Source organism: Luteolibacter algae (assembly GCF_042683045.1).
Taxonomy (GTDB): domain Bacteria; phylum Verrucomicrobiota; class Verrucomicrobiia; order Verrucomicrobiales; family Akkermansiaceae; genus Luteolibacter; species Luteolibacter algae.
Window position 1 is genome coordinate 1 of sequence record NZ_JBHUIT010000001.1, and the last position, 57,113, is coordinate 57,113.

Consider the following 57,113-nt stretch of genomic DNA (forward strand, 5'->3'; position numbering starts at 1 on the left):
AGAGCGGCATCGTGCGTCAGGTGCTCTCCAAAGCGAGGCGTGCAGTGAGGAGCGAGAGCGGCAAGGCGCTGCTGAGAAAACGCGGCGAGCACATCGAGCGAAGCTTCTGTCACGTGCTCGACCATGGCAAACACCGCCGCGCGACCTTGCGAGGCAGAGTGAATCTGAGCAAACGCCAGCTCGCCGCCGCGCTCACGCACAACCTGTCCCTGATGATGCGACATCTCACCGGATACGGCACCGTCAAGCAGTGGCTGGCAGGCAACAGAACCCCGGGCCGGGGTTTGTCTGACCTACTCAGGACGCTTCTGTCGACCCTGAGGAGTGTCTGGGAAAGATTATCAGAGCGTCTCGTCGAATTTCTGAGCGATGACGACCCGAAAAGCTGCCGGAACGAGGTTTTTATCCCGCCATCTCCGAATTGCCGTTCTTCAACAGGCTGCTAGGAGTAGAATCCAGTTTTCATCCGAAGCGCCTATTATTCTCCCCCGTTGGGGGCATGGGAAGACGTAACAGCGAGGCCAGAGAAGAACCCCAACCAGAGCCGAGGAAGGAAAGTTCATCGGATCAGAGCAAGACTCCGACCGAGAGAACAATTTCCAAAACTGGAATCCGGCACATCACCTTAAACCAAGCAATTCATGCCGCTTCCGCGAGATTCCGGGAGCAACTCCCGCTCGCTACCAGCCAGATCCACTGGCGCGATTTCGTCGAAGCCGCTGCACGCCTTCGACCCATTCTCGGGATCAGCCAGCAGAGCTGGGGCAATGCTTGTATCGCTCTCGGACGGACAGGAGCCGCGCTTTGCGTGCTCCTCACCGACCATGCCGCCTTGCGGACGAGCGACCCGGTGACAAAACCCGCCGGATACTTCATGGCTTTGATCCAGCGGGCAGAAACCGGGGATTTGCACCTTCACCGCTCCATTTTCTCCATTCTGAAGCGGGAAAGTGGTGCATAGAACGGCTTGCTATAAACCACTTTTTAGCCCAATGTGGTTCATAGAAAAGGATTGTATTCCCCATGATTTGGAACTGGCAGCAGGCCGATTGGCCCCATTTTACCTACGACCGCAAGGCTTTGGACAGCCTTGAGGCACAGTTTTTGCGCCTTGCCGGGGAAAGCCTTGGGGCCTTCAAGCACGTCTCCGAAGACGACAAAAATCGGCTCAAGGTCGAGCTAATCAGTGAGGAGGCTCTCCAGACCTCCAAGATTGAGGGGGAAATTCTCGACCGCGACAGCTTGCAATCTTCCATCGGCAAGCAGTTTGGCATCCAGACCGACCACCGCCGGATTCCCCCGGCGGAACAGGGCGTCGCCGCGATGATGGTCGATCTCTACAAGAGCTTCGACGCGCCACTGACTCACGACACACTTTTCGAGTGGCATCGCATGTTGATGAATGGTCGTCAGGATCTTCGCGCCGTCGGTGCGTATCGCACTCATGCCGACCCGATGCAGGTGGTCTCCGGGGCGATTCATGATCCTACCGTTCATTTCGAGGCTCCACCCTCATCCCGCATAGCAGCGGAAATGAAGGCATTCATCGAGTTCTTCGAGCAAAGCCGCGAAGGACAATCGCAGTTCCTGCCCGCACTCGCTCGCGCCGGAATCGCTCACTTGTATTTCGTTTCCATTCACCCCTTCGAGGATGGCAATGGACGGATTGGCCGTGCCATTGCCGAGAAGTCACTCGCCCAAAGTCTCGGACACCCGACGCTCATCGCCTTGGCCTACACCATCGAGCACGCTCGAAAGGCGTATTACGACAAGCTCGAACGCTACAACAAGGACACCGATGTCACAGGCTGGTTGACCTACTTCGCCGAGACCATTCTGGAAGCTCAGGACAACACCCGGAAGCGCATCGAGTTTATTATCGAAAAAACCAAGCTCTACGACCGCTTGCGCGGAAAGCTGAACGAACGTCAGCAGAAAGTGATCGAGCGTATGTTCCGTGAGGGCATCGACGGCTTCAAAGGAGGCCTCAGCGCGGAAAACTATATCGCCATCACGAGCGCACCGAGAACCACTGTCACCCGCGATCTTAACGACCTAGTAGCCAAGGGCGCACTAACCAAAACAGGCCAGCTGAGATACACCCGCTACCATCTCAACATCGCCGTCGACAGACGGTAATTACCCCAAAAGCGTCGGAACTACAAAGCTAAGGAACGAACCACGAATGGACACGAATACACACGAATTGCTTTTGAAGGAAGAGGTTTTCCAAGTAGTGGGTTGTGCCATGGAAGTGCTAAATACACTTGGGCATGGTTTATTGGAAAAACCTTATGAGAATGCAATGGCTGTGGAATTCCGGCAGAAGGGCATTCCTTTTCAACAGCAGCCACGATTCCCGGTCATCTACAAGTCCGTCAATGTCGGTGAATACATTCCCGACCTGATCGCCTTCGACTCCCTCATCGTCGACACAAAGGTCATTGCAGCCATCGGCAACAACGAGAAAGCGCAAATCATCAACTATCTTAAAATCACCGGCCTGCGCGTCGGTCTTATCCTCAACTTCAAACACGCCAAACTCGAATGGCAACGCATCGTCCTCTAAAAAACATTCGTGAAAATTCGTGTCCATTCGTGGTTACAAATTGGAAGATTGCTCGATAACAAGCTTTGATATTTTTGCTTAGATTCCTAGTCTGCCAACGAATGAATGTCTCACTGACCGACAAGCTCGAAGAGTTCGTCAACCGACTGGTTGACGAAGGACGCTACCGCTCCGCCAGCGAGGTGGTGCGCGAGGGGCTTCGCCTCCTCGAAATTCGTGAAGCCCAGCTCCAATCCCAGCCGGAACCCAAGAAGAACCCAAAGCCGCCCAAAAACTAGGGCCACCTAGCAGCATGAAGATTTCCAAGATCACTGTAGAGAACTATCGCTCGATCCGTAACGTCGAGATCGACGCATCCAACTTCAATGTCTTCGTCGGCCAGAACAACCACGGAAAAACCAATTTCATTGAGGCCATTCAATGGTTTTACAGTGGATCGGGTGATCTTTCGGTCTTGAAGAATTCAGCAGCCGGGGCGGGTGAAGAAATCTCAGTCGAACTGGAGTTTTCCGGCGTGCAGGAGGGGATCGCCCAAATCTCCAATGCTGACAATCAACAGAAGCTCAAGAACGTCCTAGGTGAAAGCGACACGATGCGCGTGAAGCGAACCAGCTCGAAAGCTAAAGAGCGGCACCTTTACAATCCCACCGAGGACAAGTGGAAAAAGCAGCCGTGCGGTGCCGATTCCGCATTCAACAATTGCATACCCCGTTTCGAGTTTGTTGAAGCAACCAAGAACCTCAAGGACGTTGGGAATTACAAATCGACGACGCCAATCGGCAAGATGCTTGGAGGCGTTTTGGCAGAAATTCTCGAAGCGGAGGCCGAGTATGTGAAATTCCGCGAACAGTTTGAAAAGCTGTTCGCATCTGAAACTTCCAGTATCAAACAGAAGCTCAAGGAAATCAGCGGTCAGGTCTGTGACCACCTCAAGAAGCAGTTCCCCGACTGCACCGAAGTGGACTTCATGGTTCAAGAACCAGCATTTGACGACCTCCTTAAAAACTTCCGCACGGAAGTTGATGATGGTGTATCCACCACTGCCGAGGAGAAGGGAGACGGGATGCAGCGGGCTTTAATGCTCGCCATTATTAAGACCTATGCGGATCAGCGACGTGACGATGCGCTAGGCCGATCATTCATCTTTTTCATCGACGAAGCAGAGCTTCATCTTCACCCGACCGCACAGCGGCAGCTCAAACAAGCACTGCTAGAGCTGGCAGACGGGCACGATCAGGTGTTTATCAATACCCATTCGTCCGTCCTGCTCACTGACCCCCATGATCAGCAATCGCTTTTCCGTGTTGCAAAGGAAGCACAAGGCGAGACGCAGATCGCCAAGATCGACTCCCCTGCAACAAAACACGAAGTGATCTTCGAGCTTCTCGGGGGATCTCCAGCCGACATCCTGCTTCCCGCAAATTTCCTGATCGTTGAAGGCCCGAGCGAAGTCGAGTTCTACAAACACGTCATTGATCGGCATTACCCTGATCGGGTGCAAATTCACGTCCTGCCTGCCAACGGAGATGATGAACGCCAACGGCAGCAAGTGACCGCAGTGGAAGACTTGTTAGCGACTATCGACCGTCGGCCAGTTTACCGGGAACGACTGACTATGCTCTTTGATAAACCGGACACGGGAAAAGAGCAGCGTTTCGAGGATTTCAAAAACAGCCGTCGGCACAGTGGCGCAAACGACCAGCTCTTCGTTCTGCCTGTGCAAAGGCTGGAAGACTATTATCCTGCATCATTGCGAAGCCAAACGAACCTCAGCCAAAAGGTCAAACTCGCTCGCTACATGGGCCGGAACATCTCCAAGGAGGATTTTGAAACCCACATGCCCATCATGTTCCAAGCGTTGGAACACTGCTGGACTAACGCCTACAAGGATTAGGCGTATTACCATTTCATAAGATTGATAACACCCCATGTCCCGATTAACTGATCTCATTAGAAAAGCAAAAGCAGACGACCCTCAGCTAGGAGCTGATTTGGAGAGAGAATTTCGCGCATTGTCGTCGCGCCTGTCATTTGGGCTGAACTTTGAACGGCACAAGCCGGAGGCGGTTGAATTGCCCAACCGTCCCGTCCGCAAGGGGGACAAGGTGCGTGTGCTACCACCCCGAGGCACGACTACCAAGGGCGACCAAAGGCTCTGGCAGGTGAAGGCCACGCGAAAGGGAAAGAACGAAGCCGATCTTGTCTTGCCCGGCATCGAAGAAGCTGAAACTCAGACCGTTGCCTTGGATGATCTAATCGTCGTCGCGGAATTCGGCGATACGATTTATCCGGGACTTACATCCACAGGTAAAGTCTCACGCGGGAAAGACAAACCTTGGCACACCGTTATCAACGGCGAGAACTACCACGTTCTCAAAGCTCTTACTTGGACGCACCGAGGTAAAGTGGACGCCATTTATATTGATCCACCATACAATACCGGAGCGAAGGACTGGAAATACAACAACGATTACGTCGAGGGGGAAGACTTGTATCGCCATAGCAAATGGCTCGCGATGATGGAACGACGTTTGCTCGTTGCCAAAGAATTACTTAATCCTGCGGACTCGGTATTAATCGTTACAATCGACGAGAAGGAGTATCTGCGTTTAGGGATGTTACTGGAACAGCTTTATCCAGAAGCAGACATCCAAATGATCTCATCCGTTATTTTCCCAAGTGGTTCTTCAAGAGCTGGGAGATTCAGCAGATCTGACGAATATATCTACTTTTGTTTTATCGGATCTGCGAGCGTCAAACACTGGAATAGCGATATGTTGCGCGATGCAAGCAAGAGCAAATTGCAAAGTGTTCGTTGGAATGGACTCATTAGAAATGGTGAAGGCAGCCTAAGAGGAAGAATTCCTAGTCTTTTCTATCCTATCTTTATTGATACCGAAACAGGCGAATTTCATTCGGTTGGAGAACCTCTTCATCCTAAAGCGTCGAAGAGTAGCATAATTGCACCAGAAGGGACTATTCCTGTGCTTCCGATCGATGGAAGTGGACGCGAATTAATGTGGCGCCTTCATCCGCCTACTCTACGAGATTATCTGAAAAAGGGTTATGCCAGACTGGGTCGACGAGACGAAAAAACAGGACTAAGAAGTCCTCAATATCTGCAAAAAGGAACGATTGAGAAACTAAACGCGGGTGCGATTGATATACTTGGAAAGGACAGTGAAGGCGCCTTAATTTTAAAATACAAAGAGGGTTCAAAGACTTTTGCACCACTAACTTGTTGGAATAGGGTTTCACACTCCGCTGCAGAGCACGGCTCTTCCATCCTGAAAACTCTAATTCCAGGTCGAAAATTCCCTTACCCTAAAAGCTTATATGCTGTCGAAGATGCATTACGGTTCTTTATCCGTGATCATAAGAAGGCTCTAGTTCTAGATTTCTTCTCCGGTTCTGGCACTACCGCTCATGCGGTGATGCGGCTCAACAAGCAAGATGGCGGCGAACGCCAGTGCATCAGCGTGACTAACAACGAAGTAGCAGCAGGCGAGCAGAAAGCCTTGAGGGAGCAAAATTTGCGACCCGGCGACCCTGATTGGGAAAGGTATGGTATTTGCGATTACATTACCAAGCCACGTGTAGAGGCTGCGATTACCGGGAAAACACCCGAGGGCAAGCCGATCAAAGGAGATTACAAGTTCACAGATGAATTCCCCATGACCGATGGATTTGAGGAGAACGCAGAGTTTTTTACGCTAACTTACGAGACCCCGCTCGCAGTCAGCTACCAGACAGCTTTCGCCCGCATCGCGCCCTTGCTCTGGCTACGTGCTGGCAGCATGGGAACCCGCATTGACAAGCTGCCGTCCGAGGGTTGGGACGTCGCTGAAACCTACGGCCTTTTGATCGAGCTGGACCGGGCGACGGATTTCTTAAAGGCCGTGCGCAAAGCTGAGAAACTGCGTGTCGCCTACATCGTAACCGACGATGAACGACGCTTCCAATCGCTGGCTCGCCGCTTGCCCGAAGGAGTAGAGGCAATCCGACTCTACGAGTCATACCTGACCAATTTCGCATTCGCTAACGGAGACGAAACACCATGATTTTTACACTCAAAGATTATCAGAATGAAGCCGTCTTCGACGTGCTAGCTAACTTACGCGACGCAAAGGAAGACTGGAAAGGGCCTCGCAACCGAAAAACCGCCTTCTCGCTCACAGCCGCCACGGGCGCGGGCAAAACGGTGATGGCCGCTGCGGTTTTTGAGGCATTATTTCATGGTGACGATGGTTTCAATTTCGACCGCGATCCCGGAGCCGTGGTGATTTGGTTCAGTGACGATCCATCACTAAACGAGCAAACCCGTTTTCGCCTGATGGAATCCTCTGACCGCTTGCGGCATACGGATTTAGTGGTCGTCGAAAACACGTTCAACCGTGCAAAATTTGAACCCGGAAAAATCTATTTCCTGAACACTCAGAAACTCGGGAAGAAGAGCCTTCTGGTGCGCGGGTTCGATGGGGACGAGGAACACGGCACGTTTCCCACCATGCGACCCGATCTACGGAGCCACACGATTTGGGATACGATCCGCAATACCATTGAAGACCCGGCACTGTCGCTGTATCTCGTATTGGACGAGGCGCACCGTGGCATGGGCAAATCCACTGGAAGCGGAGAAAGGTCCACCATCGTCAAACGCCTCATCAATGGAGAAAATGGCGTTCCGGGAATTCCCGTCGTGTGGGGAATTTCCGCTACGGTGGAGCGTTTCAACAAGGCAATGGAGGTGGCCACAGGTCGCACGACCCTGCCCCCGGTAACCGTTGATGCAACGAGGGTGCAGGAGTCAGGATTGCTCAAAGATACCATCGTTCTCGATATTCCCGATGAGGCGACGGGAGATTTTGATACGGTTCTGATGCGCCGGGCCACCGACAAGCTCAAGGAGGCATCCGAGGAATGGGCAGCCTATGCCAAGCAGCAGGAAAGTGATGAATTCGTGACCCCCTTGATGGTGCTGCAAGTGCCCAACACGCCCAACTCTCGGGATATTGGCCGGGCCTTGGAGGTTATTTTCCAATACTGGCCTGACGTGACTGAAAACAACGTGGCACACGTTTTCGGGGAACACACCACGCAAACTTTCGGGAGCTATTCGGTTCCCTACATCCCTCCACAGCGAGTGCAGGACGACACTTGGGTGCGTGTCTTGATTGCCAAGGACGCGATCAGCACCGGATGGGACTGCCCCCGAGCCGAGGTGATGATCTCTTTCCGTCCGGCAAGCGATCAGACCTACATCGCGCAATTGCTTGGGCGCATGGTGCGAACCCCGTTGGCCCGGCGCATCCCCGGCAACGACCGTCTCAACTCCGTGGATTGCTTGTTGCCGAAGTTCGACAAGGAGACCGTGGAGGCGGTTGTCAGAGCGTTGCGTGAGGGTGGAGCTGAAAACCCGCCGACCGGACGCATTCTCATCAATCCGAAGGAAATGAAACCCAATCCGGCTGTGCCGGAAGAGGTTTGGGAGAAGTTCGTTTCCCTTCCATCGCAGACGCGACCACAACGCGGTGCAAAGCCCGCGATCCGTCTCACGTCGCTTGCCCACGAATTGGCATCCGACGGACTACTCGCGGGCGCAGGTGGCAAGGCCCATGGTGCGATGCACAAGGTATTGGATCAGTTCATTGATGACCGAGCCGAGGCGTTCGAGGAGAAGCGGAAGTCTGTCATGACAGTCGAGGGCCGCACGATCATTGCGGACATGCGGAAGGGCGAGACGAGCGACGGAACATTCACGGCTGAAGCTGATGATGCGGTGATTGGCGATGCGTATCGCCGCACGGCACGGATTATTAGCCCGGACATCGCTCGGACTTACACGATGGAACGGGCAAAGCGTCATCCAGAGGCGGAAGACGACATGGAGCAGGCTTTGATGGAAGCGCGTGAAGACGTGGCGGCTCTCCACTTGATGGAGAACCTTCAGGTTCTTTTCGATGCGGAGGCCAAGAAACTGGCCGATCAGTGGTTTCGCGATTTTGGCGACGCCATCAAGAAGCTGCCGCACGACCGACAGGATGCCTATCGCCAGATCGTGGCACTGAGCACCGATCCACAGGACGTGGACCTAGCGCGTCCCATGTCACGCTTCGAGCCTACGAAGGCGCGTGAGGCAAACGGTGCCGAAGTGGATATTCCCACCTACACCCAGCATTTGCTTTGCGACGATCAGGATTTGTATCCCGCTGAGCTGGGGACTTGGGAGAAGGCGGTTTTGAAGGCCGAGCAGCAAAGGGACGGCTTCAGATTCTGGTATCGGAATCCTGACCGTCCCAGTCAGGACTCTTTGGGCGTCGCCTACACGAGTGATGACGACACAAAGATTGTCCGCCCGGATTTCATTTTCATTGCCGAGGAAGACGGGAAGATCGTTGCCGACATCGTAGATCCGCATGGTTTTCATTTGGCCGATGCACTGCCGAAATTGCAGGGCCTCGCCCAATACGCCGAAAATCATGCTGGAGTTTATCGGCGCATCGAGGCCGTTGCAGAAACGGGCGGTAAATTGCGCGTGCTCGACTTGACCAAGGCAGACGTTCGCCAAGCGATCATGGAGGCCAAGGGAGCGGAACCGCTCTACAATGGCCTGAAGGCGGGTGACTTTGCGTAGCCTATGCTGCACTGCGGAACATGAACCGCAGGCTGAAATCTCATGTTGAGAACCAACATGGCGACGAGCCACCAAAAGAGGAATTCGGATTCCTTTTTGCGTTCCGCTTCACGGTTGAATTTGTGCTGTAGCTTGGTCATGGCATCCTCCTGAAATCATGGGGTTGTTTGTTGCGTTTGACGCATTCGACCGATTCCAAGGCCGGGGAAGTTTGGAACCCATTTCGGGGCTTAACATCGAGGTGCAGGGTTGATCCCTTTCCTCTTGATCGGGTTGGAAAAAATCGGATTGCGTGACGCATGGAGACCCACTGGAGGGCGGAGGTATTGTCTGTCAGCGTTGCTCACAGATGACCGTCTTGCGGGGTGTCACTGGATGAAACGATACGGAGCGTGTCGGTATCCGGTGGCGAGGACTGGTTTATCAGCTCAGAGGGAGGCGATTCTCTGAGAACCAGAGGGAGCGGGCGTTAACCATTTGTGAATCCCATTCAGGTAGAATGGACAAAGTGGCAAGCCTCCCGGATGGGCGGATAGCGAGATGCGTTTATGTAAACAAAAACTGTCTCGGCAAGGGGGTGATAACCTCCCCCGCTGCATCCCCACGGTCAACCGCAAGGCGGCACATCGAGTGCCTTGTGCGGTGCACCAATTTGCAATTGGCGAGGCTGATTTTTTGAAAGGAACTCGCAATGGCTCGACCCACAAAAAATGCAGACCGACGGCTCAGCCGTCATGTTGTATTCCACCTCACGGAGGAGGAATACAAGAGCCTGCACGACAAGGCCGCACTGGCTGGCTTGTCGACGAACGAGCTTGCCCGTCGTCGGACAACCCGTGGAAAGCGGAAGCTCGTGGTGGAGACCACGAAGCGCGTAGATCCCGCTTTCCTGAAACGCATCGACCGGATCGGCCAGAACCTCAACCAGCTCGTCAAGAACGCCCACACCTTTGGGCGGCTCTCTCCGCAGGTCGATGCGCTTGCTACCACCATTGACGAAATCATCCATGAAGCCCTTCACGAAAACCCAGAATGATCCCGAAAATCACCAAAGGCGGCAGCAGCTTCAAGAGTGCGCTCCAGTATTACCTCCACGACAAGCAGGAGGATACGAAGGAGCGTGTCTCTTGGGCGCGGACCGAGAACATGCGCACCGAGGACCCTTACAAGGCGTGGCGCGTGATGGCATACACGGCCAAAGAGCAGGATCGCCTGAAGGAGGCCTCGGGGCAGTCTCGTGCCGGACGAAAACTGGAGAAGCCCGTTTTCGCCTATTCGCTTGCGTGGCATCCCGAGCAGTCGCCTGATGCAGAGCACATGCTGGAAACTGCCCGTGAGTCGCTCGAAATGATGGGACTCAGTGAGAACGAGTGTGTGATCGTGGCACACCAGGACGAACCCCAAAAACATGTCCACGTTATTGTGAACCGCGTGCATCCCATCACCGGGCTGGCCGGGGACATCCGCAACTCAAAGCGCAAATTCTCCGACTTCGCCCGCGAGTATGAAAAGCGGCATGGCAAAATCTACTGCGAACGCAGAGAGGAAAATGCCCAGAAGCGCGAGAAGGGAGAAAAGACCCATTACGGCGATCCGGTGATCGTGGAGGCATGGCACTCCAGCCGGAATGGGGCGGAATTCATGGCCGCCTTGGAGAAGGAAGGCTATGCGCTCGCGAAAGGCCGCAAGCGTCCCGTGGTGGTGGATGCACACGGCAAAGCGCACAATCCCACCCGTCATCTCGACGGCGTGAAGGCGAAGCAATTCCGCGAAAAGCTGAGTGACCTTGATTTGGAGAAACTTCCCACCGTTGAGGAAGTGACCAAGGCGACTCAGGAGATCGACTTCGAGAAAAAGCAACGGCTCGAAGCCTTCGAGATCCTCGCGGCCCGTCAGCTCGAAGCGACGCTAGCGAAGCACCGCAACGAGCAAAGCGAGTTGAAGCTGAAACACCGCTATACCTCAGAGGCCGACAAGAAGGAGCTGGTGAAGCCCTACCAGCTCAGGGAGCAGAAACGAGCCATTCTCGAACAGGCCGACGTGGTGAAGGACACCAACTGGTGGAAACGCCTGATTGGCACGACCCGCAAGGAGCAATTGAAGCTCAATGGAATGATCCTCAATTTCCGCAGTTCACGCGACCGCTACAAGGAGCAGCTTAGGTCGAGAGTGAAGCAGCGTGTCGAAGAGCGCAGACGTTTGCAAAAGCGTCAGGAAGACGAGCGCACCCGTCTTCTCGAAAGAATTGCACACGAGCGGAAATCCGAGCGGTATTCCATCCGCCTGCAAGAGCCGGAGCGCGTGCGGACACAGCAACGCCCCCGCGACGGCTATGGGATGGAGCGATAGGAGCACGAACCCGAAATGAAAAAAGCCTCACGGTTTGATAACCGTGAGGCTGAAATAGGTGCTCAAGTAGGCGTGTTATTTCTTGGCCGATTCCTCAGATTCCGCCGTTTCATCGGCAGTGAATTTCGCTGAGTTCTTGATTTCTTCCAAGATTTGCTTGGAGAGTGCGAGGCCAATTCCTTCGCTGGGTTTGGCTTTCGATGATGCTCCGATAGAGAAAATCTCCTCAGAAGAAACGGGCTCCTTGCCGTAATTGGCGATCAGCTCATCGACGTCTTTTTCCTCGAAGCGAGGCTTGTTTGATTCTGGTTTCATAATTTCTAAATGTGCTAGGGTTTTAACTTTCTGAATTGAGGTAATTGGCAACACGTTTCCTTGCCTCTGATGCCCATTCATGGGCGGTCGAACTGGAGACATTCAAACGCTCTCCAACTTCTTCAAAAGTGAAGCCGTAACGGGCATGAAGCCAAAGGGCTTCTTTCTTTTCTTCTTCGATGTCGGAAATTGGGTGCTCTGACCAGAATTTGGCGCGTGCTTCCTGTTCGTTATCAAAATGGCTTAGTTGGAATGCGAGAGAAACCTGTTTGTTTTCCAGTCCCTCAGGAATTTCGGTTTCTTTCTTCCGGTCTCGTGAACGGATCGAGTCATAAAAAAGGCTTCTGGCTTTGGTTTTAAGCCAGCCAATCCGAACGATTTTCTCAGGCTTGCCCCTGCGCAAGGCATACCACCATAGCTGCTGAAAAATGTCGTCAGCATCGTATTTGTTGCCAGTGTGCCCAATGAGGTAGCGCATCAACTCTTCGCGATGCTCTTGAATGGCTTCGAGAACAGCTTTTTCTCGCCGTTCTTGGCGAGCTTCGGCTGTCTCGTGTTGAGTTTCTTGTATTTCCATAGGCTATAAAATGTTGAGTGAGATCCGGTAGTTTTTCCGTGTTCACATGAGGGAATACGCCGCAAAGAAAATCCTATCCGGCGAATTCTGACTTTTTTAGTTTTTCTTCAAGCGGGGGAAAGCCTTCCCCTCGGACTTACTGCGTGCAGTCCTACCCCATCACCTGAAAGGCTCCGCCTCTCAAACTCTCCGAAGTGGCGGCAGGAGCCGCAGGGTTTCATAAACGGACTGGCTTGGTTGCTCCGCACCGCGTGGACACCAAAAGCCCGCCGTTCGCTCATGCTTCGCGTGCCGGACGGTCTTATCGTGTCTCACTGCCACCAGTGGAAATTTCCGTTCTGATGTCCGTTGGCGATGCCAATCGACGAACGATTTCTGCCAGACGACGAACCGATCTGGCTAAGGGCTGGCTGCCCTCGCGACCGTAAAGGGCATCCAAACATTGTCCTCGTCACGGTGTTCCTGCGGGACCGTTCGGACCCTCCCTTGACGTTGCTACCCCGCTTCTCGGCGAAGGCCAAGGTTTCATGCGCGGGGCGATGAAGCCCGGTGGCTTATCTAAGAAACAAAACAGAAAGGGAACCTGACATGACTGATAACACTCCAAAAATTTACGTGGCTTGCCTTGCCAGCTATAACGCCGGAATCCTGCACGGTGACTGGATCGACCTCGACGGAAGCGAGACCATCGAAGACCGGATTTCAGAAATCCTCGACGCCTCACCGGAGGAGGACGCGGAAGAATGGGCGGTGCATGACCATGAGTTTTGCGGCCATCTCTCCGAGTATGCCGGAACCGATACCCTGAATGCGATAAAAGAGGCATTCGAGAAGGTCGAAGCCGAGGGAATCGATTGGGAGGTATTCTGCGAATACTGCGCCCACCTTGGGCACGACATTGAAGCCGGACAGGTGGAAATGTTTAGCGAAGCTTACGCAGGGACAGCGGACACACTGGAACACTGGTGCATGGACTTTCTGGAGGAAACCGGGCAACTGGATTCCATCCCTGAAAATCTGCGTTTCTACTTCGATTATGCAGCATTCGCCCGTGACATGGAAATCAGCGACGTGTTCACGATCCAACACAACGGCGACACGCTCGTTTTCTGGAACCGCTGACCAGACCCGCGAGGGAGGGGCTTCGAGCCTCTCCCTTTTTTCGCGGAAAAATTGCGCCGATTTCTCACCAGATCGAAATCGGCGGGGGACAGGGAAGTAAAAGTCCGGTTCAAGAACCGGACAGAGCGAGACAGACTTGGAAGCCAAAAACCGGACAGTAACCGGACAGTGGTGGAAATCTTGGTAGGGCCGGTGGGACTTGAACCCACGACCAAACGATTATGAGTCGTCTGCTCTAACCACTGAGCTACAGCCCCTTTTGTCTCCGGTGCGGGGAGATTGGACTTTTAAAGTGGTCACTTGCAAGTGAAAGCTTGAATAAATCCTGGAGAAGGAGGTTTTGGATACTTGGGCGGGTTGGATTTCCGCAGCCGCGTCAGCCTAACCATTTTTGCAAGGTTGCAAAATCGTGACGCATCGCTTCGACCGATCTGTCGACAACGTCCTCCCCGCTGATATACTCGATATGGATTGAAGCGGGGATATTGGTTGGGAGCATTCGCGAGACGAGTTTCCCTGCCTTGGGGTTTACCATCCCTTCTCCGAGGGGACACGCTGACCATTTTTTTCCTGTGACCTTATAGTCTTTGAAAAAAACTGCGCCGATGTGGGGGAGGGCTCTCCGGAAATTGATTTCCCACGCATTGGATCCTTCCACAGCTGCATGGGCGAAATCGAAGGCCATTCCGAGATGGGCTGGATCGATATCGCTGAGAATATCAACCATGTCCCAGATCGGAGCGCCGACGAAATTATTGCCACGGTGGTTTTGATAGAGGCCCTGGATTCCGCAGGCCTTATTCAATGCCGCAAGATCGCTTAGTTGTGACTTGAAATTAGCGATCTGCGGTGCAAGAGGCTTGCTCAAATCATACTTCAGATGCTCCAGGCGATAGCGTTTGATTCCTAATCTTGCCGCGAGGCGCAGCTGTTCCTCCGCCAAGCCCCGCGCGTCCACTGCATTGATGCTCGAGGCCATGATGATGACTTCGAGATTCTTTTTCGCAAGAGCGGCGTTGAACGCCGGGAGTTCCTTGGTCATTTCTTCAGGCTCGATATGTCCTTTCTTCCGGAGGGGGGCTTCCAGTCCTGAAACTCCCAGAGGAGCGATCTTTTCTGCGAGGTCGGCGTAATCGAGATGCTCGAAATATTTGGTGAAAACAGCGATTTGGCGTGCCGTTTTCTCCTCTTGCGCGGACTCGTCCGCCAAGAGGCCGGAGACAGATAGGCCTAGCCCGGTGAGAGTCGTCGTGCCCAGAAAAGATCTACGGTTCATCCGCGCATGCTAAACATGCATTTTTTGCATGTCAAAAAAGTTCTCGGGCCGGAGAGAGATCGCGATGCAAAATCAAAAAAAGTGCCGCCAGGGAACTGCGGCAAACTTGGACAAACTACCGTTGCTCCGATTAAGGCCTGGCGGGGTTCGCTTGCCAAACCTCCACGGTCCCTGACAGCGGTGAAAAAGAAACCCACGGAGGGCAAACCCGCAACTATAAACTCAGTTTTCCCAACTTCTTGCGCGTAACGCTTCTGCTGCCGCGCGCGCTTCAGCCTCCTTTTTGCTCTTTCCTTTGCCAGAGGCAAGGAGCATGTCCTGCCAGACGACCTCTGCCTGGAATACACGCCGATGGTCCGGTCCGGTCTCGCTGACGATTTTGTAAACCGGTGCGATTGGATGGATGGCTTGGAGACATTCCTGCAGCTCGCCCTTGGGATTTCGCTCGTCCGGGCTCTCAATCATACCCTCGATTTCACCTTCAAAAAGACGAAGGATAAGTTCCTTCGCCGCTATAAGGCCGGTATCAAGATAGACGGCCCCGATCAGGGATTCGAAGGCATCTGCAAGGGTGGAAAGGCGCCGCCGCCCTCCCGTGGCCTCTTCACCTTTGCCGAGCAAGACGTAATCGCCGAGGTGTATGACCATCGCAAAGCGGGCCAGGGCCCTACGGGAAACCACGCGGGAGCGGAGCTTGGTGAGATGGCCTTCGGTCGCATCCGGGAAAAGTTTATAAAGTGCCTCGGTGACTACCAGCTGAAGCACGGCATCGCCAAGAAATTCCAGGCGTTGATTGTCGAAGTGGGGGCGCTGAGACTCATAAGCCAAGCTCGGGTGGGTGAGCGCCTCCGCCAAAAGGAGCGAATTACGAAATTTGTATTGGATCCGGCTCTCCAGCGGTTGCATCGAAATAAAAAAGGGTTCACCTCTTTCCTCGCATCCGGAAACCGTGCCGGACGCGAAGAAAAAGGTGGGGTGATCGACGGGACTCGAACCCGCGACAACCGGAATCACAATCCGGGGCTCTACCAACTGAGCTACGACCACCGTTCTAGGCGGGCGAAACGCTTATAACAGCCTGAGATGATTGCAAAGAGAAAAATGACTATAATTGCGTTAAATCGTCAAAAGCGGTCTCCAAATGCTCGAATTGGAAGCGGAAGCCAGCCTGGAGCAACTTTTCAGGAATTGCTCTCTGGCTGGAAAGAAGTGCGCTGGTGAAGTCTCCCATGACGATCTTTAGGGCAAAGCCGGGCACAGGTAGAAATGCCCAGCGGTGAAGTGATTTGGCAAATTTCCGGGTGAATTCCGCATTGGTTTCCGGGTTCGGTCCACAGCCGTTCACCGCGCCGGAGATAGAGTTTTCGGCGATGCAGAACATCATTGCTCTTCGGAGATCATCCACGTGAATCCATGGCATCCATTGCTTGCCATTTCCAAGTTTCCCGCCGAAGCCGGATTTGAAGACAACCCGGAGTTTTTCAAATGCCTGGCCGTGTTTCCCCAGGACAAAACCGATCCGGAAGCGGACCACGCGCAGGCCCAGAGGCGTTGCGTCCTCCGCAGCCGTTTCCCACTCGGAGCACAGATCCGCCAGGTATCCGCTGCCTTGGCTGGCATTTTCTGTAAGGAGATCGTCCCCACGATCCCCGTAAAATCCTACTGCCGAGGTGTTGATCAGGATCTTCGGGCGATATTCTTCCGGTAAGGCGGCGATCTTTTCCACAATATCCTGGGTCACTCCCACGCGGCTGCGGTGAAACATTTTTTTGTTCTCGTCTGTCCAGCGCTGATCAATAGGCACGCCGGCGAGATTGATGACGAGATCGCAATTGGAAAGGTTAACGGCCTCCGGCGTCATCCAATGCTTCACGCCTTCGACAGAGCCTCTGCCTTTTCTACTAACGCCGGTAACCTCCCAGCCATCCTTGGCCAGCATATTGGCCAGGCCACTGCCGACAAAACCACTTGCTCCGTATAGCACCGCGCGTTTGTTCATAACAACTACTCCATACCATGATTTGGGTTCATCGCAAACAGTGGCTCAAAAGAGTTCCAACTGCTCGACACCCGGTATGTCGTGAAATCTCACACCCACTCCCAATAAACGCACAGGTTTATCCTCCGATCGAGCATTGGCCTCCGCGAGTAGCTCCCGGAAAATACGAAAGTCCATGGTTTGTCCGGCTCGCTCCGCAGTGGTGCGCCGGAAGTCGGAGAACTTTAGCTTCACCACCAGCGCACGGATCTGCCTTTCCCCATGGCGGGAGGTCAGTTTTTCCTCCAGTTCATCAAGCAGGAGTTTCATCTCCCGCCAAAGAGTTTCCACGGTATGAAGGTTTTCCGAGAAAGTATTTTCGATGCTGAGAGATTTGCGCGGACTATCGGGACTGACCGCGCGCTCATCGCGTCCCCAGCTGCGTTCATATAGCTCTGCGCCAAATCCCCCCAGTCGCCGCGCCCACTCGAACTTATCGATTTTCCGGTATTGGCCGCAGGTCTCAATGCCCATTGAGGCCAGTTTTTCGGCCATTTTTCCTCCCACGCCCGAGATTTTCTTCATGGGGAGATCGCGCATGAATTCCGCCGCATTGGCGGGAGAAACCGTGAACTGGCCGTCCGGTTTGCGCCAGTCACTGGCAATTTTTGCAATCAGTTTGTTGGGCGCGATCCCGGCGGAGGCGGTGAGGCCGGTTTCTTCGCGAATCATCTGCCGGATTCGCGAGGCAATGATTGTTCCCGGTTCCGGATTATGGGTGACGTCGAGAAAAGCCTCATCAAGGGAGAGGGGCTCGATAAGTGTGGTAAAACGGCTGAAGATGCTGCGGATTTGCAGACTGTCGCGTTTGTAAATATCGAACCTAGCGGGCACGATCAGTAAATCCGGGCATTTTTCCAGCGCCATGAAGACCGGCATTGCCGAGCGACAGCCAAACTTTCTCGCCTCGTAGTTCGCGGTTGCCAGCACACTTCTGCGGCTGCTGCCGCCTACTCCCACAGGTTTGCCACGAAGCTCGGGATTATCCCGCTCTTCAATCGCCGCGTAGAAGCAATCCATATCGATATGGATGATCTTTCTAGATGAAAAATGCTGCACGGATGAACAATTAACGCTTCGTTCACAGCCGTGCAAGCGGATCATTTCGGGACGTTCGGGAAAGCTCTCAAAACGATTCAGACTCCGAGCATGAGAGAGATATGCTCCGCAGTGAGCTCTCCCATCGAAGTGCAGTCGGTGAAATCCTTCGTGCCGTGCATTCTGTCCAGATCCAAGGCCAACTGTCGCACATGTTCCGCAGGGGCTATCTGCTCGCGCCGCATGATGCCTAAAAGCGCACGGAGGCGCGTGGACTCCACCTTGGCCCGCCGGGCCATCTGGGCGTGCTCCTCGTTCACGTATTGATCGATGGATTTCCGGTTTAGCACTTGAAATGCTAGACGTGTGATAGGTCTGTTTGAATTGAAACGGAAGGCGAGGTAGATATTGCCGTTGCCTTCGTAGGACTGCTGGTCGAAGTCGATGGGACGCACCCGATACTGGACTTCCTCAAAGTCCGGAGTGATTTCCACGACATAGTTGACACTCCGCATGTCGCCGAGCAGACGGATGAAGGATCGCTCCGTGAATTTTGTAAATTCCTTGGCGATCCGGACTTTATTCAGGTCAGGATTTTTTAAATAATCGCGCATGAATGCATCTCCCGGAACGCCGGCGATATGTTCTTCGATAAGTGTGTTACCGCTGATCATGTAGTTGATTCGGTTCGGCGAGAGGATGTGCTCCAGCTCAAGGCCGTAGATCCGCGATGCATCCGCCTGCTTGACGTAAAAATAGTCCGAATTGTCATTGAAGAGGTTGGTAACGCGGATCCGGAATGGCTTGGAATTACCGAAATCTCCGAAATCAATGCGATCGACCCGCAGGTGGTCATGTTCCTCCGCATCCCGGCCAATCTTCAATTCGCTGTAGATGCTGATCAGGCCATTCCGGAGTTCTTCGAAAACGTCCGGAGGATACATCACCGTCATCCAGAGAGTCTCCCGGCTGCAAGGAGCCTCATACGGGATGGCGCCCGTGAAACGGATCAGTTCCGAGTAGAGATTCGGTATATCACGTAGTCTATCGAAGTGGTAGAGGTATTGCCTGAGACTGGTGGACATCTCATACATGATCTTGCGGGCCGGAATCATCCGGACAGGCTAGGGCGATGCGGCACAGGGTGCCAAGAGCCAACTTTCGTTCCGCAAACGCTTTGGCGGACAAGGTATAAAAAAAGCCGATCCCGAGAAAGCAGGATCGGCCGTTTGAAAAAGTAGGAGCGAATTACGCTTCGTCTTCGGTCACATCGCCAGCATCTACAGTGATGGTGAGAGTTGCGGTGACTTGTGGGTTGAGCTTGATCTCGATCTCGGATTTGCCGGATTTCTTGATTGGCTTGTCGAGAAGGATGTTGTGGCGGTCGATAACGATCCCTGAGGACTCAAGTTCTTTGTGGATATCGATGCTTGTGACGGAGCCGAATGCTTTGCCGCCCTGACCTGTGGAAAGGGTGAAGGATGGCTTGAGCTTGGAGATCTTGGTGGCGAGCTCTTGGGCTACTACAAGTTCCTCTGCCTCACGGCGTGAGCGCTCGGTTTTAAGGGCTTCGACGTGGCGAAGGTTTGCTTTGGTCGCTTCATATGCCTTGCCTTGTGGGACGAGGTAGTTGCGGGCGTAGCCAGCGCGGACTTTAACAACATCGGCTTCGGCGCCGAGGCCTTCGATTTTTTCTTTGAGGATGACTTGTGCGTTGGCCATGATAGAGAGTGTTTGTTTGAGAAACGGGCGGCGGATTTAGGCTCGTAGCTGCTTCGCGTCAAGGAGAATCCTGCAATTGTAGCCGGATTTAACATTTTTTTTGAAAAAATACGTGGAGGCGCGGTTTCCGGGAGGAAAGACCAGTTGGAAAAATAAGCAGGGGAAATTCCCGCGTCCGGCGTTTCCACTTGGCAAAGCGGCAGGTCTTTGGGAAGCATCCTTCCATGTCAACCAATGCTTTTTTGAAGGATATGTTCGACCTCAGCGGAAAAACTGCGGTCGTGATCGGTGGAACAGGTGAACTTTGCGGCACGATGGCAGTCGGGCTGGCTCGTGCGGGAGCGGAAGTCGTCCTGGGCGGCCGTATCCCGGAGAAGGCGGAAAGACGTCTGGAGGAGATCAAGTCCCATGGAGGCAAGGGTTATTTCGTGCCGGTGGATGTGACATCCCGGCAGTCGCTCCACGATATGCTTGAGACGGTTTTGGAGAGATCCGGTGGGGTGGATATTCTCATCAATGGCGCGGGGACGAACTCTCCCACTCCGTTTTTGGAAATCACGGAAGAGGAATACGCGCGCATCATGGATACCAATCTGACGGCGATCTTCCGTGCCTGCCAGGTGTTCGGCCAATATTTTGTCGATGAAATGCGGCCAGCATCCATTATCAATCTGGGTTCGATTTCCGGTCTCAATCCGCTCTCCCGTGTCTTTACCTACTCCGCCTCGAAGGCGGCGGTCCATAACCTCACCCGCAATCTCGCCCGCGAGTGGGCTGACAAGGATATCCGTGTCAACACCCTCGTCCCGGGCTTCTTCCCAGCGGAACAAAATCGCAAGGTGCTCGATGAGTCCCGGGTTCTTGATATTCTCCGTCACACGCCTTCCTCCCGTTTCGGCAACGCCGAGGAACTGATCGGTGCGACAATCCTTCTGTCTTCGCCCAAGGCGAGTTCTTTCATCACGGGTATGGAAATGATTGTCGACGGCGGTTTCCAATCCATGAGTATCTGATGTTTTTCAGGCACCGGGGGAGACTTTTCGTCTACGAGGTTCTCCCGGTGTCTTTTTTGCCTTTTCTGGTGAAGGCTTTGGTGACGAATACGTCACAGCTGTGGTGCTGATCAGAAGTTGCAAATGCGATTTTCTGTTATCGGAAGTGGAAGTGACTTCCCGATAACTTATGAAAATTGACATCGTGACGGACACCTTTGCCCCGGATGTAAATGGGGTGGCTATGACACTAGGCCGCTTGTGTGATGGCTTACGAAAGCTCAATCACCGTGTGCACATCATCCGCACCGGTGTGGGGAAACGTGGTGAAACGGTGGCTGCATCCGTGCCTTTGCCAGGTTACAAAGAGGTCCGTGTGGGACTGCCGGGGCCCTTCAAGCTCCGCAAGCGCTGGCTGAAAAAGCGTCCGGATGCCATCTATGTAGCCACGGAAAGCCCTCTGGGTAGATCCGCTGTAAAAGCTGCCAAGGCGCTGGGGATTCCTGTGGCCACCGGTTTTCATACGAACTTTCACGAGTATATGCAGCGCTATAGTCTGGGCGGCCTGCAGCCTATGGCCATGGCCTACCTGAAGCGCTTCCATGACAAGGCGGATTGCACGCTCGCGCCGTGTCCTGACTTGGTGGAAAAGCTTCGCGGGGAGGGCTTCGAGGAAGTTTATCTGCTCGGGCGTGGTGTGGATACCGAGTTATTTTCTCCCAAAAAACGCTCTGAGGAACTTCGTAATAGCTGGGGAGCCTCGCCGGGAGCACCGGTGGCGATTGTGGTAGGTAGGATGGCCCAGGAGAAGAACCTGGAGCTTGCAGTCAGGGCATTCGAGGCAATGCGGGAAACGGTGCCGGATGTGCGGTGTGTCATGGTGGGCGACGGACCGTTGCGTGAGAGACTGGAGGCAAAACATCCTTGGATTCACTTCAGTGGGATGCAAACCGGAGAGAATCTGGCAAAACATTATGCATCTGCGGATGTGCTGCTTTTCCCGAGTGAGACCGAGACCTTCGGCAATGTGGTGCTCGAAGGGATGGCAAGTGGCCTGGCGACGGTCAGTTACGATTACGCTGCTGCGGCTCGTTTCGTGAAGCATGGGGAAAATGGCTTCAAAGTGGAAAAGGGCGATTCCAGATCATTCATCGAATGCGCGAAATCTGCCCTGGCCATCCGCAAAGGACATGGAATGAGGACTTCCGCGCGTGATCTGGCGCTTGGCGAAGGCTGGGAAGCGGTGGTCAAGGAGTTTGAGAAGCGTTTGGAATGCATTTCCGGCAACGCCAAGTCCGCTCCCCGGAAACTCTTGAGTATTCCGAAGCACGGAAAACGCGAAAGAGTCAGTTTCCGCACCGTATTCCTCTCCGATATCCATCTGGGAACGCCCGATAGCAAGGCTGCGGAGGTCGTGGATTTCCTTAAGCAAATCCGGTGTGAGAAGCTGGTATTGAACGGGGATATCGTGGATGGCTGGGCGCTTCAGCGTGGCTCGAAGTGGATGCCGCGACATAGCCGGGTGATTCGGAAGATTCTTAAGATGACCGAGCGTGATCGCACGGAAGTCGTGTATCTACGGGGAAATCACGATGATATCCTGGAGCGGTTTCTACCGCTGGCATTCGGCAAGATACGCTTCACGAAAGAACACATTCACACAGCTGCCAACAAGCAGCGATACCTCGTAGTCCACGGCGATGGCTTTGATAGTGTATCGACGAATCATAAGTGGTTGGCCTCTCTCGGCGCTGTTGGCTACGACACCTTATTGAAGGTTAACCGTTACTATAACAAATGGCGCGCATGGCAGGGGAAAGAGTATTTTTCCCTAAGCAAGAGCGTCAAAGCCAGGGTGAAATCAGCGGTTAGTTTTGTCGATAAATACGAGGAACTGCTCCAGGAACTGGCAATTCACAAGAACTGCGATGGCATTATCTGCGGGCATATCCATACTCCGGAGGACAAGCAGGTTGGCGAGGTTCATTACCTAAATTCAGGTGATTGGGTGGAGAGTCTCACGGCGATTGTCGAGCATCACGATGGGCGCATGGAGCTTATCCAATACGACGACTTTATGACGAAGTGTTACGAGAACAGCCTGCGAAAGCTGAAATCTCCTGAACGCTACGATAAGAAGCCGATTCTGCCTTCCGATAGAATGAGTGCGGAGAGTGATGACGTGGTTCTCACCGCAGAGTGATTCGTCTGCGAAATTTTCCCCGCAGATAAAATACCAGGGAAAGGGAGAGAATGAGTATTAAGACGGCGACGATGGAAATATAAAGCCACGGAATTGGCAGCGGCATGGTGAAGCGGCTCTCGATGGGCTTCTTGAAAGCGGAAGCAAGGGGAGTTTCCCAAATCAGGGTTCGACCCTCGTTGGCAGTAAGAGTGGCGTTATGCGAGGTCGCCCGGTTGGGGAGATGGATGATGGTCGTCAGGCTGTGACCGCGTAGCTGGCTTTCCGGCAGAAAAATTGCGCCAGGCATTGCTTTCGGGAGGTTCACGAGACGTTTGAAATGAAGATCGGTGCCGGAAAACGTCACATCTGTTTCTCCGGCAAAACCAGTTCCACCCTTCGGGAGCTTTTCTAGATTGGCTTCACCCAAGGCGTTTTTCAGGTCCAAAGCGTTTTCGAATGTGCAGGTGATATCCAGCTGCATTCTGCCATTTTCCTGTGAGCTGGATATCGTGTGGGAGCTGAAGGCGGAATTTCCGTCGAAGAAGGCTTCGATCATTTCGCGGACACCTGTTTCCCCTCCATAGAGTGTGGCTGCCTTCGCGGGAAAAATCACCTGGATACGGGCTGCTCCCGACGAATCCGCACTGATCCAGATCTCCTCACGCGTATCAAAACATGAGACAAGCAATGTGGCCAGAAGCCAGACGACGAGAAATTTGAGAATCCTTTTTTTCGGCATCGCGGAATTTGTTGTTACGCCAGCTGATCTGCGGAGCGTAGCAGGATATCGCCGATCTCCACATGAACGGGTGCCGTAAGGATCGTCATGATACAGTGGGCGACGTCCTCTGGCTGTAGCATTTTCATTCCCGCGCGTGTTTTGGAGAGCGTATCTTCCCGCCCCCTGAAGTAGTTTTCCAGAAGTGGTGTGTCGACAAAACCCGGCGAAACGCAAGCGACCTGAATCGGGGATTGGATGGCTTTCAGCTCGGAGCGGAGCGAGTCAGTGATTGCTCTAACGGCGAATTTTGTGGGGGCATAGAAGCCGCCGGAAGGGGGCACGCGGTGGCCGGACATGGAGGAAACATTGACGATGCGCCCGCCGGTTTTTGGAAAATGATTGAGGGAGAGCTGGCAGCATAAGGAGAGGGCCAGAACGTTGACCCTCCACATTTCCTCCCAATCGGCCGGATTGCCATCGATAACGCGGGAGAGATAAGCGATGCCGGCGCAGTTCACCAATCCATCGATCTTTCCAAGGCGGTGAAAAATGGCCGTGGTTTCCTCGCGCGATGTCAGATCCGCCTTGATGGGAGATACGTCCGGATGGACCGCATTCGGGCGCCGCGTGACGCCGAGAACGTTCGCGTCATGGGTGAGAAGCTGCTCGCACAATGCCAGCCCGATGCCGCTGGAGGCACCGGTGACCAGAAATGTTTTGCCTTTGAGATGAATCATGGTTGTTGGGGCGGATACTGGAATAATGAGGCTAGATCCGGCAAGTCAGCCGCGGATCGGGCGGGCTGGGATGATCTGATTTTTCCCTCATGGAAGACGAAGGCACCGGGCATTTGCAAGCCGTCTCCGGCAAGGTGGCCTACGCCACAGCCTTTGATGACAGAAATCGCTCCGCGCCACCAGACCTGCGGTCCGAAAAGCTCCAGAAAGCCGCCTTTTCCCAGACCGAACGCGCGGTAGAGCTCGCAGCGTGGATCGGCAATGCGGAGTATATTTGAATTGTGGCCGAGGTAGTCGACCTCGGTCCCGGATTGGAGCATGTGGACGAGAACCAGTGAGGCGTTGTTTTTTCTGGCCTCGCGCTCCAGATCTTGGAGTCCACGCAAAATCTGGCGGGTGAACGTGCAGCCGAAGTGCCTGAGAAAAACGAGAACCAAAGGTCTTTCCCCGGATGCCTTTGCGAGCGTTTCTCCCGAGGAAAGGCGGTAGACCGCGGATGCCTCAGCGATGGTATACGGGACGCCCCGGGATGGAGGAATCCCCGCGTGGGCACGGATTGCCGCCCAGAGAATATATAAATACGGGGGGAGCCAGATGATATCGTTGATCAGAAGTATCCATGAGGCCGTCACCGGTAAATCGTCTCTTGCAATCGCGGGAACAACAAATGCTACCGCGAGGATTGATTTGATCGCGCCAAGTAGGATTATCAGCCAGTTGCGGATGGGATCGCGTGCGGAAAGAAGCAATGCCAGACCAAGTGCGCCGGAAATCAAACCAATGACTCTCCATAGGGCCGGATGTTCCGGACGCTGCAGCCCAAACAGATCGTAGCACCCGCAAGGCCAGAAGTTTGCCCACGCGGCGAAGATCAGATGATAAAGCCCCGCGATGATGAGCACGAGTTTCATCCGGTGTAAAAGTCGGCAGTTGTTACCCTGGCAGGTGCGGTGCATTGTTTAGTTTATGAGGGAGCGGGAGCCGTGCAATGGGAGATTTCGCCATTGGGCGGGCGAGCGGAACTCCGGATCCGGTGAAAATGACTAAATAGGTTTCCGCGGAAAGCCGGCGAAACTAAAAAAGGAGCAACCGCTGATCGGTCGCTCCCTTTTCTGAAATATTGCGATGCCGGTATCGTTCTTAGCGGCCGAGCTCGCGGGCTACGATCATTAGTGTCTCCCGGACACCTGGGGCAAAACCGCCATCGGTTTGAACGGCGAGAAGGGTGCGGCCCTCGCGGATGAACTCGATTGGGACGGAGCCGGAGTAGAGTTTGATCGGGCTACTGCCGAAGCCAAGATTGGAAATCACCGTTTTCAGTGCGTCCACGGCGGAAATATCCTGCTCGCTTACGCGGGCGATTTGACGGATGCCGGGAAGGGAGCGGGCACGTTGGAGAATCTCGTCCTTGGTCATTTCCCGGTCTACGCCAAAGATAGCGCGGAGCTCGAGTTGCTTGATTTCGAAGGAATCGGAATTCGAAGCACTCGCCGCCTGTGGGGCCGGGGCTGGCTGCGGAGATACCGCCTGTGGCTGCTGGGGCGCGGGTGCGGTCTGTTGAACCGGTGCAGGGGCGGGCGCTGTTTGTTGCTGCTCAGGAGACTGAACGGGAGCCGGTGCAGGCACCGGGGAAGCATCTGCCTGTGGCCAGCTGCCGAAGGCGTTGCTCTGTGGTGCCGGTGCTTGGTTGCCGCTGGGTGCGAAAGGAGAGGCGGACGGAGCTTGCTGCGGTGCTGGTGCGGGTGCTGGCTTGGCGACCTCGAAAGGATTGCCTTTCAAAGCCTGCGGTTGTGCCTCGAAGCCAAAGCCTTGGGGCTCGGAAATCTGGAATGGTGATTCAGCTGTCTTGCGGCGCTCCGGAAGACGTACTGGCTGAGAATCCTCGGATGAATGGTTGTCATCCACGATGGCGAAAGGAGAATCCTTGCGAGCTTGCGGCTGTGCGGGAGCCGCTGCAAATGGACTGGCCGCGACAGGAGCTTCCGGGCGCTTTTCTGCTCCATTTGAGGCTACAGCGAAGGGAGATGCCGGCGGCGCTGCTCCCTCTGAGGATGGACTAGTGAATGTATCGAAGATTCCGCGTGGTGAGCTCATAAGGATAAGGGGGTTGGAGGGGGACTAATTTCGAGAGGATACATAAACTAAGTAATCCCGAAATGTCGAGCTTTAATAACTAAAGTTTTATAAATTTGAGGCTATTTTTAAAAATACCGGACGCCAACGCTGGAATAGAGCAAGTTATGTTATCTGGTGGAGTTGGGTATAAACCGGATATTTCCGGAAGCGGTTGATAAGATATCCCTAGCTGAGGCTATCATTGCGATCTGCCGCAAAGATGAAGCATAATTTCCTAGGAACAATTGAATGGCCGGGCGTGGTCGTTCGCTTTCAAATCGTTCGCTATATCACGGAAGCGTTACCGCTTCATTTCGCGCCGATCAGGCGTTTCAGACGGTTTTTTACGCTGACCTTGCCTACCGCTGATAACCTATCGACGAAAAGTATGCCGTTCAGGTGGTCGATCTCGTGCTGAAGTGCGCGGGAAAGCAAACCGTCCGTTTCAATGATCAATGTGCTACCATCCAGCTGGGGAAGCGTCGCCTTCACATCCATCGGGCGGCGGACTTCGCTGCGGATTCCCTGGATACTTAGGCAACCTTCGAAATCGGTATCCTTTTCCTGGCCGAATTCCAGTGTTGGGTTAATGAAAACCAGAGGCATGATTTCTTCCAGTTCGGCATCCTTGCCATTCACCTTGAGATAGGAGACACATTCCGGATCATGTGAGACATCGATCACCGCGAGCTGGAGGTCCACACCGATTTGCGGAGCGGCCAGCCCCACGCCATTGGCATCGACCATGGTCTCAAGCATATTGTCGACGAGTTCACGGAGTTCCGCATCGATGGTTTCGACGGGGCGGCATTGTTGGCGGAGGATGGGATCGCCGTATTGGACGATGGGAAGAAGCATGCCCGGAGATTGAACGAGTGCGGAGAAACGTCCAATCCAGAAATATGAAAACTGCGTTCAAGCAGTCCTTGCGGGGTGAAAAAGGCTCGCTAACTTCAGGGTCGTGAACGGAAAACGGGCGATAATTCTGAAAGTTTCGGCGATGCTGTTGATCGTCTGGGTGATTGTTTTCGCGGTGAGAAGCGTGGCGGCGTCCAAAAAAATCACGGCAGAGCGGCTCGATAAGGAGCTTGCGGGTCTGAATTTTGCGGATTGGTCCGAGAACCCGGGGTCCGGCTCCATCGCACAAAGACGTAAGAAGGAAATCCGGGATGTGGCGGAAATGGTGAATCGTCTGGATTTTGCGGAGCGCCAGAAGAATCGCGACAGCCGTGCGGGAGAGAATTTTTTCAAAAAGCTTAGCCAGGATGAAAAGAATCTTTTTATCGATCTAACGATTGTGGAGACGATGAGCCGTTTCATGGAGGCTCTGGATCAAATGCCCGAGGATCAGCGCAAAAAATTCGTCCAACAGGGGCTGAACGAAATCCGCGAGGGGCGCACCGAGGAAGAAATGGAGCGTGCGAAGGAGATGGATGAGAACCTGCTGACCAAAATCAGTGAAGAGGGCATGAAGGCGTATTTTGATAAAGCCAGTGCCGATACCAAGCTGGATCTTGCGCCACTGATGGAGGCGATGAACGAGGTGATGCAGGGCCTGCGGGGAAATGAATTCGGACCGAGATGAAAGATCCATATCAAATTAAAGACGGTTTTACCCTCGTTGAGCTGCTGGTGGTCATCGCGATCATCGCCGCGTTGGCGGGGATTGCGGTGCCAGTGAGTAGTTCCATGATTGCCAAGGGACGCGAGGCCGCATGCCTTGGGAATCTGCGCTCGATCGGAGTGGGGCTGCAAAGCTACCTTTCCGATCACAATCAGAAACTTCCCGAGATGGCCCTGGGGCGTGAGAGCAAAAGTTCTGGAGAGCCGGTTCTGGAGACGGTTTTGTTGGAGTATCTGGAGAGTCCTGAGGTATTCCACTGTCCGGCGGATAAGGAGCAATTCGAAAAAACGGGTAGCAGTTATAACTGGAATCATACCCAGAATGGTCTCCACATCAGCCAGGTAGCATTTTTCGGGATTGAGGCGGGTCGCTCGGAGGCTGTGCCCCTGGTGAGTGATAAGGAAAGCTGGCATCCGGAAGGGACGAACTTTCTATACGCGGATTCCACCAGCTCGAACAAAGTGCGATTTGCAACCAATCGCGGAAAATGAGCACTATGTTGGAAGCAATCGGGCTGAGCAAAAAATTCGGAGGGAAACCAGCGCTGAAAGAGGTTTCGTTCCGTTTGGAACGTGGTGAGATCTACGGGCTCCTTGGACACAATGGAGCGGGAAAAAGCACCTCTCTTGGAATTATCCTTGGAATGGTGGAGCCGGATCTTGGCGAGGTCCGTATCGATGGGGTGTCCGTGCAGGCAAAACGCAGCCAAGCCTTACGGAAAGTCGGCGCGATCTTTGAAGCACCAGCGTTTTACGACTACATGAGTGGCTGGGATAACTTGAAAATTCTGATGAGCTATTCCGGTGGATTCGATGAAAAAGCAGCGAGGGAAGTGGTGGAACGGGTCGGTCTGGTGAAGCGAATCGGCTCCAAGGTGAGAACATATAGCCACGGAATGAGGCAGCGTTTGGCGCTAGCACAGTCGCTCCTGCCGGAGCCGGAACTTTTGCTTCTTGATGAGCCGACGGATGGTCTGGATCCGGAAGGAATCAAGTGGTTCCGAGATTTTATACTCCAGCTGCGTGAGGAGAGGGGGATGACAGTTCTGTTCAATTCACATCTGCTTTCCGAGGTGGAGCTGATGTGCGACCGGGTGGCGATACTGCGTGAGGGGAAGCGGGTTTTCGAGGGCTCGGTGAAAAGTTTCCGGGACGATGTGCCGGTGTATGAGGTGCAGCTGGAACCATGGGAAATGTGTATGCCGATCGTGCACGAGCTCGGTGGCGAGATCGTCGGACCGGGAAAGATATCGCTACCGCGCGGGATAGATCCCGCCGTGTTTGTGGAGCGTGCGATTCGTGCGGGAGCGAAGGTCCGCGAGTTTGCAAGAATACGGCGCTCTCTGGAAGACGTGTATATGGAAATCCTCAACGGAGAAGGTAGCCCGAACTGATTCCCGCCAGCAGTAGTTCTTCGAAAACTTTCCAATATGATCTTTATTCAACAACTCACGGGCGAGCTCAAAAAACTCTTTGCCCGCCCGCGGACGTGGATGGGCTATGGGGCATTTTTGGCGATGGAGGCGCTGATTCTCGCGGTTTATAAATTGGAAGCCAGCCAGCGGCACATGCGTGGACTTGTGGAGCGCAATGGCCTGGAATTCAGCACTTACTATAGTTCCTTGACGATCACTTTTACGATCATGCTGCTAAGTATGTTTTTGCTGGGCTCGATCTACTTCGCACTGGTCGCGGGGGATATTGTTGCGAAGGAAAACGAGGATGGAAATCTGCGGATGGTTTTCGCGCGTCCGATCAGTCGGCTGAGGCTGCTTTTGGTGAAATACACAGCGGTATGTCTCTATACATTCAGCTTCGTGTTTTTCGTTGGCATCAGCGGATATGCGATGGCGGTTGCGGCCGTAGGGATGGATGGCGGGCTTTTTGTGATGGAGCCAAAAATGAAGATCTTTGCCGCTTATCCGGATTGGTGGGACGGTGCGGGCCGGCTGGCGCTGTCTGCGGCTGGAATCGGCGTGAGTATGATCACGCTGTCATCAATCGCGTTCATGTTTTCCTGTTTCAAAATCAAGCCCGCCGCCGCTACGATCATCACGCTTACTATTCTCTTCGTGGATATGATTTTACAGGGTTTTCCATTTTTCAAACCCTATGAGAGCTACTTTGTCACATGGCGGATGAGCGCCTGGATTTTCCTCATGGAGCAACATATTTCCTGGCCGAAGATCGTAGAAAGCTACGCGTTCCTCTTCGGGCTGAATTTCACATTATTTGCGATTGGTTGGCTTGCGTTCCAGCTGCGCGACTTCAAGACCTGAAGCCCTAATTTGCTTGTATCTGCCTGCCTTTCTTGGGATCAGCGGGTGCTTATGAAATTTCTACTCCCTATCGGCCTGTTCCTGTTTCCGATCACGTATTCGCTCGGTGCGGAAGAGCCCGTGTGGGAGTTCACCGGTGCGGCTGGACTTTCATTTTCCGACGGGAATTCCGATTCCGCTGCCTACTCCGTGCAGTTTCTCGGCTCCTACGTGAAGGCTACGGAGGAAGCCTATCTCGGGGTGGATTACTCTTACTCCGAGGATGACGCCGTGATCGCCACGGACTCGCTGAAAATTTTCGGGCAATACAACCATGACGTCAGCGAGCGATTCTATCTCGGCATCTACGGTGCTTACTTCCGTGATAGTGCGGCGGATATCGATTACCGGATAGATCCAAGCATTCTGCTCGGTTTCCGTGCAATTGATGGCGATGAAATGAAGCTGACCTTTGAAGCGGGTCCGGGCTTTACCTGGCGTGAGCGCGGCGGCGTGAAATCGGAGTTCGCTACAGCGCGGTTCTCGGAAAAATTCGAGTATCATTTCAATGAAACCACGAAGCTGTGGCAATCAGCCTCGCTGACGCCTCGGATCGAGGATTTCTCCGACTATCTATTCGATCTGGATGTAGGGATCGAAACTAGATTGACCCGCCAGTGGTCGCTGCGGAGCTTTGTCCGCCATCGGATCGATAGCACCCCGGCGGTGGGGAAAGGGCGCTCCGATACGGCTTTTATTCTCGGGGCAGCGTATGATTTCGGAGGATTAGCTGATCCCGACGAGGCTTCCGGAAGACGTAGCCTGATGCCTGGGGCGGACGCTCCTTCGGCCAATGAGGATGGCTTGGTCTCGACGGCGGCGATCGGCTTTTCCTTGAACAAGGGGAACTCGGACAGCTCCGCGCTGAGTCTTGCCTGGAACACTGCCTACACCAGCAATGAGCGGGAGTTCGTCTTTGATATAGAGCAATCGCTCCGCGAAAATGATGGCGCGACCTCCGAGGATAGAACGGACGCCAGAGTGCAATACAACCGGTTTATGAGCGAGCGATTCTATCTGGGTGGGACGGTTGGCTACCTGCGTGATGATCTCGCGGATATCGGCTACCGCGCCACTCCGGCTTTCCTTGCCGGATATACTGTAATTAAAAATGATCTTACCAATCTCACCGTTGAGGCCGGGCCGGCATACACGTTTGAAAGCCAGGGCGGGGTGACCGATGATTACGCGTCAGTGGTGGCGGCGGAACGTTTCACACACAAGTTCAGCGAGATCGTTTCGCTTCATCAATCTATCGAATACACCACGGAACTGGCGGATACCGGGAACTTTGCGGTGGTGGCCGAGGTGGGCTTGGACACAAAGATCAGCAATCGGCTTATCTGGAAGGTCAATGCGGAATATCTTTTTGAAAACCGACCTGCGGCCGGAAGGCTTCATCACGATACTTCCCTGACCAGCTCGATCGCGGTGAAGTTCTAGGTTCTCCACCGCAACTCATCGGCGCAACGGGTGTTTGCCGGAGTAGGCTTAGTGAAAATCATTCTTCGTCCGCTGCTTCTAGAAGCTTGAAGTAAGGAGAAGACAAGGCGAGCTTCGCGTTAAGGAAAATGGACTACAAAGAGGCAATAGATTGGCTTTTCGGGACGCAACAATTTGGCATCAAGCTTGGGCTGGATGGGCCGAGGCGCTTGCTACGTGAATTTCTCGCATTTCCGAAGCACGGGGTAAAAATCGTCCACGTGGCGGGCACCAACGGTAAAGGTAGCACCTGCGCGATGATCGATCGGGTGGCACGCTCCTGCGGGCAGCGGACAGGACTTTTCACCTCACCGCATTTGATCGATTACCGGGAGCGTATGCGTGTCTCCGGGGAGATGATTTCCGAGAGGCGCTGTGCCGAGCTACTGACCAAAGCCCGGGAAATCTGCGGGAAGCTTGAGATCCATCCCACATTTTTTGAGATTACCCTGGCCGTTGCGATGCGCTGGTTCCGTGAAAAGGAATGTGAATTGATCGTGCTGGAGACCGGAATGGGAGGGCGGCTGGATGCGACGACCGCTGTGCCAGCCGATATATGTGTGATCACGCCGATAGGGCTGGATCACACGCAATGGCTTGGCGATACCCTGGCAAAGGTTGCCGGGGAAAAAGCAGGGATTATGCTCGAGGGTGTTCCGGTGATCTCAGCCCCGCAGGAGCCGGAGGCGGCCGATGTTTTGGAAAAAGAGGCGAACCAGTGCCGCTCGCCGCTGGAATTTGTCGAGGAGCCATTGGTCGGCTACGGCATAGCGCTGCCGGGGATGCATCAGAAATGGAATGCGGCCGTGGCAATGGCGGCATTGCACAAGCTCGGCCTGCCGCTCACTTATGAAAGCGTTGCAGATGGATTGGCAAAGGTATCTTGGCCGGGGCGATTCGAGAAAATTGTTTCCAATGGGAAAGACATCGTTCTGGACGGTGCCCACAATCCGCATGCCGCTAAAGTGCTGCGCGAAACCTGGAATGATGAGATGAAGCCGGGAAGAGGCACGCTGATTTTCGGGGCGGTCGAATCAAAGGACATCGCCGGTGTTTTCAAGGAGTTGAAGGGGCTCACGGAACGCATCATTTTCTGCAAAGTCGGCACGATGCGGGGCTTGGGATGTGAAGAACTAGTCAAGGTGCTACCCGAAGGTGAACAATCATCTGCGGAAGCCTACGGGAGTTTTTCCGAAGCCTTGGTTGCCGCGCGGAATTATGAGGGACCTATTTTGATTGCCGGGTCGTTATTCCTTGTCGGCGAAGCACGGGCGCAGCTTTTGGGCGAAAACTTCCTCGCAAGCGTTCAATAGCGACGGTTTTTGCGGGTAGCGGCTGGATTTTTCGAAAAATATTGCGCGGAGCCGGGTATTGCCTTGGTTCACACGTATTTTCCCAGGAAGACCCGCCTTAGGCCCACTTCCAGTTAAACGCGATTTCGATATCCGGATGAAGCGAGTGATGCACCGGGCAGCCGCGTGCGGCGCTTTCGAGCAACTTGCGCTCCGGATGATTTGCGGGAAGCGGCATGTCGATATCGACTTCAAGTTTGGAAATCCGGCGTGGCGCGTCTTCTGACATATGCTTGCGGACCTCGATATTCATACCCTCCAGGGAGACTTCTTTTCGCTCCGCGACGATACCCATCACTGTGGCCATGCATGCACCCAGTGCGGTGGCGACAAGATCGGTGGGAGAAAACGCTTCTCCTTTGCCATTATTATCGACCGGTGCATCTGTCTGAATGGTGTTACCGGAAGGGGCGTGCGTGGCGGAGCAGCGTAGGCTGCCTTGATAGGCTAAGTTAATTTTGACCATGGTTTATTTGAGGGGAAAGTCTGTGATTTCAGGAAATGGCTGGGGCCGTGGAATCATTTTTCGAGCTCTGAGAGTTTTCCAGCATTTTTAATTTCCAGTCCTGTCCAGGGCAGCTCCGGAGCCAGGCTCGCGAAAGCCAATGCTGCGGGTGAAATGCCCTCCGGGCTGGAATCGTGAAGGGCGGCGATGAGTGGTTTCGGATCGAGATGGCTTAGCGGGTGCATCGCATAGCCTCCTCCGATATCCACTCCATCACTGCTGCGTGCCTCGAAGTGAAGGTGTGCTGGATAGTGCCCACTGGCGGTGCCCACACGGCCTATCACGCTGCCGCGCGCGACCAGTGAACCGAGCGTGGTTTTGATATCCAATAGATGCGCATACATGGTATGGATCGGCTCTCCGTTCGCATTCCGGTGCGCCAAAACGACGATATTTCCCCAGCCGGGTGAAGGCTCTCCGGCAAAGATGACAAGTCCGTCAGCGGCCGCAAACACAGGATCCCCCAGATCGGTGTTCATCCCGCCGATCCCATTGAGATCGTCTCCGGTGTGATGGCCCCCGCGCTTTTCGTTCATCTCCCAGAATGGCTGGGCATTATAGACGAGCGCACCGTTTTCCGAGCCCAGCGGAGTGTCCATACGGGAAATTCGGGGGATCTGATTTGCCTGCCATGCGGATAAAAAATGGAATCTCATATCGGGCTGTCCGTTTTCCGGCATCTGCAATGGAGCATCCGCATCCTGGAATCCTACAAGCTTGGCAGCGCTAGCTTCCGTGTGCGAGCTGCGCCAAATGAGAAAACCGATTATTCCGGCGGCCAGAGTGAGAGTGATGAGCAGGCGGGTGCTTTTCATGGGCAGGGGAGAATCTAAACGGGAAGCGGTGTATTGGGAGAGCAAAAAACGCTTGAGCATAAAACGTGGGCATTTTTGCGAGCTTGAGCAATTGCAACGGGCGGGAAATAAACTCAAGCCATGAACGCGGAACTTGAGAAGTGTGTGGCCGGGCTGAAGTTGGACATGGCGGAGCGCCACATTTTTCTATGTGCCCAGCCGATGGAGGCAAAGTGCTGTGAGCCGGAGGCTGGCGCGGCTGCCTGGGATTTCCTGAAGCGTCGGTTGAAGGAGCTGGGGCTTGCCGGAGCGGGAGAAAAAGTCGTGCTGCGGACGAAAGCGGATTGCCTGCGTGTGTGCATGAATGGGCCGATCGCCGTCGTCTATCCGGAAGGCGTTTGGTATCATTCCTGCACGCCGGAAGTCTTGGAAAGAATCATCCAGCAGCACATTATCGGCGGGAGAGTCGTCGAAGAGTTTTGCCTCAAAAGCTAGTTGCTCTGGCCAGGGGCGGGACACCAGCTCCGGTGCGGTTTTTCAAAGGGTGGCGAGTTCCCTCACGAGGCGGGGACCCTGATAGATAAACGATGTGTAAATCTGAACGAGATCCGCACCGAGTTTCAGTTTTTCCTCGGCATCAGCTCTGGAGGAAATTCCGCCGACCCCGATGATGGGAATCTGCTTGGAAAAGGCAGAGGCGAAGCCTGCGAGGGTGCGGTTCGACTTATCGAATACCGGTTTGCCCGAGAGACCGCCCGCTTCATTCGCCCATGGATGCGATGCTACTTTCTCGCGATCCAGCGTGGTATTGGTCGCAATCAGGCCGTCCAATCCGCCGTCGAGAAAGACCTTTGCCAATTCCGCTACTTGGCTTTCAGTGAGATCGGGGGCGACTTTGAAAAGGATCGGGACGTGGCGGCCGTGCTCGGCGGTAAGTTTTTCTTGGGAAGATTTCAGCAGCTCCAGAAGCCGGGCGGATGAATCCGCGGCTTGCAGATCGCGGAGGCCGGGAGTGTTGGGTGATGAGAGATTTACCACGATGTAATCGGCGACAGGGTAGGCTTTTTCCAAACAGATCAAATAGTCATCGGCTGCGTTTTCATTGGATGTGTCCTTGTTTTTTCCGATGTTGAATCCGATGGGTCCGTTAAAGGTGCGGGAGGCGCGGACATTTGCCACACCGGCATCGATTCCCGGATTGTTGAACCCCATCCGGTTGATGATTGCTTCATGTGGAATCAAGCGGAACAGGCGGGGCTTGGGGTTCCCATCCTGCGGCCTGGGTGTGATCGTGCCGATTTCGATGAAGCCAAATCCCAGCTGGCCAAGTGCGTCGATGGTATTGCCTTCCTTGTCCAGGCCTGCCGCGAGCCCGATGCGATTAGGAAAGGTAAGCCCCATAAGCTTCACCGGTGAGGCCGTGGGCGCCGGTGTGGCAAGTCTTTGGAGAATGCCCGTTTTTTCGCTGAGGCGGAGTGCTGCGAGGCTTGTATGGTGGGCGACTTCTGCATCAAGTGAGAATAGGAGCTTGCGGACGAGAGGGTAGGTGGCGGCGATCACGCACTTTTATTGAACATAAATTCCGGATCGTCCAACTATGAAGATGCTCTCCTGTCTTTTCCGATTGCTGGAAATCCAGAGTATCGCTAAGAGTTTCGATTACGAATGAAACTCGAAAATTACATGTCCTGGGAAGGTGGCATCGATGTCGCTGGATTGCTGAATGGTGCGGAGCAGCCAAACGTGATCGTGCACCTTGCGAGAATGGTTCATACCCCGGTGGGATCCGCGCCGGCGGGCATGGTGTTGATTCAATCGAATCCAGATGCCCAGCCCGAAGTGATGGGCTTTGTTTCCCCGAATCCTGACGTAGCCGCTTATTTTGGCCCAAAAATTTTCGCCAACACTCCTTTCGAGCATGCGCCTTCGTTGGAAGCCGAAATCACGATTGATGATTCGCGGGGCATCGCGGCTTCCCGCCTGGAAGTGGCCGGGCGGGTCATCGAATGCACGCTCTCGGATCTCGGGTCGTTGGAAATGATCAATCGGGAGCCAGCGGCCATGAGCCCTTTCCATCAGCAGGTCCTGGAAGCTGCCGCAGCTTCGGTGGAGATCCGTCTTGATGGCAATTCATTGTTCATTCAATTACCTCCGCAGGGACTCAGTGGCGGCCCTGCGGCAGTTTATTCTCCAGCGGGAATTTATAGCCGCTGAGCTACCCGGACTTGCCCTTCCGTGTATCCGCTCTTGCGTGGGATGGAGGATAAATGCCTTATTGCGGGCGAAGCCTATGCACCAGAGACCACCGAAGAAGTTTGTTCCCAAGCCTTTTGAATATCATCAGGAAATCGAGTTGAAGATCGATTCGCTGACGAATCTGGGCTCCGGGGTGGGTCGGGTCGATGGCTGGGTGGTGTTCGTGCCGTATGCTCTGCCTGGTGAAACGGTGATCACGCGGATTTTCCGCAACGATAAGAATCATTCCCAGGGAGATTTGGTGCGTATCGTGGAGGCCTCGCCAGATCGGGTGGAGCCGGGCTGCCCGGTATTCGGACGTTGTGGTGGCTGCCAGTATCAGCATCTGGCTTACGATAAGCAACTTGCGTGGAAAACCCGCCAGATCCGCGAGCTTTTCAAGCACATGGCTGGGGAAGAGCGGGAGGTCAATTTCTGCGAGTCGAGCGATCAAATCTGGAATTATCGCTCCAAGATCACTCCCCATTTCGATAAGCCGAAGGACGGCGTCATCGCGGAGATCGGTTTTCTGGAGGTTGGGAGGCGGAATTCCCTCGTCAATGTCGAGAATTGCCCGATCGCGATGAAAGAGATCAACGATGCATTGCCGGCGGTCCATGCCGATCTCCGGGCAAATGCCAAGCAGTTCAAGCGGGGCGCGACTGTGCTTTTACGAGCCACAGCCGGTCGTGTGGAAAGGAATCCGAAGGCAATAGCCCGGGAGGAGGTGGGCGACGTGAAATTCGATTTCGTAGCCGGCGAGTTTTTCCAGAACAACCCGTTCATACTGCCCAAATTTACTGAATACGTGGGTGAGAAGGCCCTCGCAGGGGGCGCCGGTTATCTGGTGGATGCCTATTGCGGAGCCGGACTTTTCGGGCTCACGCTCGCCACCCGTTTCAAAAAAGTCATGGGCGTGGAGGTGAATGAGGCAGGCGCCGCTTGGGCTGGAAACAATGTGAAGCTCAATAACTTCGATAACGTCAGTATCCTTCAGGCAAGTGCGGAGGCGATTTTCGAAAAAATCGATACACCCGCTGCTGAAACCGCTGTGGTGATCGATCCGCCACGGAAGGGCTGCACACCGGAATTTCTTGAGCAACTGGTTAATTTCGGGCCGGAGCGGGTCATTTACGTATCGTGCGATCCGGCGACACAGGTGCGTGATTACAAGTTCCTGCGCGATTCGGGCTATATGCTTGAAGAGGTGCAACCATTTGATCTTTTCCCTCATACCCGGCATGTAGAGAGCGTGATGGTATTGGTGAAGTCTGTCTAAATATATATAAACCATTTCTTGTAAAACTCATCGGGTGGCCTAATTTTTGCGGCTACGACGATGAGTTTTAACAAGACCTGCAAGCGCGCATTTATAGGGCTGACCGTTTTAGCATTTTTGGGCGGCGGGGGGTATCTCATCCGTCATTCTTCCACTGTCTCGAAAGCACCGGCGGGACGAACCACGGACCGGGAAGACGGGCTTTCTTCGGTGGATGCGATCGGGGCGCTGGCATCGGCACGTGAGCGTAAAAAGCGCGATACGGACGTGGCGCACTATATTTCCGCGGCCACCGGGGAAGTGGTGAAACTGGTTATGAATCGGGCGGTGCTGCGTGGTGACGACGGGGAGGAAACCGTCGTTGTGATTTCCCCTCCGGCCACCCCGCAGACCTTGCGAAGCCGCTTGAAGGAGTTTTCCGCATCACGGGGTGTTTACCCGCTCGCCTACGTGGAAGGTGAGGAAAATACCCATTCCGGGCTGCGTCTCGTGACCGGGGGAATTCGGGTCAAAATACCTCGTGAGGATGCGAGGAAGCTGGCTGCGGATCACGGGCTGGAGATTGTCGCGTTTCCCGAATACGCACCTGACTGGGTGGTTTTCAGAGCGGCGGAACCATTGGATGCGCTCGAGAAGATTGATGGGATCCGGGAGGCTTCAGAGGTCGACTCCGCAGATGTCTTGATAGGCCGTCGGCCGGTTCCCATGGCTCTTCCCAATGATCCTTTGGTCGGAAACCAGTGGCACCTCAAAAGAAGCAATGGAGCTGCCTCAGGCACCGACATGAATGTCGAGAATGTCTGGAAATATGGTCAGACGGGTGGCTTGCGCGGGACCGGAATCAAGATCGGAATTATTGATAGTGGGGTGCAAACTAATCATCCCGATTTTTCCGGAAATATTAATACATCCATCGATAGGGACTTTGTAGGTAATGACAATGATCCCAGCCCGCAGGGTGATGAGGATCACGGCACTGCGGTCGCCGGGGTGGCTGCCTCACGGGGGAACAATGGCCTGGGAGGAGTAGGAGTGGCGCCGGAGGCCACATTGGTAGCGGAGAGGTTGATAACCGGTGTCTTCACGACGGACTTCCAGAATGCGGAAGCCTTGGCACACCAGAATGACGTCATCGAGATCAAGAACAACAGCTGGGGTTACGACGGTGAGATTTACTATGCGGATCCTTTGTTGAAAGAGGCTTTGAAGACCTCTGTGACAAGCGGTCGTGGCGGAAAGGGAACCATCTTCACGTTTGCCGCGGGAAACAGCGGACACTTCGAAGACAGCGCGAACTACAGCGAGCTGACGAGCTCCATCTATACCATAGCGGTTGGCGCGGTCGATTCACTGGGTAGGAAGGCTTACTATACGGAGCCCGGTGCGAATGTGGTCATTTCCGCGCCCTCGAATGGCTTTTATGGCTCACTTGGGATTACTACTACCGATCGCACCAGTTCCCTGGGATACAATTCATCTTCGGGAACCTCCGGAGACTACACCGCCGATTTCAGCGGAACTTCCTCTTCATGTCCGGCGGTTTCCGGAGCGATTGCGCTGATGCTACAGAAAAATCCGAATCTTGGTTGGCGGGATGTGCAGGCAATTTTGATCCGCTCCGCGGTGAAGTTCAATCCGACAGAGCCAGGCTGGCTGACAAATGCTGCGGGACTCCATTTCAACAATGACTACGGTGCGGGACTGATCGATGTGGGCGCTGCGGTAAATCTAGCCGCCGCCTGGTCCAATCTGGCTCCTCAAACGGCGACAGTGATTACCAAAAACAATCTATCCGCGGATATTCCCAATAATGCTCCAGCTGGTAGAACGGTGCAGTTTGCCGTATCGGGTGCTAATTTTTCCGTAGAGCACGCAACGGTGAAGCTCAAGGCAAGCCATAGTGCCCGGGGGGAGCTGGAGATTTCCCTGATATCGCCATCGGGAACGATCAGTAAGCTGGCTGTCGCCCGTGGCGACAAGGGAAGGGACTATAATAACTACACCTTCAGCACGGTGCAGAACTGGGGAGAAAATTCCGCTGGAATCTGGACGCTCAGAGTCGCGGATGTAAGCAGTAAGAGCAACTCCGTCGGGGGGGTGCTGCAAAATGCGGAGCTGGTGGTATACGGAGCGGTCGCACCACCGAAAAATCCGGCTCCTGTGGTGAATATCACCGCTCCGGGTGATGGCTCGATATTCAGCCCCGGGGTTGGATTCAATGTGAATGCGGAAGCAACGGATTTGGATATCAACGGAAATTCCGGCACAGTCACCAAAGTGCAACTTTTTGCCAATAATATCCTTGTTGGCACAGATACTTCAGCGCCCTATAGCTTTTTCGTTAGTCCGGCCATCGGAGCGGTGAGTTTGGTGGCAAAAGCCACAGACAATGCGGGATTGGTCGGTAATTCCGCCCCGGTCGGGATTGTTGTGAAAAACCAGACTCCGGTGATTAATTCGGTTTCGCTGAATGCTACCGGACAAGCGTTCGCGGATGCGGAATTGCGTGTGTCGCAAGTCGAAGTCACGGAGCCCGAGATGGAGACCTACACATTGGCTTATCGCTGGCAGTCCAGCACGGATGGAGAAAATTTCGTCGATTCCTCCCATACTGCTGCCGCTTTGCCGCTGGCGCCTACGAATAGCGGTAAGCTTTGGCGCTGCAAGGTCACCGCGAGTGATGGGAACACTGTAAGCCCCGCTCATCTTTCTCCTGCGGTAAACTTGCTCGATAGACCGCTGGCGAAGCTTTTCCGTCCCGGCGACACTTATAATTACCGGAGTGGATTGGTTCTCAAAGGCAACGATCTCGAGCTAAACCGACAGGCGATCATCCACGAGATCAGCCAGGGGCCTGCGGGTAGTGCCTCCGAATGGATTGAGATTCTGACCCTGAAAAGTGGCAGCCTAGCGGGATGGAAATTGCGCGATGCTTCGAACAATACCCTGACGTTCACCAATAATCCGCAATGGCAGAATGTTCCGGCGGGGACATTGATCGTAGTCTACAATGGAAACTCACCGAAGGATCCCAAGCTGCCCGGAGATTCTAGCTCTGCCGCCAGTGGAAAAATCGTTCTGGCTCATAACAATTACACTTATTTTGATTCTTTGTCGGCCTGGACATCCCTGGGCGATCTCGGCGATTCATTGTTTTTGCTGAATAGCTCCACCGAGAAGGTCCACGAGCTTTCGTATGGGAATTCCCTATCGGCAAATCCAAATCTGGGCTCCATGGAAGCTGGCGCGGCGGCCTACTTCGCGGGCGTGACCGATCCGGGAGCAGATGTCGCCAGCGAATGGACGGTGACAAGCGGAGCCGTGAGCAGGACGTTGGGTATCGCCCCACAGACAGAAAGCATTTCCCCGGGAGCGGTGTTCACCAGCGGGCGGTATGAGCAGAATTTCAATGCGACACCCGCCGCGGACGGGACAAATTTCCCTACTGGCTGGAGTTCCTATTATTACCGGGCGTCCACCGCCCAGTATGTGAATGTCGATACCATGGGGGTCTACCTGGGGGCTCCTTACTCAGGAGTTTATAATTTTGATTCAAAAATAGGACTACGGGGCGGGACGCAGGAGTTCGATCCCGGGTTCCTCGTATTGGCCCTGGATCATACCTCCGGGGTGACAGGGCTGAAAATCAGCTATGATATTCAAAAAATCGTTGAGGAAAGCAGCGATATGGAAATCAGCCTGGAATACGCGACTGCAAATCCAGGCTATCCCGGCACTGTCTGGAGAAGCATTTCCGGTGCCTCCATGAGCACCGGAAGCACGCCTGCGGGCACGTTGACGAAGTTCCGCAATATCCCGTTGCCATCGGAGTTTTCCAATCGTTCGGAAAGGATTTACCTTCGTTGGCTTTACCGCACCCGCAATGGCAGCGTGAGCTCGGCGGGCGATGCTTTCGCGCTCGATAATGTGATTATTTCATCGGATGCATCGCCCAATGTTTTCCTGACACTTACCTTTGATAAGGAGTCGATTCTTGAAACAGCAGGAACGAATGCCGCCACCGGGACGATAAGGCTGAGCCAAGCCCTAAGTGCTCCATTGATGGTTAATCTGGCATCCTCCGATCCGTCCGAGGCCACGGTTCCAGCTTCTGTAACTATCCCTGCAAATCAGCTAACGGCCACATTTCCTATTACTGCGATTGATGATTTGCTTAGCGATGGACCCCAGGGGGTCACCATCACCCTGAGTGCCACGAACTTCGTCGACGTGGCGGGAGTCATTTTTGTGACGGATGATGAGCCAAGCGTCATCGGCGTAACTCCGGGGCTGGCGAATACCATTGAGAACAGGACGTTTATCGAGCGTCTCAGAGATGGACGGCTAAGCGATCCGGCACTGTTCAGTCTTGCCCCAGGGTCGGCGCTTCCTGCCGGGCTGGGACTGAATGCCACCACAGGTGAGATTTCCGGAATTTTGTCCCAGAGCGTGGTTTCTGGAAGCTATCCGGTGACCATCGAGAGGAAAAACTCCGCGGGCAAACTGGTTTCCCAAAGCATCGTTCTCAACATCACCACTCAAGCGGAATCGAATTTCGTAACGTGGCTATCGCAATTTGCTTTGTCCGATCGATCCGCAGGCGGTGATCCGGATTTAGACAACCTGCCGAATCTCCTGGAATACGCGTTGAACAGCTCACCGGCAGCTTTGGAAAATCCTTCGCCAGTGCGAATGGAAAGAAGCTCGACAGAGCTTTCGATCATCTATCCCAAGGCAAAGAACCGCAGCGATATCACGCTCAGTGCGGAATGGTCCACAAGCTTGAAACCGAACTCGTGGCAGACACTGGGGATCACCCATACCGTTATTTCAGATGAGGCTGAGAGTCAGAAAATCAAGTCGAGTATCCCGGTTTCGGCCGGAGAGCCTATGAAATTTCTTCGCCTGAAGGTTACTGCTGATTCAAACGTTCCCTGATGGGAACCGGAAATTTTTCGAAAACATTGGTTGGAATCGCCAAATCGGCAAATTTCGGATTTCCCACGTCGAGACGGCACCATTCTTTCCATAAAACATTGAAGCCTCGGATGTTATGAATCTCATTCCAGGGGATTTCAATGGGTTTGTGCCCGGGGAAAATGATAGGCATGGATAGCTGGAGCCCCGCCTTTGTTGCGGCAATTCTGACCACACTATGATATCTCGCAAAGCCACTGATCTGCACCGAATTCCAGGCGGAGAAGTTTTTCTGCAAGGCGGGCTCCGGGCAGGGGTATGTCTGTGCGAGCTCTGCCCAGCCGCCGATTCGGGCGATTAAATGGCTGGTCCCATAAAGGATGCCCATCACAAAGGGAGGCAAAACGATCAGCAGGAAGATTTGATAGGGTTCCATGAATTGGATGATTTATTTCAGATTTCTGGCACGTATGGAAAGAACGACCGTCACTTTTTACTATTGCAAACCAGTCTCAATTAGGTAGTTTCTTATCAGATGTCAGCAGCCCACGCACCAAGCCAAACAGCGCAACGTGCCGTCACCTTGAATCAGGTGGCGCTCAATTGTGATGTGCGCATCCGTAGTCTCAGCGGTCCTGCTTGTGATCGCCTGCGCGATCTGGGATTTTGCGAGCAAATGCAGCTTCGCAAGCTTTCCAACGGTCGCAACCTAGTCTGCACGCTTTGCGGAGCCAAAATGGCAATCAGCCGTGAACTCGCGGAGCAAGTTCTTGTCGACCCTGTCCGCTAACCCCGGGACATTTTTTGTTGTGACTGATAATATCCCTACCATCGCTCTCGTTGGTAATCCCAACTCAGGGAAATCCACGCTTTTCAACGCACTCACCGGGAAAAACCAAAAGGTAGGAAACTATTCGGGTGTGACTGTTGAGGTTAAATCCGGTGAGACTTTCACTCCCCATGGTAAAAGGCTCAACGTGCTGGACCTGCCCGGTTGTTATTCGCTACGCGCTGATTCTCCGGACGAAAAAGCCGCTCTGGACGCGCTCAATGGAGAACTTGAGGGCGTGGGCAAGCCGGATTTGGTCGTTTGCGTGGTGGATGCCTCGAATTTGGAGCGGCATCTTCAGTTAGCACTTCAGGTGATCGAGATGGGCCTGCCATGTGTGCTGGCCCTGAATATGGTCGATGTTGCGGAAAAATCCGGTCTCCGGTTGGAGCCAGCCAAGCTTTCAGAGGAGCTTGGCATTCCGGTCGTGGCGATGCAGGCAAATGCTTCGAAAGGAATCATCGAGCTGAAGCAGGCTTTACGCTATCCGTTTCCCCATGCGTCCGAGGTCTCATGGCTGTCTCATGAGGAAGATACCGAAAGCCAGCGACGTGAGTTTATTTCCCGTTTGTGTGAGCTTGCCGCAAGGCGGCCGGATTCCCAGCAGCGCTCGCTGAGCGATAGGCTGGATAGCGTTTTTCTTCATCCGGTCTTCGGCTGGATGATTCTTGTGGCAGTAATGTTCGCGGTGTTCTGGTCGATCTTTTCCTTCGCCAGTATCCCTATGGGATGGATCGAAGATAGCTTGGGAGCCTTCGGTGGCTGGGTGGAAACGCTCATGCCGGAAGGCGATTTGCGCTCGCTTTTAGTGGATGGTGTGATCGGTGGCGTGGGGGGAGTCTTGGTTTTCCTCCCGCAGATTGTCTTGCTGTTCCTCTTCATCGGACTGCTGGAAAGCTCCGGATACATGGCCCGGGCCGCCTTCCTGATGGATGGTTTTATGGCGAAGGCCGGTTTGAGCGGAAAATCGTTTCTTCCGTTATTCAGCTCCTATGCTTGCGCAATCCCGGGAGTGATGGCGACCCGGACGATCAATTCCGCCAAAGAGCGACTGGTCACGATATTTGTTGCTCCCTGGATGAGCTGCTCGGCGCGCCTTCCGGTATATTTCCTGATTGTTCCTCTGCTGCTCCATGAAAGGGAAGGAACATGGCTGCAGGCCCTGGTGCTCTTTTCGATCTACGCGCTTGGCACGCTGACGGCGTTTGTGGTGGCTCGAATCCTTCGCGGAAGGCTGGGTCCCGATGAGACGGTGACACACTTCATGCTGGAGCTGCCCGCGTATCGTTCACCTCAGTGGTCCTATATTTTCCGGCATGTGGTGGATCGCGCATGGGCGTTCGTCCGCAAGGCGGGAACAATTATTCTCGGATTATCGATTCTCCTCTGGGCCCTGGCGACTTATCCAAAAACCGATTCCGAAGATGAGGGTGAGATCCTTGCTCACAGCGCGATGGGAAGGATTGGCCAATTCATCGAGCCGGTGGTAAAGCCGCTCGGTTTCGACGGCCGGACCGGAACAGCGATTCTGACCTCATTCGCCGCGCGTGAGGTCTTCGTTTCTTCCACCGCCATTCTCTTCAGTGTCCAGGAGACCGAGGACGAAGAAGAAACCCGAACACTGCTGAGAGATCGTATTTCCGATGCGACATGGCCGGATGGACGCCCTCTGTTCACCCCGTTGACGCTAGTTTCACTCCTCGTTTTCTTCGTCTATGCGCTCCAATGTCTGCCGACTTCGGCGGTTGTCGCCCGCGAGTCCGGCTCATGGAAATGGGCGCTCGGGCAGTTCTTTTTCATGACTGCCTTTGCCTATGCCGTCTCGCTCATCGTTTTCCAAGGAGGCAGGCTGCTGGGCTTCTAAGGGCAGTTTTTTCGGAAATTGATATTCACCTAACCACGTATACAATAAGCACATCATGGATTGGCAGGGACCTATAGCACTTTTGATCGTCGCCTTCACACTGGGCGCATTCATCTACAGTATTTCCAAGCCCGGTAAAAAGTCAGATTGCGGTAAAAGCTGTGGCTGCTCGCAAAAGCCGCGACTCTGATTCGAGTCCCGTCCAAGTGGTGAGTCTTCCCAGGTGGCGAGCCTTTCCGGGTCCGCGAAACGGTTTCTTTTACTCGCTGCCCACTTTGATCCGTGCGGGCACCTCCTTGATCGGGATACCTGCTTTTCCCAGCGCGTCCCAGATCTTCAGGAGCCTCTCAAGCGGCAATCTCCGGTCAGCCTCTAGTTCCAGCTTCCGACCGGGATTTTGCTTCTGGAAGGCATTCAGGTAAGTTTCCAGTAGTCCTTCCGGCACGGCCAATGTATCCAGGGTGATGTTTCCAAGTGCGTCGACGGCAATCACCGAGCGTGTGTCGGTCACTTTTTCAGAAGCAATCTCATTCACTGTCGGAAACTCGATTTGGAGAACGTCACGCGGTTTCTTGAACGTTGTGGAAACGATGAAAAATACGAGGAGGATAAAAAGGATATCGATCATCGGAACGATCGGCACCTGGGCTCTACTACGTTGAACGCGGTGAAATTGCATCTCAGTGGGAGTCCGGGGTTATGCGTGAGCAGGCCGAAACAAAGTCTGTCATGACAGCTTCCATCCGGGATGTCAGAAGCTCGATCCTGCGGGTGAAGTAGCTGTGGGCGATCACGCATGGAACAGCAATCGCCAGCCCGAAAATCGTGGTATTCAGTGCTTCGGCAATACCTCTCGCGATTGCCAGGTGGTCAGTGGTTTCACCAAGCCCCTGGAAGATGACAACCAATCCTGACGCTGTGCCCAGAAGTCCCAGAAGTGGAGCAACTGTGATGACGACATCGAGCACTCCGATACCGGTGTGCATTTTCACAACTTCCTCCCGTGCGGTGGCTTCGACGGCTTGGCTGATCTCCGTGGCTGGTTTACCGCGGTGTTTCAAGGCAGTGGAGCCGAGCCGTGCCAGTGCGCTTTGCCCAAGCTTCAGCTCCCTGACCACTGACGCGGAATCCTCGGAGGAGTCGATGTTTTCGAGCTTTGCCGCGAGCGTGTCCGGCACGGTGCGAGCCCGGGTGAGCGACATGATCTTGAAACCGATGGCGGTGAGCCCGGCGATGGAACATAAGATCAATGGATAGACGAAAATACCGCCTTTCTTGAGGAACTCGATAGAGGCTTCGGTGGTGGAGATTGCCAGATAATCCATGGGTGTTTTTGTCGTGTTAGAAGTAGAAGTTGAAAATTAGTTCGAGAGCGTGGCCATCCATTTCCCTTTTTACCTCAGCGGGCATTGCCGGGATGTCAGCATCACGGATGGAGTTCAGGGTGAAGCCTTTTTGCACCTGGCCGGTCTGGGCTTCACCAACGAATTGAACGGTTTTTACCCGTCCGCTGGTTTCCACAAAGAAGCGAACCGTCAGATAACCGGGAGTGATGAAATCACGATGGCGCACGCAATTCCGCTGCCATTCCTGTTCTACCGCGCGACTGATAAGCGACTGGTAGCGCCCCATCGGTGTGTCCTCCACGTCCAATGCACTGCGGCCGGTGCGTGAAATGCTGCCAAGAATTGCGGTTTTCCGCTGATAGCCGCTAAATGCAGGATCATCGATGGATGGCGTCCGCGGCTTGGGCGTTTCCTTGGGTTTGTCGTTCTCTTTTTTCAAAGCGACTCCATCAAGCTTGCCATCGCGGGCCTGCTTTTCCTCGCGTGGCTTCACATCGGTTCTCTCCTCGGCTTTCGGCACCGGGGTCTCGATAGGGTTCGGGCCATCCAAGAGCTTCTCGCGGATGGCAGTTTGAGCTTTCTCGGCTTCGCCCTCATCCTTGCTTTTTTCGCCCTTCGCGGCTTCAGGCATGCTGTCCGCCGGGCTGGGTGGGGTGAGGGGCGCAGGAGGAGGAGCCGCGGTTGAGGGTGATCTGCTTGGGTTGTCCAGCTTCCCGTCCTGATAGTCGCTCTCGGTGGTTTCCAGTTCTTTCTCATCACGGGCCTCGCGCCCTGCCTGCGAAGGCATCGCTTTGTCGTCGCTTGTCGCGGCGCGATCGCTGGTGGCTCTGGTGTTGCGCTCGCCGATGAACCGGCGGCTGGAAGGTGGCTCAGCACTCTCCTGGTCTTCCGAGGTGCGGACGACCTCTGGTTCCACTGGCGTGTTCTTCTTCTCTGGAGCGCTTTCGGGACGCTCGATCATGTCTGGGAAAATTTTCACGACTTGCTCCGCCTGCGCGGTTGCCGGAATTTGCTTTTTCCGATCGATTTCGGAAGTGATCATCTCATAGCTGATCCATGTAAGCAGGAGCCCGTTGATCAAAAGTGAGATACAGATTGCCGCTGCCCAAAGGCGGGCATCATCTCCTTTCTGATGTGAAACGGCATTGGCCACAGCACCTAGTTAACTTGGTTTCCGGCCTCGTGCAATGTCTCGCTTGAGTCGCTTTCCAGGTAGCGGCAGATAAATCCGGACAGCAGGCCGGCACAGTAACCAAAAATATGGCCGAAGACATCCACGCCGGCTCCGGCATCCGCGCCGCCCAGCCAACCGAGTAAGATCATGCCAGCCAATAGCGGAGCAAGCACCCGCACCCACGGCATGCGGACTTCTTCCCGGCAGTTTTCCACGATACCTATGCCTGAGAGGATCCCGAGAGCGGCGAAAACAGCTGTGGAAGCGCCCAACGAGGTGAACGGCTCCGGATAGGTGACCCAGGAGGTGATCGCATTGCCAACGGCCCCGGAGAGAAGGATGAGCAGCCAACCTTTCAGCGGACCGATGGATTTGGAAACCAACATTGCGAATACCGCCCCGCTGGCTAGATTGCCGACGATATGGGGACCATCGCCGTGCAGGAAAAGCGCGGTGAATGGCCGCCACCATTCGCCATTTTCGATCAGCCCGATACTGGATGACGCGCCGAATTCGGAAATGCCCGGATTACCCAGCTGGCGCGAGAAAAGGAATAAAAGGAGCAATGCCCAGATGAGCAGAAAATGCCAGCCGGCCGGATGCTTTGCCCAGTTCGACGGGATGATGCGGGGCAGGACCCGGCTTTCCGATTCCGCTGCATAGGCATCGAGTTCGCCACGGATTTGCGGAGCTGCGGCAGCCTCCGCCTGGAGATCGAAGCCAGATGGGACCTCGCTCCGGGCCACGCGGATTGGTTTACCCATTGCGAGGATTACCAAGCCGTGATCGTATGCTTCGTCGAGTGAGGGATAATTGCCGATATCGACCCATTCCTCCTCTTCGGTTGTCTCAGTCGCCTGCATTCAATTGGAAAAAGTTTGTTGAGCCAATCTGACAGGCTTGAAGCTTTCGTCAAACGGAGCATTCCGCGAGATGGTCCAGAGCAGCGTCGGCGCGATGAACCGCTAGTGAAAAGTGCCCCAGCTCCGGCACAATCGTAAGCTCTGCCGCCGGCATTCTCGCGGCGAGCCCGTGAATATAAGCTACGGGAATATTTTTATCATCGCCCCCATGCCAATAATGGATGGGATGCACGATGTCTTCCGGGGAGATACACGGATCCGTCAGGTAAATCTCCGCATCCGTGATGATGCCTCTTCCACCGGAGGGGCCGCATACGCCTTCGGTGAAGCTCTTGGTGATAACCGACCATATTTCCTGTCCATGTAGCATGATTTCACGATCCTCGCGGGCCAGACTTTGGAGAAAAAGTGACATCGGATAGCGATCCGGCTGGAGCTTGCAGGTCAGGGAAACCGCTCGAAAAAGCCCGGTGAAAAGAGGCGCCGGTGATTTTCTCAGAGGGATCATCATGCGGTAAAGGGGGTGGAGGCCATCTCTGCCACCATCCGTCAACGGTATCGGAACCATTCCCGCGAGCACGGAGGTGCCGCTGAGCTTTTCCGGGATAGCTGCCGCGCAGGAAAGAGCATACGGCCCACCGCCGGAGATCGCCAGCTGGCCGAATTTTTCGATCTCCAGGTGGTCGGCGAACTTTGCCATTAGTTCCGGCCAATCTTTCAGCCGACGATCCCGCACGAGTGACGATTTCCCCATGCCCGGCCGGTCCATTGAGATGATTCTCAAGCCTTTTTCCCGCGCCAAATGATGCGCGAGTCGTGCTTGGAGGCGTGAGCTGGGCCAGCCGTGATAATAGAAAACCGGCTTTCCGGAGGGATCTCCGTATTCATTCCACGCCAAGCGGAAGCCGGGCGTGTATTCCCAGAAATTCGGCTCCGCGACAGGTGGTGGATTTTTGAGGAAATCGAGTTTCATGTGTTCAATGCTCATGATCCACGTGGTCTCCCAATAGATCACGGCCGAAGTCGTTCGAGCGATCGCGCCAAGTGGTATGGATGTGGTTTCCATTATTTTGAACGTTCGCGACTTCGACGAGGAAGTCCTTGCCTTGTATTCGGTAATAATATGGCTCGTCCCGCTTGAGCCCACCGGCCCATCCAAAACGAAGATTGGCCAGATTCGCTTTGATTCTCTTGAGATCCTGCTCCGCGAGTTCCTTGCGGTGACGATTGGCGAACTCGGCGATAAGCTCCATCAGCGCGTCCTGCTGGGCGGCTGTCATGTCGCTGGCTTTGATGCCGACGGGTTGCAGTTGTGTGATCTTCCGATCACCTGCGGAGAGAATTTCGCGTGGAGCTTTCTCAGAAAACAGGACCGGCTTGCCGTTTTCCGCCAAGGTGCCTGCCAGGGCCCGTGCGAGGTCTTCCTCGGCAGCTAGCGGGCGGGTTCCCTTCATTTCGTGGTCGATCTTGATTTCACCGGGATTGGCGGCAAAGAAGGAGGGGGTCACTGCGATGGCTTTGCCGCCCGCCAATGTGTAGTTCAACGAAAGATGATGACCTTCATAACGCCAGCCCCAGGTTCCCGAGTCCTCCGGCTCGCCGAAAATGGAGGTAAAATATGCCTTTGGGTTGCGCAGCTCCGGCCGCTTTTCGATCTCTGCCAGAAAGGCTTCCAGTGACATGATGGCATCCGCCTTATTCATGCCCGGATCGCTGAGCGCACTTTTCAGCAGCTCACGGACGAGAGAGATTTGTTTTTCGTTCAGTTCCTCCAGCGGGATTCCTTTGCGGGCTTTCGGCACGTAGGCCCAGTTCATCCGCTCATCGGAATCAAATGGAAAACGGGCTTTTGCGGCCTGAGCTTCATCGAGCGAAGCCAGGAAGGCTTTGGCGGCGGAGGTCATTTCTGAGGAAACTTGCTGGAGCGCTGCGGCATCGGCTTGCGAGCTTTCTTTCGCCATGATCGGCGAGGCTGCGAACAGGGTGAACAGGAGGATTTTATTCATAGAGAAATCAATACGTTAGCTGGGAAAGTTAGCTTGCAAGTCTCACATAGAAAGGAAAATCAAGCTCCGGTGAAGCTGGGTGGACGTGGCTGGTTTCTCCCGATAGAGATGGCGGTGGTGAAGGATGTGCTGAAGAAATTTTTTGGGTTCGAAGAGCTGCGGGCGGGGCAGGAGGAGGTGGTTTCCGTCTTGCTGGCAGGGCGCCCGGCATTGGCTGTCTTTCCGACAGGTGGAGGAAAATCTCTTTGCTATCAGCTTCCGGCGCTCATGCTGGATGGCACGGCTCTGGTGGTTTCCCCGTTGCTTGCGCTGATGAAGGATCAAGTCGATGGGCTTCTGCGAAAAGAAGTCAAAGCAGCCCGTCTGGACTCGACACTCAGTGCGGAGGAGTATGCGAAGACCGTGACCCGGCTGCTACGCGGTGAGATGAAGCTCCTTTACGTCTCACCTGAGAAAATCGGTAATTCGGATTTCCAGAAACTACTGAAAGATGTGGATATTTCGCTGGTCGCGATCGATGAAGCTCACTGTATTTCCGAATGGGGGCATAATTTCCGCCCGGATTATCTGAAGCTCGCCCGTATCTGCAGGCAGCTCAAGGTTTCGCGGATTTTGGCTCTGACGGCAACTGCGACCTTGAAGGTGGAAGCGGATATCAGAAGGCAGTTCCGGATTTCCAAATCCGATGTGGTGAAACTGAGTTTTCATCGGGAAAATTTGGATCTACGGGTCACGCCCTGTGTGCAGGAAGAGCGCAAGGCGTTGCTCTTGGAGCGCCTGGGAAAAAACGGCCAGCCTTCCGTTGTCTACGTCACCCGGCAGGAGACCGCAGAGGAAGTGGCGACCTTTCTGGCGAAAAATGGTCTCGGCGCACGGGCTTACCATGCCGGATTGCCGACGGAGCTCAGGCGGGAGATCCAGGACGCTTTCATGTCCGGTAGGCTGGACATTGTGGTGGCGACAATCGCCTTCGGGATGGGCGTGGATAAATCAAATATCCGCTCAGTTATTCACTATAATCTGCCAAAAAGTCTTGAAAACTATACGCAGGAGATCGGGCGCGCCGGCCGGGATGGGGAGCCTGCCATCTGCGAGATGTTGGCATGCGCGGATGATAGAACCGTGCTGGAAAATTTCATCTTTTCCGATACGCCATCATCTGTGGCGGTGCGGAACCTGCTGGAGCGGGTCCTGAGGTTGGGAAAAGATTTTGATGTATCGGTTTACGATCTGGCAACCAGCTGCGATATCCGGCAGACGGTGGTAGAGACGATTCTCGCCTACTTGGAAATGGCGGGAATCGTGGAGCGGCGGGGGCGTTTTTTTGACACCTATCGGATCAAACTGCTGCAACCGCTGGAGAAGGTTCTGGCAGGGCGGAAGGGAGCCGAAAAGAAGCTCCTGCAGGGAGTTTTCGCAGCTTTGGATGCGGAGTGGAAATGGCTGTCCGTGAAGATCTCCGAAGTTGCGGATAGCGCGGGAATTTCTGCTGAAAAGCTGAGGGAGACACTTTCCGAGCTGGAAGAGGCCGGCGATGTCGTGCTGAAAAAATCCGGGTGGCGGCAAGGATTTCGTCTGAAAAAGGAGCCTGGCGATTTGCGCGAGCTGGCGGGAACCATGGCGGTATCTTTCCAGAAGAGGGAGGCGACGGATCTTGATCGGCTGGACCAGGTGTTGAAACTTTCCTCCGCGAAGTGCTGTCTCACAAAGCTGCTGCTCAAGCACTTTGGTGAAAAAATGATCGTGGACTGTGGTCATTGCGATCGCTGCCGAGGAATCCCCCCCGTGAGGTTGAAGGCGAAAGCGCCAAGACGTGTGAAAGACTCCGAGCTGGAGATGATCCGGAGCTTGGTCCGGGAACGGCATGCGGCGTTGGGCACCCCGCGGCAGCTCGCCCGTTTTCTCTGCGGCATGTCCAGTCCTGCGTCCATGCGTGCCCGCCTCTACCGGCACGACGCATACGGACTGCTGGCGGATCTACCTTTCCGTGAAGTGGAGGTTGTGGCGGAAAGCTTGTTTTGATTGCGGCGCGGCTTGTGGTGATGCAGATTCCGCGGCGATGTGGATTTCCAAATTTGATTTCGAAGACATCCGTTACGAGACAACGGAAGACGGGGCAATTGCGAAGGTAACGATCAACCGCCCGGAGGTGAGAAATGCCTTCCGGCCGCAGACGGTCACGGAAATGTTGCGCGCCTTCGATATGGCGCATGAGGATCCCGCTGTCGGAGTAATTATTCTTACCGGTGAGGGTGATCTGGCGTTCTGCTCCGGTGGTGATCAAAAAGTCCGCGGTCACGCAGGTTACATTGGCGGAGACGGGGTGCCGCGCCTTAATGTACTGGATCTTCAGAAAAAAATCCGGGCTCTGCCAAAGCCGGTCGTGGCCATGGTTGCCGGCTACGCGATTGGCGGAGGGCATGTGCTTCACATCGTCTGTGATCTTACCATCGCGGCGGACAATGCCCGGTTCGGCCAAACGGGTCCGAAGGTTGGAAGCTTCGATGGCGGCCTGGGATCCAGCTATCTTGCACGAATTGTCGGCCAGAAAAAGGCTCGCGAGATCTGGTATCTTTGCCGCCAATACGATGCCCCGCAGGCGCTCGATATGGGTTTGGTGAACACCGTCGTGCCTCTGGCCGAGCTGGAGACGGAAACTGTGAAATGGTGCCGCGAGATGCTTGCCCACTCTCCGCTCGCCCTGCGCTGCCTGAAGTCAGCACTCAATGCGGATTGCGATGGCCAGATGGGCCTGCTTGATCTTGCCGGGAATGCGACTCTCCTCTACTACATGTCAGAAGAAGGCAGAGAGGGGAAAGAGGCGTTCCTGGAAAAACGTCAGCCGGATTTCTCAAAGTTCCCACGAGTCCCCTAGTTCCTGCATAAGGTGTGATGACAGCAGGAAAGCTTTTGAAAGCAGTGGCCTCCGGAGCCAGGCCGAAAACTCTGGCCGCGGGGCTCGTTCCTGTATGGGCGGGGGGAGTTCTGGCTTGGAAATTGAGCGGAAGTTTTGATTGGTGGCTTTGGATTTGCACCCTCATGGGCGCACTTTGTATCCAGATCGCGACAAACTTTTTCAACGATGCCGTGGATGGAAGAAACGGTGCGGACGGTGCGCTGAGAACCGGCCCGGTGCGCCTGACAGGCAGTGGAGAGATGAGCTTCGGGCAGGTGATGTCCTTCGGCGCCATATTCTTGGCCGGAGCTGCATTCTTCGGGGCATTTCTCATCGTGGCTAGAGGATGGCCGATGCTGGCGATCGGCCTGCCATCACTTTTCCTCGCCTACGGATACACCGGCGGACCGTTTCCCTTGGCCTACCGGGGCATGGGCGAGATTTTCGTGCTGCTGTTTTTTGGCGTTATCGCCGTGATGGGGACGGTGTTTGTCCAGATCGGAACCTGGCCGAATGAAGCGATTCTGCTTGGCGCCCAGGTCGGCCTGCTTTCGGCGGTGCTTATTTCGGTCAATAATTTCCGTGACCGGGAAGAGGATGCGAAGGTTGGTAAACGGACTCTTGCGGTAAGGTTCGGCCCGAAAGCCGCAGCCGGGGTGATCTGGCTGGAAATCAAAGGAGCTGCGTTGCTTGGAATTGCCTGGCTGGTGATGGGGCATCCGTTGCTGGGGCTTGCCAGCGTGCCGGTTTTTGCGATCGGTATGCGGATCATCTGGGGCGTTTTGACGCTTCCGGCGGGAAAGGAAATGAACAAATTGCTGGCAATGGGGGCTCTGGAACTCGTGCTTTTCGCGGGGGTCTTTCACGCGATCGTGGCAATAAATTGAATTTTTTCCTTAGAAACAAGGATCTGTTTTTCCGGAATTTAGTCTCTCGACAGATAAGAAAATGGAGATGAGGGTTTCCGGATCAAATGAAACGAAAAGCTACATTGGCATTAATGATAGGTCTTGGCGCATTGGTCCCAGTGGCCTATGTCCACGGCCAAGACGAAAATACTATGATAGAAGCACCAAGTGACGTCGCCGCAGTGCCGGACGATGCTCAAAAGACAGATTCCGGCCTGGCCTCGAAAGTTCTTACGAAGGGCACAGGAAACGAAAAACCAGCAGCCGCTGATGAAGTGACGGTTCACTACTCCGGCTGGACAACAGATGGAAAACTTTTCGATAGCTCCGTGAAGCGCGGACAGCCGGCGACTTTCCCGCTCAATGGAGTGATCAAGGGCTGGACCGAAGGTTTGCAGCTGATGACCGTCGGTGAAAAACGCCGTTTCTGGATCCCGGCGGATCTCGCCTATGGAGAAAACCCGGGCGGAGGACGTCCCGGTGGTTTGCTGGTCTTCGACGTTGAGCTTCTCGATATCAAGGCAGCTCCGAAACCACCCGAAGACGTGGCTGAAGTTCCGGCGGAGGCCAAGAAAACGGAAAGCGGCCTCGCCTACCGTATTTTGAAATCCGGTGAAGGAGATAGCAAACCGGCAGCTCACGATATCGCTGAAATGCACTTCAGCATGTGGTCGAAGGACGGTCAGCTTCTGGAGAGCTCGCAGAGCCACGGTCGCCCGCTGAATGCTCCGATCAATACGCTGCCTTTCGAGGGCTTGCAGGAAGCACTGACTTTGATGACTCCGGGTGAGCAATCCCGCTTCTGGATCCCACAGGCCTTGACCTTTGGTGAAAACATTCCTCCCGGTGCTCCGGAAGGGCATCTGGTGTTCGATATCGAGCTGATCAGCTTCAAGGAAGCTCCTGAGCCTCCAAAGGTTCCTGAAGACGTAGCTGCGATCCCTGATAGCGCCACAAAAACGGCTTCCGGCCTCGCGTCCCGCGTATTGGAAAAAGGAACTGGCGATACAAACCCGAAGGCAACCGATACAGTATCCGTCCACTACAGTGGCTGGACGCTTGACGGCAAAATGTTCGATAGCTCCGTCTCCCGCGGTGAGCCGACTTCCTTCCCGCTCAATGGGGTGATCCCAGGCTGGACCGAAGGTGTGCAGCTGATGACCGTCGGCGAAAAACGCCGCTTCTGGATCCCTGCTGATCTTGCTTACGGCGAGAACCCTGGCGGTGGCCGTCCGGGCGGCATGCTCGTGTTTGATATCGAGCTTCTGGAGATCAAATAATCCTGATGGGGGCAATGAGCTGCCCTGAAGAAAATGATTCCCGCCCGGTGCCCGAACAAGGCATCGGGCTTTTTTGTGGACGGATTGTCGGGACTTTTTCTCACATGGACACAGCTTTTAAGTCGCGCCGGGCCGCTTTCCGGCATTAGGTGGTGAGGTATATGAATTTGGTATTTCGCGTAGCTTATAGGACTGTGGTGGGGGAATCGCTGTGGCTGAAAATGGGGTTGGCCGGCGAGAGTGGTTTGATCAAGCAAACGGTGCCGATGAAGTGGAAAGACGCGGAACATTGGGAGGTTCAGCTGGAGGTGGAGATCCGTGGCGAAGTGCGGCTGGAGTATGAGTATGTGCTGAAACGAGCGGTGGAAACCGCGGAAAACTCTCCGTCAGCTGAGGAGGTCACCGTTAGGGAATGGGGCGGTGCCAGAAAACTTCCGCTCTCCGAGACCCGCAGCCGGGTTCTGATGCTGGATGACTGGCGCTCGGCAGGCAGTGACGACTATGTCTATGAAGCCAAGGTTTTCACCGTGATCGATGGCTCTGATAACGAAGTCACGGAATACGTAGGCACGGGCAATCACGAGTTAAACCTGCACATCGCGCGAGTTCCCGAGGGGTGGATCCCCTGTGTGATGGGTGGCTTTGAAACTCTGGGAGAATGGGATTACAGTCGGGCGGTGCCAATGCACAAGGTTGCACCCTTCTCATGGCGCGTATCGGTGGATCTCCCGGTCGATTGGGAAGTGGAATACAAATACGGGTTTTACGATCCTGTCGGTAAAAAGGCAGTCAGGCTGGAAGATGGCGAAAATCGTTTGCTCCAGCGCCGGGATAAGTGCGATTTTGTGAAGATCTCGGATGAAGCGTTCGGACGCGCTCCGGATATGAAATTCCGCGCGGCGGGTGTAGCCATCCCGGTTTTTTCCCTGCGGAGCGATTACGGTTGTGGCGTTGGTGAATTTGCGGATCTCAAGGTGATGGGTGACTGGGCAGCGGCGGTGAACTTGAAAATGCTCCAGATCCTACCGATCAATGACACAACTTCTTCGCGG

Annotated in this window: 52 protein-coding genes, 2 tRNA genes, 1 other RNA gene and 1 pseudogene (1 of these 56 running past the window's edge); 30 read left to right on the plus strand and 26 right to left on the minus strand. The window is 54.5% G+C overall.

Annotated features, from left to right (window positions below):
• From ACFSSA_RS00005 to ACFSSA_RS00050, 10 genes and pseudogenes are all read left to right on the plus strand, one after another.
• Positions 1–446, plus strand: a pseudogene (locus ACFSSA_RS00005) (hypothetical protein); the annotation flags it as partial.
• A gap of 53 nt (positions 447–499) precedes the next feature.
• Complete coding sequence (repC, locus tag ACFSSA_RS00010) at positions 500–961, plus strand: replication initiation protein RepC (RefSeq protein ID WP_386817709.1); 462 nt, start codon at positions 500–502, stop codon at positions 959–961.
• 62 nt (positions 962–1,023) lie between these two features.
• Positions 1,024–2,139 carry a Fic family protein gene (locus ACFSSA_RS00015; protein WP_386817710.1) on the plus strand — a complete coding sequence of 372 codons (1,116 nt, stop codon included), beginning with the start codon at positions 1,024–1,026 and terminating at the stop codon, positions 2,137–2,139.
• A 46-nt stretch (positions 2,140–2,185) separates the two neighbouring features.
• Complete coding sequence (locus ACFSSA_RS00020; RefSeq protein ID WP_386817711.1) at positions 2,186–2,569, plus strand: GxxExxY protein; 384 nt, start codon at positions 2,186–2,188, stop codon at positions 2,567–2,569.
• A 101-nt stretch (positions 2,570–2,670) separates the two neighbouring features.
• Positions 2,671–2,847: a type II toxin-antitoxin system ParD family antitoxin gene (locus tag ACFSSA_RS00025; RefSeq protein ID WP_386817712.1), complete on the plus strand. Its 177-nt coding sequence runs from the start codon at positions 2,671–2,673 to the stop codon at positions 2,845–2,847.
• Between the two features lie 14 nt (positions 2,848–2,861).
• Complete coding sequence (locus ACFSSA_RS00030) at positions 2,862–4,463, plus strand: ATP-dependent nuclease (protein ID WP_386817713.1); 1,602 nt, start codon at positions 2,862–2,864, stop codon at positions 4,461–4,463.
• A 34-nt stretch (positions 4,464–4,497) separates the two neighbouring features.
• Positions 4,498–6,630 carry a site-specific DNA-methyltransferase gene (locus tag ACFSSA_RS00035; protein WP_386817714.1) on the plus strand — a complete coding sequence of 711 codons (2,133 nt, stop codon included), beginning with the start codon at positions 4,498–4,500 and terminating at the stop codon, positions 6,628–6,630.
• On the plus strand, positions 6,627–9,203 hold the full coding sequence (locus ACFSSA_RS00040; protein ID WP_386817715.1) for a DEAD/DEAH box helicase: 2,577 nt from the start codon (positions 6,627–6,629) through the stop codon (positions 9,201–9,203). The genes ACFSSA_RS00035 and ACFSSA_RS00040 overlap by 4 nt, the downstream gene beginning before the upstream one ends.
• A 691-nt stretch (positions 9,204–9,894) precedes the next feature.
• Positions 9,895–10,239 carry a plasmid mobilization protein gene (locus ACFSSA_RS00045; protein ID WP_386817716.1) on the plus strand — a complete coding sequence of 115 codons (345 nt, stop codon included), beginning with the start codon at positions 9,895–9,897 and terminating at the stop codon, positions 10,237–10,239.
• Positions 10,236–11,552 (plus strand): relaxase/mobilization nuclease domain-containing protein, encoded by a 1,317-nt coding sequence (locus ACFSSA_RS00050; RefSeq protein ID WP_386817717.1) that lies wholly within the window; start codon positions 10,236–10,238, stop codon positions 11,550–11,552. Before ACFSSA_RS00045 ends, ACFSSA_RS00050 begins: the two co-directional genes overlap by 4 nt.
• Positions 11,553–11,627: 75 nt before the next feature.
• On the opposite strand, the gene ACFSSA_RS00055 is transcribed toward ACFSSA_RS00050, so the two are convergent.
• The gene (locus ACFSSA_RS00055; protein WP_386817718.1) at positions 11,628–11,867 is read right to left on the minus strand and encodes a hypothetical protein; all 240 of its coding nucleotides are present in this window, start codon (positions 11,865–11,867) and stop codon (positions 11,628–11,630) included.
• Between the two features lie 22 nt (positions 11,868–11,889).
• The gene (locus tag ACFSSA_RS00060) at positions 11,890–12,444 is read right to left on the minus strand and encodes an RNA polymerase sigma factor (RefSeq protein ID WP_386817719.1); all 555 of its coding nucleotides are present in this window, start codon (positions 12,442–12,444) and stop codon (positions 11,890–11,892) included.
• 588 nt (positions 12,445–13,032) lie between these two features.
• Between ACFSSA_RS00060 and ACFSSA_RS00065 the strand changes: the two genes are divergently transcribed.
• Positions 13,033–13,566 (plus strand): antirestriction protein ArdA, encoded by a 534-nt coding sequence (locus ACFSSA_RS00065; protein WP_386817720.1) that lies wholly within the window; start codon positions 13,033–13,035, stop codon positions 13,564–13,566.
• Positions 13,567–13,747: 181 nt separating this feature from the next.
• Here the strand turns inward: ACFSSA_RS00065 and ACFSSA_RS00070 are convergent.
• The 9 genes from ACFSSA_RS00070 to rplI form a co-directional block, all read right to left on the minus strand.
• Positions 13,748–13,823, minus strand: a tRNA-Ile gene (locus ACFSSA_RS00070).
• Positions 13,824–13,942: 119 nt separating this feature from the next.
• Positions 13,943–14,842, minus strand: coding sequence for a sugar phosphate isomerase/epimerase family protein (locus tag ACFSSA_RS00075; RefSeq protein ID WP_386817721.1), 900 nt, complete (start codon positions 14,840–14,842; stop codon positions 13,943–13,945).
• Positions 14,843–14,924: 82 nt separating this feature from the next.
• Positions 14,925–15,019, minus strand: an RNA gene (gene ffs, locus ACFSSA_RS00080) — signal recognition particle sRNA small type.
• 45 nt (positions 15,020–15,064) lie between these two features.
• On the minus strand, positions 15,065–15,748 hold the full coding sequence (gene rnc / locus ACFSSA_RS00085) for a ribonuclease III (RefSeq protein WP_386817722.1): 684 nt from the start codon (positions 15,746–15,748) through the stop codon (positions 15,065–15,067).
• Between the two features lie 65 nt (positions 15,749–15,813).
• A tRNA-His gene (locus ACFSSA_RS00090) sits at positions 15,814–15,889 on the minus strand.
• A 58-nt stretch (positions 15,890–15,947) separates the two neighbouring features.
• Positions 15,948–16,841: a TIGR01777 family oxidoreductase gene (locus ACFSSA_RS00095; RefSeq protein WP_386817723.1), complete on the minus strand. Its 894-nt coding sequence runs from the start codon at positions 16,839–16,841 to the stop codon at positions 15,948–15,950.
• A 45-nt stretch (positions 16,842–16,886) separates the two neighbouring features.
• Positions 16,887–17,984, minus strand: a complete 1,098-nt coding sequence (dinB, locus tag ACFSSA_RS00100; protein WP_386817724.1) for a DNA polymerase IV — start codon at positions 17,982–17,984, stop codon at positions 16,887–16,889.
• Between the two features lie 32 nt (positions 17,985–18,016).
• Positions 18,017–19,003: a hypothetical protein gene (locus tag ACFSSA_RS00105; protein ID WP_386817725.1), complete on the minus strand. Its 987-nt coding sequence runs from the start codon at positions 19,001–19,003 to the stop codon at positions 18,017–18,019.
• A 163-nt stretch (positions 19,004–19,166) separates the two neighbouring features.
• Positions 19,167–19,640, minus strand: coding sequence for a 50S ribosomal protein L9 (gene rplI, locus ACFSSA_RS00110; RefSeq protein WP_386817726.1), 474 nt, complete (start codon positions 19,638–19,640; stop codon positions 19,167–19,169).
• A 224-nt stretch (positions 19,641–19,864) separates the two neighbouring features.
• Between rplI and ACFSSA_RS00115 the strand changes: the two genes are divergently transcribed.
• Entirely contained in the window at positions 19,865–20,653 is a 789-nt protein-coding gene (locus ACFSSA_RS00115) for an SDR family NAD(P)-dependent oxidoreductase (RefSeq protein WP_386817727.1), read from the plus strand.
• A 169-nt stretch (positions 20,654–20,822) separates the two neighbouring features.
• A complete protein-coding gene (locus ACFSSA_RS00120; protein WP_386817728.1) occupies positions 20,823–22,835 on the plus strand; it encodes a glycosyltransferase in 2,013 nt (670 codons plus the stop codon).
• Here ACFSSA_RS00120 and ACFSSA_RS00125 read toward each other — a convergent pair.
• From ACFSSA_RS00125 to def, 5 genes are all read right to left on the minus strand, one after another.
• Positions 22,822–23,556, minus strand: a complete 735-nt coding sequence (locus tag ACFSSA_RS00125) for a hypothetical protein (protein ID WP_386817729.1) — start codon at positions 23,554–23,556, stop codon at positions 22,822–22,824. The genes ACFSSA_RS00120 and ACFSSA_RS00125 overlap by 14 nt on opposite strands.
• 14 nt (positions 23,557–23,570) lie before the next feature.
• Positions 23,571–24,275: an SDR family oxidoreductase gene (locus ACFSSA_RS00130; RefSeq protein WP_386817730.1), complete on the minus strand. Its 705-nt coding sequence runs from the start codon at positions 24,273–24,275 to the stop codon at positions 23,571–23,573.
• Positions 24,272–25,186, minus strand: coding sequence for an AhpC/TSA family protein (locus tag ACFSSA_RS00135; RefSeq protein ID WP_386817731.1), 915 nt, complete (start codon positions 25,184–25,186; stop codon positions 24,272–24,274). The genes ACFSSA_RS00130 and ACFSSA_RS00135 overlap by 4 nt, the downstream gene beginning before the upstream one ends.
• 229 nt (positions 25,187–25,415) lie before the next feature.
• Positions 25,416–26,369 (minus strand): hypothetical protein, encoded by a 954-nt coding sequence (locus tag ACFSSA_RS00140; protein ID WP_386817732.1) that lies wholly within the window; start codon positions 26,367–26,369, stop codon positions 25,416–25,418.
• Positions 26,370–26,699: 330 nt separating this feature from the next.
• Positions 26,700–27,248, minus strand: coding sequence for a peptide deformylase (gene def / locus ACFSSA_RS00145; protein WP_386817733.1), 549 nt, complete (start codon positions 27,246–27,248; stop codon positions 26,700–26,702).
• Between the two features lie 103 nt (positions 27,249–27,351).
• Between def and ACFSSA_RS00150 the strand changes: the two genes are divergently transcribed.
• The 6 genes from ACFSSA_RS00150 to ACFSSA_RS00175 all read left to right on the plus strand — a co-directional run bounded on the left by ACFSSA_RS00150 (position 27,352) and on the right by ACFSSA_RS00175 (position 33,126).
• On the plus strand, positions 27,352–27,975 hold the full coding sequence (locus tag ACFSSA_RS00150) for a hypothetical protein (protein ID WP_386817734.1): 624 nt from the start codon (positions 27,352–27,354) through the stop codon (positions 27,973–27,975).
• Complete coding sequence (locus ACFSSA_RS00155) at positions 27,972–28,505, plus strand: prepilin-type N-terminal cleavage/methylation domain-containing protein (RefSeq protein ID WP_386817735.1); 534 nt, start codon at positions 27,972–27,974, stop codon at positions 28,503–28,505. The genes ACFSSA_RS00150 and ACFSSA_RS00155 overlap by 4 nt, the downstream gene beginning before the upstream one ends.
• Positions 28,502–29,407: an ABC transporter ATP-binding protein gene (locus ACFSSA_RS00160; protein ID WP_386817736.1), complete on the plus strand. Its 906-nt coding sequence runs from the start codon at positions 28,502–28,504 to the stop codon at positions 29,405–29,407. The genes ACFSSA_RS00155 and ACFSSA_RS00160 overlap by 4 nt, the downstream gene beginning before the upstream one ends.
• A 36-nt stretch (positions 29,408–29,443) precedes the next feature.
• A complete protein-coding gene (locus tag ACFSSA_RS00165; RefSeq protein WP_386817737.1) occupies positions 29,444–30,292 on the plus strand; it encodes an ABC transporter permease in 849 nt (282 codons plus the stop codon).
• A gap of 51 nt (positions 30,293–30,343) precedes the next feature.
• Entirely contained in the window at positions 30,344–31,774 is a 1,431-nt protein-coding gene (locus ACFSSA_RS00170; protein ID WP_386817738.1) for a DUF481 domain-containing protein, read from the plus strand.
• A gap of 128 nt (positions 31,775–31,902) precedes the next feature.
• The gene (locus ACFSSA_RS00175) at positions 31,903–33,126 is read left to right on the plus strand and encodes a bifunctional folylpolyglutamate synthase/dihydrofolate synthase (protein ID WP_386817739.1); all 1,224 of its coding nucleotides are present in this window, start codon (positions 31,903–31,905) and stop codon (positions 33,124–33,126) included.
• Between the two features lie 97 nt (positions 33,127–33,223).
• On the opposite strand, the gene ACFSSA_RS00180 is transcribed toward ACFSSA_RS00175, so the two are convergent.
• Both ACFSSA_RS00180 and ACFSSA_RS00185 read right to left on the minus strand, forming a co-directional pair.
• Positions 33,224–33,631, minus strand: a complete 408-nt coding sequence (locus tag ACFSSA_RS00180) for an OsmC family protein (protein WP_386817740.1) — start codon at positions 33,629–33,631, stop codon at positions 33,224–33,226.
• Positions 33,632–33,684: 53 nt separating this feature from the next.
• Complete coding sequence (locus ACFSSA_RS00185; protein WP_386817741.1) at positions 33,685–34,485, minus strand: M23 family metallopeptidase; 801 nt, start codon at positions 34,483–34,485, stop codon at positions 33,685–33,687.
• Positions 34,486–34,605: 120 nt separating this feature from the next.
• On the opposite strand from ACFSSA_RS00185, the gene ACFSSA_RS00190 reads away from it, so the two are divergent.
• Entirely contained in the window at positions 34,606–34,959 is a 354-nt protein-coding gene (locus ACFSSA_RS00190; protein ID WP_386817742.1) for a (2Fe-2S) ferredoxin domain-containing protein, read from the plus strand.
• 42 nt (positions 34,960–35,001) lie between these two features.
• On the opposite strand, the gene ACFSSA_RS00195 is transcribed toward ACFSSA_RS00190, so the two are convergent.
• The gene (locus ACFSSA_RS00195) at positions 35,002–36,024 is read right to left on the minus strand and encodes a quinone-dependent dihydroorotate dehydrogenase (RefSeq protein WP_386817743.1); all 1,023 of its coding nucleotides are present in this window, start codon (positions 36,022–36,024) and stop codon (positions 35,002–35,004) included.
• 105 nt (positions 36,025–36,129) lie between these two features.
• Here ACFSSA_RS00195 and ACFSSA_RS00200 point away from each other — a divergent pair, with 105 nt between their 5' ends.
• From ACFSSA_RS00200 to ACFSSA_RS00210, 3 genes are all read left to right on the plus strand, one after another.
• On the plus strand, positions 36,130–36,678 hold the full coding sequence (locus tag ACFSSA_RS00200; RefSeq protein WP_386817744.1) for a hypothetical protein: 549 nt from the start codon (positions 36,130–36,132) through the stop codon (positions 36,676–36,678).
• Positions 36,679–36,754: 76 nt separating this feature from the next.
• A complete protein-coding gene (locus tag ACFSSA_RS00205) occupies positions 36,755–37,978 on the plus strand; it encodes a class I SAM-dependent RNA methyltransferase (RefSeq protein ID WP_386817745.1) in 1,224 nt (407 codons plus the stop codon).
• A 60-nt stretch (positions 37,979–38,038) separates the two neighbouring features.
• Positions 38,039–42,916, plus strand: a complete 4,878-nt coding sequence (locus ACFSSA_RS00210; RefSeq protein WP_386817746.1) for a S8 family serine peptidase — start codon at positions 38,039–38,041, stop codon at positions 42,914–42,916.
• Here ACFSSA_RS00210 and ACFSSA_RS00215 read toward each other — a convergent pair.
• Positions 42,891–43,331, minus strand: coding sequence for a hypothetical protein (locus ACFSSA_RS00215; protein WP_386817747.1), 441 nt, complete (start codon positions 43,329–43,331; stop codon positions 42,891–42,893). The genes ACFSSA_RS00210 and ACFSSA_RS00215 overlap by 26 nt on opposite strands.
• Positions 43,332–43,430: 99 nt before the next feature.
• On the opposite strand from ACFSSA_RS00215, the gene ACFSSA_RS00220 reads away from it, so the two are divergent.
• Together ACFSSA_RS00220 and feoB are read left to right on the plus strand one after the other, a co-directional pair.
• On the plus strand, positions 43,431–43,685 hold the full coding sequence (locus ACFSSA_RS00220; protein ID WP_386817748.1) for a FeoA family protein: 255 nt from the start codon (positions 43,431–43,433) through the stop codon (positions 43,683–43,685).
• A 19-nt stretch (positions 43,686–43,704) separates the two neighbouring features.
• Positions 43,705–45,588, plus strand: a complete 1,884-nt coding sequence (gene feoB, locus ACFSSA_RS00225; protein WP_386817749.1) for a ferrous iron transporter B — start codon at positions 43,705–43,707, stop codon at positions 45,586–45,588.
• 259 nt (positions 45,589–45,847) lie between these two features.
• On the opposite strand, the gene ACFSSA_RS00230 is transcribed toward feoB, so the two are convergent.
• From ACFSSA_RS00230 to ACFSSA_RS00255, 6 genes are read right to left on the minus strand one after another with little or no spacing between them, the layout of a single operon-like run.
• Positions 45,848–46,267 (minus strand): ExbD/TolR family protein, encoded by a 420-nt coding sequence (locus tag ACFSSA_RS00230; RefSeq protein ID WP_386817750.1) that lies wholly within the window; start codon positions 46,265–46,267, stop codon positions 45,848–45,850.
• A 1-nt stretch (position 46,268) separates the two neighbouring features.
• Positions 46,269–46,913, minus strand: a complete 645-nt coding sequence (locus ACFSSA_RS00235; protein WP_386817751.1) for a MotA/TolQ/ExbB proton channel family protein — start codon at positions 46,911–46,913, stop codon at positions 46,269–46,271.
• A 16-nt stretch (positions 46,914–46,929) separates the two neighbouring features.
• Positions 46,930–48,087 (minus strand): hypothetical protein, encoded by a 1,158-nt coding sequence (locus tag ACFSSA_RS00240; RefSeq protein ID WP_386817752.1) that lies wholly within the window; start codon positions 48,085–48,087, stop codon positions 46,930–46,932.
• A gap of 5 nt (positions 48,088–48,092) precedes the next feature.
• On the minus strand, positions 48,093–48,971 hold the full coding sequence (locus tag ACFSSA_RS00245; protein WP_386817753.1) for a rhomboid family intramembrane serine protease: 879 nt from the start codon (positions 48,969–48,971) through the stop codon (positions 48,093–48,095).
• A gap of 49 nt (positions 48,972–49,020) precedes the next feature.
• Entirely contained in the window at positions 49,021–49,959 is a 939-nt protein-coding gene (locus ACFSSA_RS00250) for an alpha/beta fold hydrolase (protein ID WP_386817754.1), read from the minus strand.
• A complete protein-coding gene (locus tag ACFSSA_RS00255) occupies positions 49,949–50,977 on the minus strand; it encodes a DUF3500 domain-containing protein (RefSeq protein ID WP_386817755.1) in 1,029 nt (342 codons plus the stop codon). The genes ACFSSA_RS00250 and ACFSSA_RS00255 overlap by 11 nt, the downstream gene beginning before the upstream one ends.
• Before the next feature lie 33 nt (positions 50,978–51,010).
• On the opposite strand from ACFSSA_RS00255, the gene ACFSSA_RS00260 reads away from it, so the two are divergent.
• The 5 genes from ACFSSA_RS00260 to ACFSSA_RS00280 form a co-directional block, all read left to right on the plus strand.
• Entirely contained in the window at positions 51,011–52,999 is a 1,989-nt protein-coding gene (locus tag ACFSSA_RS00260; protein ID WP_386817756.1) for a RecQ family ATP-dependent DNA helicase, read from the plus strand.
• A 37-nt stretch (positions 53,000–53,036) separates the two neighbouring features.
• Positions 53,037–53,852, plus strand: a complete 816-nt coding sequence (menB, locus tag ACFSSA_RS00265) for a 1,4-dihydroxy-2-naphthoyl-CoA synthase (RefSeq protein ID WP_386817757.1) — start codon at positions 53,037–53,039, stop codon at positions 53,850–53,852.
• Between the two features lie 17 nt (positions 53,853–53,869).
• On the plus strand, positions 53,870–54,760 hold the full coding sequence (gene menA / locus ACFSSA_RS00270) for a 1,4-dihydroxy-2-naphthoate octaprenyltransferase (protein WP_386817758.1): 891 nt from the start codon (positions 53,870–53,872) through the stop codon (positions 54,758–54,760).
• Between the two features lie 86 nt (positions 54,761–54,846).
• Complete coding sequence (locus ACFSSA_RS00275; RefSeq protein WP_386817759.1) at positions 54,847–56,061, plus strand: FKBP-type peptidyl-prolyl cis-trans isomerase; 1,215 nt, start codon at positions 54,847–54,849, stop codon at positions 56,059–56,061.
• Between the two features lie 161 nt (positions 56,062–56,222).
• Positions 56,223–57,113, plus strand: partial view of a 4-alpha-glucanotransferase gene (locus ACFSSA_RS00280; RefSeq protein ID WP_386817760.1) — the start only. Its footprint extends 1,800 nt past the window's final position; only the first 891 of its 2,691 coding nucleotides appear in the window; the start codon lies at positions 56,223–56,225; its stop codon lies beyond the right edge, outside the window.

Excerpts from the sequence above, each read along its gene's own strand:
- ACFSSA_RS00060 (WP_386817719.1), bottom strand. The coding sequence starts at position 12,444 with ATGGAAATACAAGAAACTCAACACGAGACAGCCGAAGCTCGCCAAGAA.
- ACFSSA_RS00185 (WP_386817741.1), bottom strand. The coding sequence starts at position 34,485 with ATGAAAAGCACCCGCCTGCTCATCACTCTCACTCTGGCCGCCGGAATA.
- ACFSSA_RS00170 (WP_386817738.1), top strand. The coding sequence starts at position 30,344 with ATGAAATTTCTACTCCCTATCGGCCTGTTCCTGTTTCCGATCACGTAT.
- ACFSSA_RS00250 (WP_386817754.1), bottom strand. The coding sequence starts at position 49,959 with ATGAGCATTGAACACATGAAACTCGATTTCCTCAAAAATCCACCACCT.
- rnc (WP_386817722.1), bottom strand. The coding sequence starts at position 15,748 with ATGCAACCGCTGGAGAGCCGGATCCAATACAAATTTCGTAATTCGCTC.
- ACFSSA_RS00255 (WP_386817755.1), bottom strand. The coding sequence starts at position 50,977 with ATGAATAAAATCCTCCTGTTCACCCTGTTCGCAGCCTCGCCGATCATG.
- ACFSSA_RS00175 (WP_386817739.1), top strand. The coding sequence starts at position 31,903 with ATGGACTACAAAGAGGCAATAGATTGGCTTTTCGGGACGCAACAATTT.
- ACFSSA_RS00035 (WP_386817714.1), top strand. The coding sequence starts at position 4,498 with ATGTCCCGATTAACTGATCTCATTAGAAAAGCAAAAGCAGACGACCCT.
- ACFSSA_RS00050 (WP_386817717.1), top strand. The coding sequence starts at position 10,236 with ATGATCCCGAAAATCACCAAAGGCGGCAGCAGCTTCAAGAGTGCGCTC.
- ACFSSA_RS00190 (WP_386817742.1), top strand. The coding sequence starts at position 34,606 with ATGAACGCGGAACTTGAGAAGTGTGTGGCCGGGCTGAAGTTGGACATG.
- ACFSSA_RS00180 (WP_386817740.1), bottom strand. The coding sequence starts at position 33,631 with ATGGTCAAAATTAACTTAGCCTATCAAGGCAGCCTACGCTGCTCCGCC.
- ACFSSA_RS00025 (WP_386817712.1), top strand. The coding sequence starts at position 2,671 with ATGAATGTCTCACTGACCGACAAGCTCGAAGAGTTCGTCAACCGACTG.
- ACFSSA_RS00160 (WP_386817736.1), top strand. The coding sequence starts at position 28,502 with ATGAGCACTATGTTGGAAGCAATCGGGCTGAGCAAAAAATTCGGAGGG.
- ACFSSA_RS00115 (WP_386817727.1), top strand. The coding sequence starts at position 19,865 with ATGTCAACCAATGCTTTTTTGAAGGATATGTTCGACCTCAGCGGAAAA.
- repC (WP_386817709.1), top strand. The coding sequence starts at position 500 with ATGGGAAGACGTAACAGCGAGGCCAGAGAAGAACCCCAACCAGAGCCG.
- ACFSSA_RS00095 (WP_386817723.1), bottom strand. The coding sequence starts at position 16,841 with ATGAACAAACGCGCGGTGCTATACGGAGCAAGTGGTTTTGTCGGCAGT.
- ACFSSA_RS00030 (WP_386817713.1), top strand. The coding sequence starts at position 2,862 with ATGAAGATTTCCAAGATCACTGTAGAGAACTATCGCTCGATCCGTAAC.
- ACFSSA_RS00230 (WP_386817750.1), bottom strand. The coding sequence starts at position 46,267 with ATGCAATTTCACCGCGTTCAACGTAGTAGAGCCCAGGTGCCGATCGTT.
- ACFSSA_RS00155 (WP_386817735.1), top strand. The coding sequence starts at position 27,972 with ATGAAAGATCCATATCAAATTAAAGACGGTTTTACCCTCGTTGAGCTG.
- ACFSSA_RS00075 (WP_386817721.1), bottom strand. The coding sequence starts at position 14,842 with ATGAACCGTAGATCTTTTCTGGGCACGACGACTCTCACCGGGCTAGGC.
- menB (WP_386817757.1), top strand. The coding sequence starts at position 53,037 with ATGTGGATTTCCAAATTTGATTTCGAAGACATCCGTTACGAGACAACG.
- ACFSSA_RS00245 (WP_386817753.1), bottom strand. The coding sequence starts at position 48,971 with ATGCAGGCGACTGAGACAACCGAAGAGGAGGAATGGGTCGATATCGGC.
- ACFSSA_RS00210 (WP_386817746.1), top strand. The coding sequence starts at position 38,039 with ATGAGTTTTAACAAGACCTGCAAGCGCGCATTTATAGGGCTGACCGTT.
- def (WP_386817733.1), bottom strand. The coding sequence starts at position 27,248 with ATGCTTCTTCCCATCGTCCAATACGGCGATCCCATCCTCCGCCAACAA.
- ACFSSA_RS00205 (WP_386817745.1), top strand. The coding sequence starts at position 36,755 with ATGCACCAGAGACCACCGAAGAAGTTTGTTCCCAAGCCTTTTGAATAT.
- ACFSSA_RS00135 (WP_386817731.1), bottom strand. The coding sequence starts at position 25,186 with ATGAAACTCGTGCTCATCATCGCGGGGCTTTATCATCTGATCTTCGCC.
- rplI (WP_386817726.1), bottom strand. The coding sequence starts at position 19,640 with ATGGCCAACGCACAAGTCATCCTCAAAGAAAAAATCGAAGGCCTCGGC.
- ACFSSA_RS00130 (WP_386817730.1), bottom strand. The coding sequence starts at position 24,275 with ATGATTCATCTCAAAGGCAAAACATTTCTGGTCACCGGTGCCTCCAGC.
- ACFSSA_RS00140 (WP_386817732.1), bottom strand. The coding sequence starts at position 26,369 with ATGAGCTCACCACGCGGAATCTTCGATACATTCACTAGTCCATCCTCA.
- ACFSSA_RS00215 (WP_386817747.1), bottom strand. The coding sequence starts at position 43,331 with ATGGAACCCTATCAAATCTTCCTGCTGATCGTTTTGCCTCCCTTTGTG.
- ACFSSA_RS00200 (WP_386817744.1), top strand. The coding sequence starts at position 36,130 with ATGAAACTCGAAAATTACATGTCCTGGGAAGGTGGCATCGATGTCGCT.
- ACFSSA_RS00045 (WP_386817716.1), top strand. The coding sequence starts at position 9,895 with ATGGCTCGACCCACAAAAAATGCAGACCGACGGCTCAGCCGTCATGTT.
- ACFSSA_RS00235 (WP_386817751.1), bottom strand. The coding sequence starts at position 46,913 with ATGGATTATCTGGCAATCTCCACCACCGAAGCCTCTATCGAGTTCCTC.
- ACFSSA_RS00125 (WP_386817729.1), bottom strand. The coding sequence starts at position 23,556 with ATGCCGAAAAAAAGGATTCTCAAATTTCTCGTCGTCTGGCTTCTGGCC.
- ACFSSA_RS00220 (WP_386817748.1), top strand. The coding sequence starts at position 43,431 with ATGTCAGCAGCCCACGCACCAAGCCAAACAGCGCAACGTGCCGTCACC.
- menA (WP_386817758.1), top strand. The coding sequence starts at position 53,870 with ATGACAGCAGGAAAGCTTTTGAAAGCAGTGGCCTCCGGAGCCAGGCCG.
- ACFSSA_RS00105 (WP_386817725.1), bottom strand. The coding sequence starts at position 19,003 with ATGTCCACCAGTCTCAGGCAATACCTCTACCACTTCGATAGACTACGT.
- ACFSSA_RS00040 (WP_386817715.1), top strand. The coding sequence starts at position 6,627 with ATGATTTTTACACTCAAAGATTATCAGAATGAAGCCGTCTTCGACGTG.
- ACFSSA_RS00065 (WP_386817720.1), top strand. The coding sequence starts at position 13,033 with ATGACTGATAACACTCCAAAAATTTACGTGGCTTGCCTTGCCAGCTAT.
- ACFSSA_RS00165 (WP_386817737.1), top strand. The coding sequence starts at position 29,444 with ATGATCTTTATTCAACAACTCACGGGCGAGCTCAAAAAACTCTTTGCC.
- ACFSSA_RS00055 (WP_386817718.1), bottom strand. The coding sequence starts at position 11,867 with ATGAAACCAGAATCAAACAAGCCTCGCTTCGAGGAAAAAGACGTCGAT.
- ACFSSA_RS00275 (WP_386817759.1), top strand. The coding sequence starts at position 54,847 with ATGAAACGAAAAGCTACATTGGCATTAATGATAGGTCTTGGCGCATTG.
- ACFSSA_RS00120 (WP_386817728.1), top strand. The coding sequence starts at position 20,823 with ATGAAAATTGACATCGTGACGGACACCTTTGCCCCGGATGTAAATGGG.
- ACFSSA_RS00015 (WP_386817710.1), top strand. The coding sequence starts at position 1,024 with ATGATTTGGAACTGGCAGCAGGCCGATTGGCCCCATTTTACCTACGAC.
- dinB (WP_386817724.1), bottom strand. The coding sequence starts at position 17,984 with ATGATCCGCTTGCACGGCTGTGAACGAAGCGTTAATTGTTCATCCGTG.
- ACFSSA_RS00020 (WP_386817711.1), top strand. The coding sequence starts at position 2,186 with ATGGACACGAATACACACGAATTGCTTTTGAAGGAAGAGGTTTTCCAA.